Raw genomic sequence first — 57,671 nt, forward strand, 5'->3', positions numbered from 1 at the left:
GTTATACAGTTATTGTATTGCACTTTTTATTTCCATTTAATGCAGATATAAAATGCCCGAATATCCCCAGATAATTCTCACTCTCATTCCTCCTTTCTCCTGAGGACTGAGGAGGTCTTCCCCTAATCATTGGATAACTAATTATCCAGATACTATATAGAGTCTCTTCTTAACAGCGTCACGGACTTTTTCCCTACAAGTAGAAACAGAACAGAAAAAAATATTTTTAGTCAATTCTCTTCTTTTCAAGGAAAGGTCATTATTAATTATTAATTGTTCATAATTACTGAATAATTCAGGTTTAATATGAAATCGGGTTATACAGTTATTGCACTTTTTACTTCCATTTAATGCAGATACAAAATGCCCGAATATCCCCAGATAATTCTCACTCTCATTCCTCCTTTCTCCTGAGGACTGAGGAGGTCTTCCCCTAATCATTGGATAACTAATTATCCAGATACTATATAGAGTCTCTTCTTAACAGCGTCACGGACTTTTGCCCTACAAGTAGAAACAGAACAGAAAAAAATATTTTTAGTCAATTCTCTTCTTTTCAAGGAAAGGTCATTATTAATTGTTAATTATTAATTATTAATTATTAATTGTTCATAGCCTATCTTTAACAGTTTAATTTCTCCAGATCCAACCATTAATAGTAAAGCGACTATCTGCAAAAATTTTAGAAGGACAATTTACTGGTAAAACTTCATGCCAATAACGACTAGGAAAGAAAATAATAGTATTATTTATAGGTGCAATTTTTTTGAATGAATTTGCCTGAGTATAATAATTATTATCTATTTTTCCATCATATAGCACTAATTCTCCACCAGAAAATTTTTTAGGTTGTTGGTAAAAATAATAAACGTAGGTAATTTCTCTTTTAGCAACTTCAGGCATTCCATTATCATTATGAGCTTGATAATAATGACCATGATTATGAGCTGTTACTTGCCCTTCTATTTTAGATATTGGAAATATTTGATGATTAAGCTTAGATAAGACTTGAGGTAAAACTAATTTAATTCGATTACTAATTCTGGCTTTGGAAATAGCCGCTAAATATAAGACTCTTGATTTGCGAAATTCAGGGTCATTTATACTAATAGTACTTTTTTCAAAATATGCTTCTAGTTTAATTGCAGATGCTAGAATTTTTTGATTTTCTACTTCTGTTAAAAAATTATCAATTTTTACACATTTTGATTTAACTAGATTTTGATTATATTTGTCACTCAGCATAATTACACCAATTTAATAAACGTACACTTTCTTGAGTAGGGAAGTAAGAGAGCGAGATAGAAGTAAATAGCAAGAATAATTAACACTAATTAGGGTTTGCCGAAAAAGTCCATTGGTCATTTCAGTTATCAGTTATCAGTTATCAGTTATCAGTACCTCTGCAATAAGGAGGCTTGAAATCTGAAATATTCTCTTTTTTTATCCCCTTAAAAGGGGAGGCGCATACCCAGATTTTTTCGGTAAAGGTAGGAGTCAGGAGTCAGGATAAATGGGAATTATAGAGGAGGAAGTTGTAATTATTAATTATTTTTGTTGTAAGCATTTCCTACGGAATGCTGCGCAAACAACCTTCAGTTATTAGCTAGTCTCCTATGGGAATAACTGCGTTAACAGCTATTAATTTTGAGGAAGATAAAAGCAACCTTTGAAATTTAGGAAAGAATAAAAATTACTGGTAAAGTTCCCTGACTAAACCTTAGAAGTAATTACTTATTACTAATTGCTGTTAACGTAGTTCTTCCGGAGGAAGCTAGCTGACTGCTAATAGCTGTTTGCGCAGCATTCCGCAGGAAATGCTTACTTTTTGTTTGCCCGAAATATGCTGTAATAATTCATTATTCATTATTCATTATTCATTATTCATTATTCATTATTTCTCCGTATCCAACCATTAATAGTAAATCGACTATCTGAAAAAGCTTTAGAGGGGCAACTTACTGATAAAACTTCGTGCATATAACGACTTAGAAAAAATATAATACTATTATTTTTAGGTTCTATAGTTTTAAATGTGTCAGCTTTGACATAATATTTTCCTTTGATTTGGCTATCGTAAATTATTAAATCACCACCTGTAAATGCTTTTGGTTCTTGATAAAAATAATAAACATAGGTAAAAACTCTAGTAGCAGTATCAGGAGAACCATTATCATTGTGAATTTTATAGAAATTATTATCATTATGAGCTGTTAACTGACTTTCAATTTCGGCAATTGAAAATTCTGGGATATTTAACTTTTTTAACGCATCAGGTAAAACTTCTTTAATTCTGTTGACTATTAATTCTCTAAATTTTGGGAACGAGTGTAATACTAGAGAGCGGCGATAATTTTCTGCTTTAGTTGATGTTGTAGTTGGTACAAAATCAGATTGTCTCTGCAAAACATAATTAAATAGTTGTTGATTTTCTGATTGGGTGAGAAAATTTTCTATGAGTAAATAACGAGATTCTAAATTGTCTATTTTCGGTGGAGGTGGAGGAGTAGAAGTTTTGATATGAGATTGAGTATCTTGTGACTGTAAATGCTGCAAATATATTGGTGGTTCCGTCACCATTCCCACTAAATGTTCGCTAGGAAAACATAAAGCAGAATGACCTTCTCCTATAGGAATTTGAAATAGAGTAGAATTTTCTGTTTTTTGATGTTTAGATAATAGTGTTTTGGCTAAAAGTTGGAGTAACGGTGCATCAGATTTGAGATAAATAGTATATTGATGTCCTCCTGTTAATAAGAGGTTAATTTTTACTTCTTGAGGTAAATTTTGTGGTGGAGTAAATGTCATTTCAGTTATCAGTTATCAGTTATCAGTTAACAGTATCTCCGTAAGCATTTCCTACTAAAGTAGGAGGCTTTAAATACTGAATTTTATTTCTCTTGGTCCATTGGATATGGTGAGATTTTCTCACCATCTCACCCTAGGAGAAACTCCGAATATCGACAGCTTTTTATTCCCTTTAAAGAATCAACAAGAAAAATTTTTCCTTCTCACCCTAGGAGAAACTCCGAATATCGACAGCTTTTTATTCCCTTTAAAGAATCAACAAGAAAAATTTTTCCTTTCAGTCAATTCTCTTCTTTTCAAGGAGAGGTAATTGTGAATTATTAATTAGGGTTTGCTGATTAGTTACCAAAGCATTGACAGATAAAAATTTTAGCATTCTGAAATTCCAAAAAAGTGCGCTTGTTTTGGTCTAATACCAATTTAAAGAAAGAATGTTACGAATAATAAGAGCGATAAAAATAATTTATAGGAGATGTCCCTTTGAGAAAAAAAGATAATGTACGCCGTAAAAAATGGTATTAAAGCTATTCCTATACGACTCCTAACTCCTGACTTCCTCTCCTCGGAGGGGTTAGGGGTGGGTTGACTCCTAATAAATACCCTAGATATTTGTAGCAAACATTTATCAATTTGGTATAAAACGTTCAAAAAGTTAGCATTTTGGGCAAATCAAAGACAGAAAAATTGAGGGATAATTCTTACTTCTACCTCCTCTAAATTCCCCGTTTCTCCTGACCCCTGACTCCTAACTCTTGACTGCTACCCCTAGCACTCATACTTTCCATACGCAAACCCTAATTATTAATTGTTGAAAGTATAATTGTCATAAATTCCTAGAAAAACAATTAACAAGAATTTTCTCACAGACTCTACTCAGATACCAGTTCTATTTAAGTTGTGTAGACTATCTGAAAATTAAGGGATAAATAATCAAAAAAAGTAGTAATAATTCATCATGCTCTACTTAAGTTTATTATGTGCAACTTTATAACAGAAGGAAGAAGGAATAAGGAAAAATCTTACTTGTCTGAATTTTCAGCTTTTGATATATCCTAATCTTTCTTTCAACTGCTATACATTAAATTGCTATAAAACCTCTACGCATCAAGGAAAAACAAAAAAAAAATCCGTAAGCATTCAGCTATTAGCAGTCAGCTCAAGCGCAATAAAAATCAATGAACCAAGTATTTGCTTAACTTCTACTGCATTTTTGAACAAAGAATTGAAACACAAGAACAACGAGTTTAAATTGCCCACTAAAGGCAATAAAGCTGTTTGCGCAGCATTCCGTAGGAATAGCTGACCGCTGACCGCTGAATGCTTATAAAAATCCTTTTAGTCAATCATCTGCTTTTCAGGAAAGGTAATTATTAATTATTCATAGCTTATTGTCAAAACTTACCCATCTTACTTTTACTTATAAGTAAGTATTTAGCCGTCAGCTATTAGCTATCAGCCATTAATTTTGGCTATGACTAAAAGCAATCTTTGAAATTGAGAAAGAATAAAGAGTTACTGCTAAAGTCCCCTTCCCAAACCTTAAAAGCAATTATTAATTACCGAATAATTAAGGTAAAAATCCCTTCCTTTAAAGGAGAAACAAGAAAAAATTTTCCTTTTATTCAATCCTCTTCCTTTTAGGGAGAGGTAATTATCAATTATCCATTATCAATTATTGAACAATACCTGCTTGCGCAGCATTCTGCTGGAAATTCTTAGACTTATAATTCATTTTCTAATGTAAAAAATGACGAATTCCAGTTAGAATCATTACCAAACCTAACTCATTTGCAGCAGCAATAGAATCTTTATCTCGCAGACTACCTCCTGGTTGAATAATCGCAGTTATTCCCGCTGCTGCTGCTGTTTTTACCGAATCATCAAAAGGGAAAAAAGCATCACTAGCTAATACTCCTCCAATAGCCTTTTCTCCTGCTTGCTCCAAAGCAATTTTTACTGCCCCAACTCGATTCATTTGACCAGCACCAATACCAGCAGTTGCCAAATTTTTTGTCACAACAATAGCATTAGATTTAACGTGCTTTACCACCTTCCAAGCAAACATTAATTCCTCCATTTCTTCCGGAGTCGGTTGCTTTTCAGTAACAACTTTCCAATCACTAGAACTTTCTACTGCATCATCAGCAGCTTGTACTAAAAAACCACCAGCAATTACCTTTATAGTTTCCGAGGGACTCTGTTTTAAATCTGGTGAAATTAACACTCTTAATTTAGATTTTTTCTGAAAAATTTCCTTCGCTTCTGGTTCGCATCCCGGAGCAACTACACACTCTAAAAAAGTCTTAGTCATAGCAGTCGCAGTAGGAGCATCAATAGATTTATTCAAAGCAACAATTCCCCCAAAAGCAGAAACAGAATCTCCAGCAAAAGCTTTTTCATAAGCCTCCAAAAGAGTTTCACTAATTGCAATTCCACAAGGATTTGTATGTTTAAGAATTGCCACAGTCGGAGCATCAGAAAATTCCGTAATAATACGTCTCGCTGCCTCTAAATCTACCAAATTGTTATAACTTAATTCTTTACCTTGAAGAATTTTACTTGCCGCCCACCCACTAGGAATAATTCCACTTTGATACCAAGTTGCAGATTGATGAGGATTTTCTCCATAACGCAGAGATTTAATATTTTTACCAGAGAGTAAAAATGTTTCTTTCTCCTGTTCAGAAGTAGTTTCTTGCTCTTGTAAATAAGTAGCGATCGCCTGGTCGTAAGTTGCTGTATGTTTAAATCCTGCTAAGGCACATTTTTGACGAAATTCTAATGATATTTCACCCTGATTTTCCCGTAGTTCTTCTAAGTATGAATTATATTGATTAGGGTTACATAAAACCGTTAGATGAGCAAAATTTTTAGCTGATGCTCTTAACATTGCTGGTCCGCCAATATCAATTTTTTCAATTGCCTCTGCTAGAGTAACTCCCGGTTGAGAAATTGTTTGTTCAAACGGGTATAAATTAACTACAACTAAATCAATGGGTCGAATATTATTCGCATTTAATTCTTCTATATCTTGCTCTAAATCTCTTCTTGCTAATATACCTCCATGAATTCGAGGATGTAAAGTTTTAACCCTACCTCCAAGAATTTCTGGAAATCCCGTATAGTCAGATACTTTTGTCACAGAAATTCCTGCTTCTTTCAGAGTTTTAGCAGTACCACCACTACTAATTATTTCATAGTCAAATTCTGTAACTAGACTTTTTGCTAAGTCAATGAGACCTGTTTTATCTGATGTGCTGAGTAATGCTAAACGTGCCATTTGTTTTAAATCCTAACCTAGAGAACTGACAGTCTATATTTTAAGAATTAAAATATAGATATTAAAACTATGCGGATTATTTTAATATTTTTGTTAGATAGTAAGCATTTAGCTGTCAGCTTTCAGCTCCCTCATAACTACTTAGTATATTAGACATCTCCGATAATAAAAAATCAAATCAATTATCGTGCATAAATTATCAATTATTTCCCACTACTGCCTACTGCCTACTCCCTCTTTTCTGGAGATGTCTATTAGAGGAGAAATTAATATTAAGAGTTTTCATACAATTACAAAGCCTGAATTAGAATCAACCCTGATAAATTCAGATGCTTGCTCATTTATTAAAAAGCTAAGAGCTGACAGTTAATAGCTGTTTGCGCAGCATTCCGCAGGAAATGCTCATGTAAAAATTTACTTACTATCATAATTTTTCTTTGGATTTTACCTAGCAACTTATAATTAATATCAAATCTATTTAATTAGTTCTAAAAAAATTGTTTCATTTCTGAAAGCTCCAAATGAAAATACTTCAACGAAATAGAATTTTAGGATAAAGTGAAATATTCTGATAATATAAAAGTAATGGTAGTTGCTCGCCCATTAAGTTGATTTTTTTTTCAACACAAAAGGAGTACACATAAAATGAAAAAGTGGTTTACATTAATATTAACCCTGGCAGCTATTGGACCTCTGACCTTAACTGGGACCTTAGCAGAAGCAGTCCCAGAAGGAAAAGTGGCTTTGCAAGTTGCTGATACAGGGAAATTTATGGCTCGCTGTAGAGACTGCCAGTCAACTGTGGTTACTATTCCTGATACTGTGACATTGCGGGATGGATATAACGTTGGTCATGCTCAGTTCACAGTTGTTCCTGTCAGTGCTGGGAAAATTGCTCTTAAGGCTGACATTGGACAATATGTAGCTCGGTGTAATGGTTGCATTGTGGATGGTGCAACTCGTGACTTTCTAGTTATTAGGAAAGACGATCCAAATAACCCTAATGTTCAGTTCACTCCAGAGTTACTGCCTAATGGCAACTACGCTCTCAAGTCTAACTCAGGTCAATATGTAGCTCGGTGTAATGGTTGTTCTCCCACTGCTGCTGCTAGGGGTGTCACGCAGGATACCGTGACAGTTCATGTTGACAATCCAACCAGTAAACTTCATGCACAATGGAAAATAATTCCTGTTCGATAGAGTGTGGTGAGGGAAAGTATCTTTATCTTTTGATTGATATATAGCAGAAGGCTTTGGTTATCGATCAAAAGAGAGAAGATTTATCTTCAATATTCTGTTGCTTCTCCTAGTCGTGTTACAGAAATAGCTATTCAATATCTTCGCTCAACCCATAGCAACTGCTATATTTCATTTTCAAAAGCTCCAAAAAAAATCAAGCATCTTTCAGGTTGTAAGTATTTAAAATTTGTGATATAGTTAATGTAGTGGGTGGTACTTGCCTATGTGCATGATTTTTTATTCAACACAAGTAGGATGTTCTAAAGCCTAATATGCAAATATCCTGGTTTGATCGACTAAAAGAAATCTTCAGTTACTTATTAACCACAGGAATTATTATTACCACTCTGTTTTCCCTAGGAAGTTATTGGCAAAAAGGTATCATTTTCGAGCTAATCTCTCATTTTAAAGTTCAATATTTTGTAATCAGCTTAATCTTGTTGTGTTGCTTAGGTATAACAGGCAAAAAGAGATTATTATTAGTAGGCATATTTTGCACAATTATTAACCTCACCCCAATTTTACCTTGGTATATTCATAGAAATGGTATTAGCCAAGAAACTCCTAACTTGCGAATTTTAGTTTATAACCTTTATGGAGGCAGAAATTCTCAATATTCACAAGTTACCAAAATGGTAAGAAAAGAAAACCCAGATATAGCAATTTTTTTAGAACCTACTAATACCTGGTTTCAAAATCTACAAACATTATCTGATATTTTACCTAATTCAATTGCCTCTCAGTCTACCTATGGAATTCCTCCCTATGGAATTGTTGCAGTTTACAGCAAATTTCCTCTCAATGATTACTCAATAAAATTTTTTGCTCCGAACAAACCTACTATTATTACTAACTTCAACATTAATCAACAAACTATTGATTTAATAGCAACCCATCCTACTGTTCCGATATATAGAAGCACCTTTAAACAACGCAATCAAATTTTAGAAGCACTTAGTAAATATATTCAACAATTAAATCATCCAGTTATTCTTGCAGGAGATTTGAATATAACAATGTGGTCTCCTTATTATCAAAAATTAGAACAAGAAACTGGATTAAGAAATAGTCGTTTAGGTTTTGGTATTATTCCTACTTGGCCTGCAAGATTTAATAACTCTATAGTCTTGTATATTTTATCTAGATTTTTTCAAATTCCCATAGATCATTGTTTAATCAGTTCAGAAATTAAAGTTGTAAACGTTAAGACCAGAGCTAACTCAGGTTTAAATTTAGGTTCAGATCATCTCCCTCTAATTACAGATTTATTGATTAGCAAACCAGGAAATTAATAATATCATGCCCGGAAAATTAGTTATGAAAAAAACTATCCTTTCACTAGCGGTCATAAATCTCTTTATTATCAAAATAATATGGGTCTAAAACCCCGCCTTTTAAAGCGAAATATTTTTGGAGAGTTGCTCAAAATCCTCGTTACAAAAATAACTTCTGACTTCTGACTTCTGACGCGCGTTAACCCTACTCCCTAATCATTTATTTATTTATAAGTAGGGCTTGCTGATTAAATCTAAAAGTATTTACAGATAAAGGTTTTAGACTTTTTGGGGTGGAAAAAAGTCCCTGGTTTTCAGTTCTTCACGCTCAAAAAGGAGCGTATTTTAGGCGCATAGGTTGAACAGAAAAATCACTCTTACAATTCTTACCGAAAAATTGTGGTTTAAAGCCTCCCCTTTTAAGGGGATAATAAGCGGTCGTTTGCGGAGCAGTCCGTTAGGATGGGATGGCGAGGAAACCTGCGCCATATCCAATCGACCAAGAGAAGAAAAATTTTCCTTTGAGTCAATCCTCTCCTTGAAAAGAAGAGGTAATTATTAATTATTAATTATTCATTATTCATTATTCATTGTTGAATCCTACCTTCTCGCTCATTCCCTTTTCTCCTGTCTCCAGTATAGCTGTCTCCTGTCTCCTACCCTCACCTATAAGACTTTTTCAGCAAACCCTAGGTATTTAACCGGACATGATACAAGATTCAGTTTTCTACTCCATTTCCAATTAATTTTTCCTACAATACATAAAAGCTTATATTCAATATCTAAATCTAAATTTTTATTGATGTCATAGCAAATTAACATTAGTTAAAATAGAATCAAAAGCTATTAACTTACCATCTTAAGTCAGTATTGCCTCCTTCATTTTGTATCGCTCATCTTGTATTAAATTAAGTAGCGGTCTTTGTAAATTAATTCTGAATAACTAAAGATATATGCTAACTAATATCACTACTTTAACAAGACTAACTAGAATCTATCTCTAGAAATAAAATAAATTTAGCTAAAAAAAATCTCAATGTTAATTTTCAAAACTAACTCAAAGAAAGTAAGTATATTTTAGTTAACCAATATCTTATGTTTTTCTTTCAGAGAAAAATTTTTACCGAATAATTAAGGTTTAAAGCTTATCCTTTAAAGGAGAAAAAAGAACAAATTTTCCTTAAGCTTCAATCCTCTTATTTTCAAGGATAGGTAATAATTAATTATTAATTATTAATTATTAATTATTAATTGTTGAACTTAGCTCCACTATCAAATTAATTTTAAATAAATCAATTTTTTGACTTATAGTCTTCAATTTGTTGTGCATTAATCTCCACAGCAGACACATCAATAGTACCAGGAGGAGTTAACCTACTAAAATTACCCCCTTCAACCTTAAGTGGTTCCCCACAACTAGGACATTGAAATTGAGTCTGATTTAAAGCAGTAAATTCATAACTACAAACAGGACATTTATCTATAATTAAATTACGATTTAACCACCAACGTAACCCAATAAATGCAATTATAGGTGTAATCAATATAAAACCAATCAATATCAAAACAGAGTTAACTAACCATCCTAAACCTATAGACCCTAACAGCCAAACAACAGCTAAAACAATTATCCAATTACCAATACTGGCCAGTGTTAATTGAAATCCTTTTGAATTGCCTTGATTCACTTCATTATCTCCTTAAATATCCATCCTTTTTATATCCTAATCACAAATCTAAAAGTTGTTTTACCCTTTTAGTAAAGGCAACCCTACCAAATACTTTTACACTTTCTTCCCGCAACCAATTACCATCACACCTTTGGTCCTCTCCCTTCAACATCTCAATACAAGCATTAGCTACTGCTTCTGGATCTCTATAGGGTACGCGCCATCCTAATTTTCCATCCTGTAAAGGGTCCGCCGATCCATCCGCATCACCCGATAAAACTGGTATTCCACAGGCCATTGCTTCTAAATAAACTATACCAAACCCTTCCTGAGAAGGCATCACATAAGCATCAGCTACTTGATAATGTCTGACCAAATCTTCTGTAGGCACAAACCCAGCAAATATAACTTGTTTCTCCACCCCTAAATCTTGAGCTAACTTGGCTAACCGGGGTTGGTCGTCTCCTCTTCCAATTACTAAATACTTTACTTCCGGGAATATTTGTAGTATCCTATAAAGGCCACGTATAGTAACATCAACACCCTTATAGGGGTCTCCTGACCAAAGTCTAGCTACAGTCATTAACACCTTTGCCCCTTCCAGATTGTAACGCTCAATCAAATCTTTTGGTTTAGGCTGAGGAATAAAAATATTCTCATCTACCATACAAGGTAATAATTGAAACTTTTCTTGGTCTAGATGATTACTTTCACAACAGCGATCGCGACTATAACGACTAATAGTTAAAATACTAGCTGCTTGTTTTAATGCCTGTTGATATTTATTTGGTAGTGGTTCCCACACTTCTTTTCCATAAGTGAAAACTGTGTAGGGAATGCCAAGAGGTACACACAAAATTTGAACTAAGGGAGCTAAATTAATATGACCACAAAAAACTTGTTTAGGTCGTTTTTTTAGTAAACACCATAATAATGTTGCTGCTAACCTAAAACGCCCTAACCAAATAGGCTGAGTTTTTAAATAATAGAAATTTATACTCTTGGACTGATAGGGATTTTCACATTCTAATCCATCTCTAAGTAATAATATATCAGTATCTAGAACCGAATCAGAAGTATTTGTAGAATTTGTTAGGTCTTGGTAAGCCTGGAAAATATCTCTAACATAAGATTGAATGCCACCTTCACGAGATAAAATTTCCAGAAAAACGAATATATTTCCTTTTTTTTTATCAATTTTTTTATCCAATTTAATCTCCAAATTTTTAGATTATTAAGAAAATTAACAAAGAGTTTGATACTCTCCATCCACTCATTCCTTAGTTATATCTTAAACTATTTAGTCGTAAACTTCATTACCAAAAAAAAATGTCTAAAGCCTCCCCTTTTAAGGGGATAAAATAAAGAGAATATTCCTTATGTCAAGCCTCTGGGTTTCCTAGGTCATGCTGCGCAAACAGCCAGAGGCACTGATAACTGATAACTGATAACTGATAACTGATAACTGATAACTGAAATTACCTAGTTTTACCTGCATTAAAGTCAGTAAAAACATACGCATTTAACCATAGCTCATCAATTAAATCTTTACAAAAAAAGTAAAGTATACTTTCTATTCCTTGAAATTATGGTTGATAATGAAATAGTTGAACTGATTTTTTTTCAAATTTATTAATTAACTCTCTACGAGTAAGAAGTTCTTTACCATAAAAAGGTTTTTCGGGAAGAAAATAATAATCAAATTACTTGGTTCTGGTTGAGCAGAATAAAAACATTTAAAGGGTCTATAACTCATACATAAATTATCAGGGAATGATTTTTTAGCCTTCATAAATAAAAATCCATCTCTAGAGTGTTTATGATTTTGGATTAAAATAGGAAAGTTTTTATAGTTTAGAAAAGCAGAAAATTGCCTCATCCTATACCCTGAATTTTCAGGAAAAAATAAGTCCACATTATTAAATTTATTGTTACCGAAAAATTGTGGTTTAAAGCCTCCCTTTTTAAGGGGATAATAAGCGGTCGTTTGCGGAGCAGTCCGTTAGGATGGGATGGCGAGGTCTCCTCGCCATATCCAATCGACCAAGATAAAAAAAAAATTCATTATTAGTCAATCCTCTTCTTTTCAAGGAGAGGTAATTATTCATTATTCATTATTCATTATTCATTGTTGAATAATATACCGTTATAGAAAATGGGTTGTTTGTATTTTTGAATCTATCATTTTTTTTCGAGCTAAAATGAAAAAATAAGAATAGTGTATATTGTTTATAAATATAATAATAACCAAGACTACAATGCCTAATACCTTATACCTTTGCTTATTAATAAAAACTTTTGAAGAGATATTTGCTAAATATAAAGTGGCAATAAAATCTACTGGAGCGGTATAATAATTCGTGAAAATATTAAGTTTAATATAGGCTAAAAAATATAATAAATTACCAATTGCCAAAGTATCCCATATTAAATTGAGACGATATTTTCCTAAAATTAACCCACGGATTCGACCAATAAATACTAAAAGAAAGATTAATAAGATCGGATTGTCTTTTAGATAATTAATAAAAGTAGATAATCTACTATCTCTTGCGTGTGCACTAGCATAAGAAATTCCAACTTGACCATAAATATTTGAGATGTATAAATACATAAATACTAAGGAGAGAATAATTAAACCTAAATCGAGCCAATTATTTTTGACAAATCCAAATATTCTTTCCTGTACCTTGTGCCAAAGTTTATCATTAAATGCTGTTATTATTAATCTGCTACCAGCAAAATCTAGTATTAACAGAAAAATAGGTTCTTTATAATAAAGTAAAAATTGAGTGGCAATAAAAATCCCACAAAGATAAATTACTGATTTGTTTTTCTCCAGTTTCTCCAAACAAAAAATGAAAATTGCCAACCAGAAAATTATGTTTCTTTCAGAATAAATGAGACCAAAAAAAAGAAACAACAAAGCTAGGTAGTATTAATATCAGAGTAGCCAAAAGAATTTTATGGCTTAATTTAATTTGCGGTAAGATTGACAAACAAAGAAGAATTGTAACCAGTAATTGAAAGATTGAAAAAGAATGATATGCTAGAGGAGTTTTGCTAAAAATACTAATAATATTATATACCTGAAGCCCTAAAGGCAAAAATCTACCCGATTCCGGCGAAATTGGCATATTATAAAACTTACCTAGTAACGAAAAAAATGTAAATTGATCATTATCATAGTAGGCAAATTCAGCTTTATTAAATATGAGATAAACATATACCACCTACAAATATTAAGAAACAGATGCTTTCTAGATACAGAAAGTAATTTTTACTGAAATTTTGATAAATATTATTTCTCTGATTAAAAATAGAATTAACTTGTTTTGATGAAGTCGAATTATTAGAGTAAAAAATAACAGCAAAAACAATCACGATAGTCAGATAAATTATCCAAACACTTAGAAACTCTCTATGACTATTGTGTTGTAAATAATTTATAATTTCTGAAAATTTAGTATCATTAATATTCATAACTAAAAATAACTTTAAACTTGGAAATTGAAACAGTAGAAAACTATGATTAGCCAAGAGCAAACAAAGAAATGTTCGTGGCTATAATGTTTCTACCGCTTGCTTAACCCAAGGCCATGATGGTTCCATGATTGATTTGAGTTACTCTAGCTATAGCCCTGAATCCCATACCATTAAAATACATTTTGATACATAGTTGTTTAACTTCAGGGTGATATACTTTGGGGAGAGGAGATTCAACAAATTAATGTCCACAATCGTGACAACGATAAGATTGTTTTTGCCGTAACGTTAACCATTTTTCTTATGATGAGAAGATTGGCATTTAGGACAGTGCATTTTTTCTTGAGTTTAACAACATTTTGATTCTATAACATTCTATATTCACCAACGCCATTATCCGCCACTTGAACACAGAAAAAATCCGCCCTTCTAGGGCGGAGATTTAAACCCATTTTTTTTGTAAATATTTTAGATATCCAACTCTTAAAACTTAGATATCTAAAGTCTTAGAATAGACCAAAAGTCAAAGATTTCTCAATTGGTAAAGTAGCACCAATACCCAACCACAGAGTTACTGCTGTACCAAACAGGAACACAGCAGTAGCTACTGGACGACGGAAAGGGTTTTGGAACTTGTTCACACTTTCAATGAAAGGAACCAACATTAATCCCAGAGGAATAGAAGCCATTGCTACAATACCCAACAACTTATTAGGTACAGTACGCAGAATTTGAAACACTGGCCAGAAATACCATTCAGGCAGAATTTCTAGAGGTGTAGCAAATGGGTCTGCTGGTTCACCAACCATAGCAGGGTCTAATACGGCTAAACCTACACACAAAGCAAAAGTACCAACAATTACTACTGGAAATATATAGAGTAAGTCATTAGGCCAAGCAGGTTCACCATAATAATTGTGACCCATACCTTTAGCCAACTTAGCTCTTAATTGAGGATCGCTTAGATCCGGCTTTTTTAAAGTGGACATAATCTTTTTTTTTCTCCGTAATCACCGAGAGCTAGTATTTGATTATTTTTAACACTCTCACCACTAAATCACATATTTTGACATCCTCCCTCGTTAAATCAGAGATTATAACAAGAGATTCCCAAACCTCACGATTTAGGTTTACTGCTTGAGTGGCACTTATCTAGGCTGTTTCTAGCCCCCAACAGTACGCCTACACAGTCAATTTGTTGAACCACGACCTGCCCGACCGCAGTGATAGCTCGATGACGAATTACTTTTGCTGCTGCAAATCAAGGTCAGTATTGGTTAAGATTCATCTCCCAGTAAATCGTAGATTACACCGAGAGTCCTCTCGCTCCATCTTAGATAGCTTAACTTACAAAGGTCCCGAGATGCCTTGCTTACGAATCATCAAGAAATGCAGTAGCATAAATACTGCAATTAACCAAGGTAGTACAAAAGTATGAAGACTGTAGAAGCGAGTTAAAGTTGCTTGACCAACACTTGTACTACCACGCATTAGTTCTACAATGAATGGACCAACAAATGGAATGGCATCAGGTACACCAGAAACAATTTTTACAGCCCAATAACCAATTTGGTCCCAAGGTAGAGAATAACCTGTAACACCAAAACTCACGGTAATTACAGCCATAACTACACCTGTTACCCAAGTCAGTTCGCGGGGTTTCTTGAAACCGCCTGTGAGATAAACTCGGAAAACATGAAGAATCATCATCAGCACCATCATACTGGCGGACCAACGATGGATAGAACGAATTAGCCAACCGAAGTTAACCTCAGTCATAATATATTGAACTGATGCCAGTGCTTCTGTTACTGTTGGCTTGTAGTAGAAAGTCATAGCAAACCCAGTAGCAAACTGGATGAGGAAGCAAACCAAAGTAATACCACCCAAGCAGTAAAAAATATTTACATGGGGTGGAACATATTTGCTAGAAATATCGTCAGATATCGCTTGAATTTCTAAGCGCTCATCGAACCACTTATAAGTTGCTGAATCAGTTACCTGTTTTGTGAACATGAAGCCAAAAATCCTAGATGAATATTGCTGTTTTTTAATCGATGTTTTGGGGTAGTTAGGAAGATATACTTACCTCAAACTTTTGACCAGCAATACAAAATATCATAACAACTGGCAAAGGAATTCAAAGCCAAGTCTAACTTAACTTTAAGAAATAAATATTCCCTCTTGTCTACCCTTCAGTTAAAAAATGTAACATAACTTGTGGATAAATTTCATCCAGGTTTGACATCCTCACCTTCCTATAAGAAAGGTGATTCCTCACCACGCCACCTTTTGAGGGATGGTCGCTGAACGGGGTTGACAGCTCTACACACACCGCCTCATCAGAGGTCTTACACGCACTCCCTGTCCATTTTAAGTCTCGGAATGCCCTCCCGCGACTATATATATCGTTTAGGCAAAAAACACAAACAATGCTTGTTTTGCTTCCAGGTTGGATTTTACCATTGCCCTTCCGTCGTTTCCCTATTGCTGGCTCAGTCCCGGTTGCAACTCATAATGAGTGTATATCGCTGCAAGCTTAGGTGGGGATTTAAACCACTTTCATTATCACACAAAAGTCCCCCTAGAAGAGCTATCCCGGAGAAGGAACTTCTGAAAACCTTTTGGGGAGCAGGTGAGCAGCAGTGCGACCCCGTGTCGGCATCAGACGCAAGCGGTCAGATCCCGCATCGGCGTCAGACGCAAGGGAATGCTTACCAAGAGAGGGTACGCGCACCAAGAGAGGGAGCAGTAGAGAAGGGAGAAAGAGTCTTAACGCGCGTCAGAAGTCAGAAGTCAGATAGGGGAGCCGTCGGATTGGCGACGTACAGAAGTTAACCCACCCCTAGCCCCTCCCCCCACAGTGGAGGGGAAGTAGGGGATTTGAGCAACTATCCAAAAATATTTCGCCTTAAAAGGCGGGGTTGCGCGACTCATATTATTTTGATAATAGCTAGGCAAAATTACTTGAATTTTCACAAAAATGTACTCTTAAATACATTTTACTCAAGAAATCACTGCTTAAGTTATTAACATAACTTATCTATTTTGTCAAGTTTTATGTTAAAAAAGATGTTGATCAAGCATAGCTACGAAGAGGGAGACTTGTGACCCAAAAAGTTCGGTCAGCTTTTATGAAGTTTGAAATCTTAAGTATTTTTCATTTAGACTATAAATTTTACCCAATCATCCTATAAGGCAAGAAGTGTTGTATTTATGAAAAAAAGATTTATCCGAGTTATATTTCTCTTAATATTACCAGTGATTCTGAGTTTTGGATTTTGGACATCATCTGCATCAGCATTGACAGAGGAACAGAGTTTATTAGGCGAAGCTTGGCGAATAGTTAACTTGGCTTATGTTGATGATTCTTTCAATCATCAGAATTGGTGGTTTGTACGTCAAAAATTGATTAAGAAACCTCTGGAGAACAGAGACGATACTTATAATGCCATTCAGGAAATGTTGGCCAGTCTGGAAGACCCTTTCACCAGACTTCTCAAACCAGAACAATACAATAATTTGCAGGTTAATACCTCTGGAGAATTAACAGGAGTGGGTTTACAAATTGCTTTGGACCCTCAAACAGGAGAATTAATAGTCATATCTCCCCTGGAGGGTTCTCCTGCTGAAGCTGCTGGTATTCAACCTCGCGATCGCGTCCTCAAAATTGATGGCCAACCAACTTCAGAATTTACTTTGGATGAAGCTGCAAATAGAATGCGAGGTCCAGTTGGCTCTTCTGTGGTACTAACAATTTTGACAGAAAACGAAGACAAACCTGAAGAAATCACCCTAATTAGGGATACTATTGAAATTAACCCGGTCTATGCTGAATTAAAGACTGGCTCTGAAACAGGAAAAATTGGTTATATTCGTCTGAGTCAATTTAATGCTAATGCTGCGACAGAAGTCAGCCAGGCAGTAGAAAGTTTTGAGCAGCAGGGGGTTATTGGTTATGTGCTTGATTTACGAAATAATCCAGGTGGACTATTACAAGCTGGCATAGAAATTGCTCGTCTATGGTTGGATGAAGGTACTATTGTTTACACGGTCAACAGACAAAGATTTCTTGGTAGTTTTTCTGCTGAGGGACTAGCTATAACTGGTTCTCCATTAGTGGTATTAACTAATCAGGGAACTGCTAGTGCTAGTGAAATTCTTGCAGGTGCTCTTCAGGATAATGGTCGTGCTTTGTTAGTAGGTGAAAGAACTTTTGGCAAAGGGTTAATTCAGTCTTTGTTTGATTTGTCTGATGGTTCGGGATTGGCAGTGACGGTGGCCAAGTATGAAACACCAAACCATACAGATATCAATAAACAAGGAATTATGCCTGATATTGTGGTGGAACAAGACCCCATTTTGCCTTACGAAATTACGACAGAAGCTGACAAACAATATCAAGCTGCAGTGGAACTTTTGACATCTGAAATTGCATTAGCAAATGCAGCCTAATTAACTCAGGGATTAAGTTTATTTTAAGGATCGTAGTGCGTCATAAATAATTTTACTAACTTTAATATTAATTCTATTTATTGTCCATCTAGAATTGGTATGTTTGATTATCTATATAGCAATCCTAAATTGGTCGTGACAGTTTTAATAATAGTTAATTTGAGCTAAAAACCTTGAAAATTCTGACTCCTGACTCCTGAGTGCCACCAAAACATTACAACCTAAATAGGATTGCTATAGAAAACGTGAACGATGAAATAGGAGATTAATTATTAATGTTAGGATTTGTAGTTCCACTCAAAAGTGCTCAAATATCAAAATCTTGGGAACAGGTATCTCAACTATTTGAAAGAACTGCTAGATAAATTTGTAATTCAACTAATCCTAATTTCAAAGTTGTTGTAGTTTGTCATGAGAAACCGAACATTAATTTCGAGCATTCAAATTTACAATATATAACAGTAGACCTTCCTATTCCGACTACATTTTTGACGTACTCCCCGGCATAAATGCACGGGGATTCTCAGGCGGATGTTACGAAGCGGGATAAATCCACGCTTCTCCACCCTTTTTCCTGTTTCTTAGGCTCTTAACTAGACCGTTTCGGGTCCCCGTCAGATCGCCTCCCCAGGCAACTTCTTTAACGTCCAAGATGCGCCCCACCTCAGACACCCCTCTATTTCTCACAATCAGCGCGGAGGCTACGTCTCGATGAATTGTATAACCACATTCAGGACAAGAATGAACTCTAAAGCTGAGTTTTTTCTTCCCTGTATGAGCATTGCAATTGGGACAAATTTGAGAAGTATAATCTTTATTGACCTTCCCGAAATAGACTCCTCGCTTCCAACAAACCCATTGCAGGATGGTGACAAACTGACCGAAACCTGCATCTAAGGTATGTTTTCCCCACATTCCTTTGGCCCATGCCTGAAAATTAAGGTCTTCAACAAAAATCATTCCTGCTTGGTCGCATAAATGATGGGCTAACTTAAAATGGAAGTCTTTTCGAGTATTGGCAATAGTTTCGTGTAAACGAGCAATAATCTTGCTTAACTTTTGCCAGTTATTTGACCCAATCTGTTTCTTCTTGAGTCTGCGTTGCAGTAATTTCATCTGGCGGTGCAAACTGTTAAAGAATCTGGGTCGTTTAATTAATTCTCCCTCTGATGTGGCTAGGAATTTATCGAGTCCCAAATCAATTCCAATGGGATAACCATGAGGGGGGACATCGGGAACATCCACATCACACTCTAAACAGAGAGCGACAAAGTAACCACCGGCTTTTCGGATGATTCGGGCAAGTTTAACCCTAAACCCTTCAGGAATTTCCCTTGATTTAATATATTCGATTCGCCCCAATTGAGGGAGTTTCAAATAAATTCCCTGAACGCAGTTTTTTAGCATTTGTGGGAACACAAATGAGCGCATTCGTCGCGCTTTCTTAAACCGAGGGAAACCCATCCCTTTGCGTTTCATATCGACAAAGGCTGTCTCTAAGGTTTTTAAGACTTGCTGTAAAGCCTGAGCATTAACAGTTTTCAGTTCAGGATAATCTTTTTTGGCTTTCGTGAGAGCTTGAGATTGTCGGGCATAATTGGGATAGGGTTGGTCTGCTGGAATGATGTACTCAGCAAATAGGGAACAAGCGTTAATCGGCGACTTACGAGAGCGAATCCAATCTTTGCGTTCGGCTAGAGCGTAATTCCAGACACGACGGCATACTTCCAGAATGCGCTCAATTTCTTGAGCCTGTTGTGGAGTGGGTTTAAGTTTAAATTCGTAAGTCAGATTAAGCATCTACAAACTCTTGTGCCGTTCTCTAGATATAACGCAACCATCTGTGCTGAGTGGGGTTAAAACCCCACCAGTCGTTTTTCATCCACGTGATAAATCGACGTGGCTCTCATCTTTGTTTTTTCTTGGTAGATTTGATTAATAAGAATGAAAACTTTATTCTATACTTCAAAAACTACTTAAAAATTTAGTGCAACTGTACCTCATAAACCTGGAATCCGCTGTATTATTTCTCCACCCCAAGATAATTATGGAGAGGAATTAGATGCTGAATTTGGTTTAATACCATTATCTTCTAGCCAAATTATCGGTATTTGATGAGGGTCTACTCGGTTGCTTTGTTCTTGCATAATGCTTTTGGCTTGACTAGGATCGAAATAACGACTAAAGTCTGCTTTTTCTTGATTAAGTCTTTCTGTTGTGGCTTCAATTTCAGATTCAATAACTTGTAGCTTTTCTTGAATAGATTGGTAATGAGGCCACAGCTTTAAGAAAGCTGATGTTACACAAACAGAAATTACAATATTAGTAAATAATTTGACTGTGGTTTCAATTGTTATTCCTAAATAGGTAGACTTGATCTTTTTTGAAAATATTCGAGGTTTTACTTGAGTAGGACTGTTGTGAGAAACTGGTGAAAATGTTACAGGTTTAGTAGCTTGCATAATTTTTTTAGGTTAGCTTCATCAATTAGAAGATTTTTCTATTTAGATATTAATCTATCAATGGAGTTTACCGAAAAATTGCGATCTAAAGCCTCCCCTTTTAAGGGGATAAAAAAAGAGAATATTCGCCAAGGTCAAACCTCCTTATTGCAGAGGTACTGATAACTGATAACTGAAATAACCTTTGGTTTTCACAGCAAAGACATTGTTTGAAGATTCTTATTCCAGAAAAAATCTGCCCCTACAGTTTTTATATACTAACTTCTCAATCATACTTTAGTTTTGGTGAAATACTCCCACACTATAGCGTCAGCTTAGTGTGGGCTTCTCATTTCGCAGTCCTGCCACTGCATCGGACAAGCGGGTGCTTTAAGGACGGGATGCCCCGCCGTCCTATTTTTTATATTTATTGCCACATTCAAGTCGCGGTCTATGAAGATACCGCAGTGTGGGCAAGAATGAGTTCTTTGAGATCATTCTTTCGGAACTTTTTCACCGCAATTCGAGCAATCTTGTCTGGTATTTTGAGGATTCACTGCTATGGTTTTCACCTCCAGCATTTGCCTCCTGCGGAGGAGCTGCGCTAACAGCTTTGACAGTCAAAATAGTTAGAAATTGTCCCCCAAATCGCATCATTAATTGATTTACTCAAACGGGTCAATGCTTGCCCTTTAATGTTTAAGTTTGCCTCCGGCACGCCGCTCCGCGTCTACGTGGGCAATAACTTCAGCAAACATTAGTTCGAGCATTGTTATGATAACATCAACTTTTTAGTCTTGAGCAAAAAGCAATATTTGTACATTAATGGGGCATTGAACCCCATTAATGTACTACCGATTCATCTCGCGCCAAATCAGAGATTATGGCGCGAGGCTTCTCGATGATTTAGCTAAAAAGCAAAAATTCTACTGTATCTTGAGAAGCAACTGTGAGGACAGATTTAAATTTTGATAATTGACTGAGATTTTACTTGTACAGCTCTGTTGAGAGTCGGAATGCTAAGATTCCTGGGATGAGAGCAATTACTAGAGCAACTAATACTTGAGTATCAGATAGAGGCATAGTTCAAAACTCCTAATGTTTGTATTTGTATTTTGCAGTTAATTTTCCATATTTTACCCGTAATTGGCAAATTCACAACTTGAAACAAATACTAATTTTTCTTCTTCTTCTACACTACCTGTTTGATATATTTAGCTGTGGGGTTTGCTCTTGTCTTAAACATCTCGTAAAATTCTTAATATAAGTCAACAGAAGTTTACAAAAAAATAATTTTCCAGAATATAGAATTAGTTAAACTGCTGTGAATATTCGGTAAGTGATAATTGGTCATCGGTATTGATAGTTAAGTATAGTTGGTGTTTCAGCCCTCATTTGCCATTACAATACAGAACTACCAAACTCCCTATTAACAGTATCGGTATTAGCTGTTTTGCATTTAAACCATATATCTAACTTTTGTCAAAAGGAACAGGGAACAGGAAATCTAAATGATTCTTAGGTTATATAAGGAAAAGTAGGCTAAGTTGTAAGTATCTATGCAAAATTAATTTAACGTTCTTAAGTAAGGAGTAGGGAATAATAAAAATAATTTTTCCTACCTATTGAATCTGAGTATCAAATTTACAATTAATTTTGCTTGACTATTGAGATATATTTTCTCAGACTTCTGACTAACGTTTATTCAAAGGTTATTTAAGGTTGCTATATTAGTGAGAGTTATCAAGCAAATAATAGTTTATTCAGAATAGATATATAGATATATTTTTTCTGACTAACGTTTATTCAAAGGTTATTTAAGGTTGCTATATTAGTGAGAGTTATCAACCAAATAATAGTTTCCTCAGAATAGTTAATAATCGCTCTTTTAAGTATTGCTATATTTATACAGGATAGATATTTTTTCAAACAAACAAATATTCCTGCTAAATTAAACAAATATATTAGAAGGAAGAAGGAATAAGTGGGATTTAAATATAGTTTTGACAGAATTAGCTCCCTGATTTAGAGAGCTAACTAACAAAAATTCTAGATAAGAAAAATCTTCTCTATTCTATTTATTCAACAATCCACTTAGTTAGACTTGGCTCCCATGTGGCTAATTCTTCCTCTTTAAACCAGAGACTAATTTCCCTTTGAGCAGTCTCAATTGCGTCAGAGCCATGTATCAAGTTACGGCCAATACTAATTCCATAATCACCCCTAATTGTACCAGGCTCAGAGTTTAGAGGATTAGTTGCCCCAATAATTTTTCTCGCAGACGCAACAACTCCTTCACCTTCCCAAACCATTGCTACTATTGGGCTAGAGATAATAAATTCTACTAATCCATTAAAAAACGGTTTTTCCCGGTGAACATCATAATGCTGTTCAGCTAGTTCACGACTGACCATCATCATTTTCAGACCTACTAGAGTAAAACCTTTTTTTTCAAAGCGACCAATAATCTCGGCGACAAGTCCTCTTTGGACTCCATCGGGTTTAATTGCTATGAAGGTGCGTTCCAAACTGATACTCCTCAAAAATTTTCTGAATACACAATACAGATTAACCTGATTTGACACTCTGCCCTAAATATTTGCGTGGCAAAAAATTTACAAAGCTTTTGGGTTAAGATAGATGATTTAATTCTTGAGTAGGGCACAATTATGGATGAAACACTACATATAGTATAGTGCTATAGTTTTGAGCTACTATATATAGTTTTAATACTTAATTATCCGAATTTACCAGTAATGACACTCTGCCCTAAATATTTATCTCAACGTTGGCCCTTGACCCGCGCTCTCCCGAAGGGGAGCTAGGGCCTGTTTGCGCAGCATTCCGCAGGAAAAACCAATCAATTTTGCGGTTTTTTCAATAGTGTGTTATACTTAAATATGGCTGCTGGGCTAGCAGTGTCAGTCTGTGGAGCGACTGTAAGACCGAAAAGATGATCGACCTTGGAGGCTGGTGCATTGAAGCAGAAAAGCCTAATAGCGCGATGGTTAGGAATCCCGCGCTGCACTTGCGTGAAGCGTCGGGATGATGTCAAGTGGCAAAAAATTTACCGAAAAATTGTGGGTATGCGCCTCCCCTTTTAAGGGGATAATAAAGAAAAATTTTCATGAATTTGTCAATCCTCTTCTTTTAAGGAGAGGTAATTATTCATTATTCATTATTCATTATTAATTGTTGAAAAAGCTTTTTCGGTAAGATAGATGATTTAATTCTTGATTGGGGGACAATTATGGATAAAACACTACTTATAGTATAGTGCTATAGTTTTTAGCTACTATATCTAGCGCTAATACTTAATTACCTCAGTTTACCAGTAATGATGTTCTCCCCTGAATATTTGTTTGTGCGGAAAAAAATTTACAAAGCTTTTGGGTAAGATAGATGATTTAATTCTTGAGTAGGGCACAAGGTAGTGCTAAACAAGTAATGATTGATTATAGTGATGGATAAAATACCAAATAGCCCCAATGTGATTTTCTATAGATTTAGAGAAGGACAAAGTTTTTCGCACTAACCTGGATACCCTTTGTCTTAAGGTATTATTGAATCGTTCAATGTAAGAAGTCATCCCTGTTTCTTTTCCCACTGTATGATGTCGTTTACTGGGTAAAACAGCACTGTATGCAGACCAAAAATCAGTATATGCGATCGCACATTGACGATAAACCCCTGGTAAGGACTGCCATAAATGTCTAGCTGCTTGTTCATCTCGCGAGCCGATATAAACACCTATAATTTCACGAGCTTCTACTTCCATGGCTAACCAGATCCACTGCTTATTGCCCTTGTTGTCCACAAATGACCATAATTCATCACATTGAATTGTGAGCTTCCCCTTTTTTTTTTGGTTGAACCTGTAGGGTTCTTGGTACTTGTGCATATTTCTGGTTGACATAAGCTTGTAGCCATTGCTCCGAAACTTGGACACTCCCGTGCAATGCCAGCCAGTGAAATCCTTTCTAATAACAATCGGTCAATCAGCTCGCGAGTAGCTTGGTCAATCAGCTTTTGGGTAGGGTTTTCCACAAATTGTCGTCCACATTCGCAGCACAAAAACCGCTGCTTACCATTATGAATATGGCCATTTTTGACAGTTTTTGAAGATGCACACTTTGGACAGGTAGGCATAGAGCGACAACAGTAACTTTTACTCGTTTATCATTACATATTGAGCACTACCGGGCACAATTATGGATAAAACACTACATATAGTATAGTGCTATAGTTTTTTACTACTATATCTAGCGCTAATGCTTAATTATCCGAATTTACCAGTAATTAAGTTACAATTATTCCAATCTTAGTATATTAAAAGTAAAACACTTCATGGATTTACAGTCAACTATAAATCAAAATACTTCTGATATTTCAAATAACACATCATTAACTAATACTTCTAAAGCAGAAATCGAGCGGATAAACTCTCAACAAAAAAAAGTATGGACTATTGAAGATAGTGAGAAATTATATAGAATTCAAGGATGGGGTAATCCCTATTTCTCAATTAATTCTGCTGGTCATATTACAGTTTCTCCTAAAGGCGATCTAGGAGGTTCAATAGACCTATTTGAACTGATTGAATCTATTAAACAAAGAAATATAGGATTACCTTTAATTATTAGATTTTCAGATATTCTTGAAGATAGAATTGAGCGGTTAAATGCTTGTTTTTCTAAGGCGATCGCTCGTTATAAATATAAAAATATATATCGTGGTGTATTTCCAGTAAAATGTAATCAAAATCGTCAATTAGTAGAGGAAATAGTTAAATTTGGTAAGCCTCATAAATTTGGTTTAGAAGCAGGTTCAAAACCTGAATTGTTAATTGCGATCGCGACTTTAAATACTCCTGATTCACTGATAATTTGTAATGGTTATAAAGACCAGGAATATATTGAGACAGCAATGTTGGCTCAAAGGTTAGGAAAGAAAACAATAATTGTAATTGAACAGGTAGAAGAAGTACAGTTAGTAATAGAAGCTAGTCGAAAACTGAATATTAAACCAGTAGTAGGAGTTCGAGTAAAACTCAGCACTAAAGGTATCGGTCGTTGGGCAGGAACTACAGGCGATCGCGCTAAATTTGGTCTTGGTATTCCAGAAATAATTCAAGTTGTTAATCAGTTAAAAAATGCAGATATTTTAGATTCTTTGCAGCTCTTACATTTTCATATCGGTTCTCAAATTTCTTCAATTAGTGTAATTAAGGATGCTATTAGAGAAGCAAGTCAAATTTATGTAGAATTAGCTCAACTAGGAGCTAATATGAAATACTTAGATGTCGGTGGTGGTTTAGCTGTTGATTATGATGGGTCGAAAAGTAAGTTTTATGCTTCCAAAAACTATGATATGCAGAACTATGCTAATGATATTGTGGCAGAAGTAAAAGAAGCTTGTGAAGAGAAAAATATATTACCACCAATATTAGTTAGTGAAAGTGGCAGAGCTGTTGCATCTCATCAATCAGTTCTTATTTTTGATGTTTTAGGAGTTAGTCAAGTTCCAAAAGAAGAACCTGAAATTGTGGGAAAAGACGAGCATTTAATTCTACAAAACCTCTACGAAACTTATCAATCTATTAACAAAAATAATTACCAGGAAGCATATCACGACGCAATTCAATTCAAAGAAGAATCTATAAGTCTATTTAATTTTGGATATCTGAGTATTAGCGATCGCGCCAAAGTAGAACAACTTTATTGGGGATGTTTTCGGAAAATTCAAGACATATTAAAAGGTTCTGAATATATTCCAGATGATTTAGAAGAACTAGAGAAAATCATGGCATCTATTTATTACATTAATCTTTCTGTTTTTCAATCTGCTCCTGATAGTTGGGCGATTAATCAATTATTTCCAATTATGCCTATTCATAGATTAAATGAAGAACCTACAGAAAGGGCTATATTAGCTGACCTTACCTGCGATAGTGATGGAAAAATTGAGCAATTTATCGATCTACGAGATGTCAAGTCATTATTAGAATTACATCCTCTTCAAATTCAAGTTAGCGAGAAATATTCTGAAGATTTCGCCAATCAAACATTAGAAAATTCCCCAAAAGAAAATGCTTCTAATTTTCAACCTTACTATCTAGCAATGTTTCTTGGAGGTGCTTATCAAGAAATAATGGGTAATCTACATAACCTATTTGGTGATGTTAATGTTTTGCATATTAAATTAACCCCTTCAGGTTACAAAATCGAACACGTTGTTAAAGGTGACACAATGACAGAAGTATTAAATTATGTTCAGTATAATTCTGATGGTTTAGTAGAAAGTATTCGTCGTCAAACAGAGCAAGCTTTACAAGAAGAGAAAATTACTATTAAAGAGTCAAGAATGCTCCTACAAAATTATGAGAATAGTCTCAGCAGTTACACTTATTTAATCTAGGGTTTGCTGAAAAAGTCTTATGGGCGAGAGTAGAAAACAGGAGACAGGAGACAGGAGACAGGAGAAATGGGAATTATAGAGGAGGTAGTCGGAAAAATTGTCCCTCAATTTTTCTGCCATAATCATCCCAAAATACTAGCTTTATGCAGCTCTTGCCACCGAAAAGCTGGTACTTATTTCAACCCAAAAATGCTAAAGCCTTTATCTGTAAATACTTTGAGAATTAATCAGCAAGCCCTATTTAATCTAAGAAACGATGGGAATAAGAAAGGCTACTGAAAGGAGTTAAAAAACAATAAGGAAACTGACTATTTTCATCTTGATATTAAGTGCAACTTTATGGATAAATAGGGTTTGCGTATGGAAAGTCTTTTGGCAGGGGTAGGAAACAGGATACAGGAGACAGGAGAAATGGGAATGAGCGAGGAGGTAGGAGCTAAGTTTTGCCCCTCAATTTTTCTGTCCTTAGTTTGTCTTTTATGCTAACTTTTTGAGGGTTTTAGACTAAAATCAGGGCACTTGTGACGTTCTCCTACATCAAATCAAAGATTATGATGTAGGCTTCCCCACCTCACGGACGCGGGCTTTCTGTTTTGCTGCCGCAACGCTGCGCGAACAAGGGGAGTGCAACCACGCGAGCCCTCCAAATTGTGATGAGAGGCAAGATTCTGGATAATTGAAGAGCAGTTGAAATTTCCTTTGAAATTGAAAGCTGAAATTAGGGATTAGGGATGAGAAGTCAGGGAGTAGATAAATCACTAATAATATCTCTTCACTTGATAATCAATGAACCATGATTATTGCTTCATAGCTGAAGTCTTAAATAACTATCCCGTTATTTTTAGGAATTATTATGAGAGGCGAGATTCTGGATAATTTAAGGTAAGTTGAAATTTCCTTTGAAATTGAAGGCTGAAATTAGGGATTAGGGATAAGGAGTCAGGGAGTAGATAAATAACTAATAATATCTCTTCACTTGATAATCAATGAACCATGATTATTGCTTCATAGCTGAAGTCTTAAATAACTATCCCGTTATTTTTAGGAATTATTATGAGAGGCGAGATTCTGGATAATTTAAGGTAAACTGACTGTATCAATTGCTATTTGCATAGCATTCAGTCAGGAAAAATTTTCTAACTATCTATATCATTAATTATCTCGAAGCTTAAGTTTATACCCCCTAAATAAATAAAATTTACCCATAGCTATTTGAGAAGTATTTCATAGGAAAATGCTGATGATAAAAAGCTATTTAATATTAACTCTGGACTTTGATAGAAAGTAACTAGCGATCGCCACGGTAAAAATTAACAACAGAAATGTTACTACGACTAAAGAAGCTCCATAACCAAAGTCTAAATAACGTCTAATAGTGGCATATATATAGATAGAAACTGTTTCTGTTTTTCCAGCAGGTCCACCTCCAGTCATTACTTGTACTAAGTCAAAAGTACCAAATGCTTGAGCAAATCTGAATAACAAAGCAATTACTATTTGTGGGATTAATAATGGGATTGTAATTTGTCGAAAACTTTGAATGGAGTTAGCACCATCAATAGCATGAGCTTCATATAAATCAGAAGAAATAGATTGTAATCCTGCTAATAAAATTATGGCTATAAAAGGTGTTGTTTTCCAAACATCAGCAATAATAATTGCTAGCATTGCTCTGAATGGATCGCCTAACCAAGTAATATTAGTTTGAATTAATCCTAAACGGAGAAGTATATCGTTAACTATACCAAATTGGTCATTAAAAATCCATGCCCAAGCTAACCCCATAACTGCAGTTGGTAATGACCAAGGAATGAGACTAACAGTACGAACAAAACCTCGTCCTCGAAATGATTTATCTAAGATAAGAGCGATACTCATTCCTAATATTAATTCTAGAAAAATGGAGATGGTTGTAAATATAGTAGTGTTCCATAAACTTTGCCAAAAACGACCATCATTTAACATTCGACTGTAGTTTGTTAAGCAGGAAAAAATAGGCTTTAATTCAGTACCTAAATTTTCTGTAAATAGACTTAGCCAAAAAGCTCTGCCAATGGGATAAACAAATACGAATAGTAATATTAGAATAGCTGGTAAAATCAAGAGCCATCCTGTTAATTTTTCTCTTTTTTCAATTGTGTTTATTGTCATTAATCTAGGTGGTAATTTCAGTTAATGGAACCTACAACCTAACAGCTAATATCATGTCCGGATAATTAACGATCAAAAAATTTTTGTTTGTAGTTGGGCTTTAGCCCCAAGATAGATATTTCATGGGCTAAAGCCCAACTACGAGCTTTAATTATAACTATTCAAGCGGACATGATATAACACCTACAACCTAATACCTTTTTCAAGTTCCCAATAAAGCACGAGTTTCTGCTGCTGCAGCTTTCATTGCTAATTCTGGAGTACGGGAACCAGTCAGAGCAGAACTAAGATAACGTTGTAAAATATCTGAAGCTTGAGCATATTGAGCAATGGGAGGACGTAATACAGAATTTTCAACTACTGGAAATAAGTTTGGTAAGTAAGGAAATTCTGCTACTAGAATATTGTCTTTAAAAAGTGATTTTCTGGCAGGAACAAGACCTGTTTCTAAAATAAACTTACGTTGAACTTCTGGTTTGTTGAAGTATTGAATAACTTCCCATGCTTCCTCTGGATTTTTTGTACTTTTAACTATTCCTAACCCCCATCCACCCGAACAAGCTCCACTTTCCTTTCCTGAAGCATGAACCATTGGTTTAATAGCAAAATTTCCAGCTATTTCTGATTTTGATGCTAATGGATATACATAAGGCCAATTGCGCAGAAAAACTGTCTTACCACTTTGGAATAAACGACGGGTTTCTTCTTCTGCATAAGTAGTTACTCCAGGAGGAGAAATTCCTGCGGTAATAGTTGTGCGTAAAAAGTCTACTGCTTCTATCGCTTCTGGTCGGTCTAAACCCACTTCATTTGTTTCTGAATTTACCCAAAAACCTCCATAACCTTTGAGAATTTCGATAAACATTGCCGATAAACCTTCATATTGTTTACCTTGCCAAAGATATCCCCATTCAACTAATCCTTGCTGTTGTAATTCTTGTGATATTTTGATTAGTTCCTCAAAAGTATTGGGAGGTTCAAATCCACCTTTTTTTAATAAGTCTGTTCGATAATAAAGCATACCTCCATTGGAGATTAATGGTAGCCAATAAAGTTTATTTTTGTAAGTTCCTCCTTCTATATCTCCTGACAAATATGTTTCTTTTAATTGTTCTTTATCAATTTTTTCTGAAAGGTCTTGTAACCAATTAGCAGCAGCAAATTTTGGCACCCAAACTGTATCCATATAAGCTAGGTCATAGGGAGAATCTCCTAATAAAAAAGAGGATGTATAAAGGTCTTCTACTAAATTAGTATCGTTAGGAGCTTTGACAATTTCTAAGTTAATATTTGGGTGAGTTTTGTTAAAGTCTGTTTGAATTGGTTCTAATTGAGTAGCTGTAATAGCTGACATTAATACTTGGATAGTTACAGGTTTTCCTTGGGTCAGTGCAGGTGAAATTGAGCTATATAAAATACCCAGGAAAGTTGCTACAATTAAGATGCTTATTTGGAATTGTTTTTTCAGTCTAATTCTTAGTGATTTTAACCAGCCATGAATTTTTGGTTTGAGTTTTTCTAGAGTAGGGTTGAAAAATTTAGTATGTTTCATTATTTTGGTAGATTTAAGAATAAACAATGGCTTCATCTAATTGAATAACTTTCATCATCCACGCCCCCTAAATCCCCCAATTTTGGGGGACTTTTAAAAGCAAATTGACTCTTGTTCCCCCCAGAATTGGCTTGCTCGGGGGGCAAAATTCAGTATCAAAAAACTTTTCAGATATCCTCTAAGAAAGAAATCAATAAATCCTCCTATCTAATTCGGATTATTTCAGCTCGTAAAGCTATTTCAGTTAAAGTTTATCAACAGAGGCAATTATGAAATCAGAATACGATTTTTCCCAAGCACAACAAGGCAAGTTTTACCATCCCGATGCTAAGTTTAATTACTCCATTTATCTCGAACCAGATGTCGAACAATTTATCACTAAAATTGCTGAACAGAGAAAAATTAACGTACAAGTTTTAGTCAATGAATGGTTGAGAAATCATATTAAAAATATGACTACTGAGTAAAATTATTTTTCCAAAGCATCCCAAAGTTCAGACATCGGTTCATCAAAATCAGCAGCAATTTTGATTGGCATTTTTCGTAATGGATAATTTTTTGTAAGTAAGTAGGTGAAAAAATTTACAAGTACGTCATTGCGACTGGAGCGGAGCGGAAGGAAGCAATCTCAAGGGTTTCAACTACTTTAACATTTCATTACATAGTGACGTTTATTCGCGCCTACCTACTTAGATGGATTAGAAATAGTATAAGGAACAATACGAGCAACTGGCAAACCTTGGCGGGTAATGACAACTTCAGACTGGTTAGCAGCAATTTCGTTAATAATTACTGTTAGATCGATATTGGTTTCGTCTATGTCCAGATGTTTCATACTTTCACAGCGATAATGATTTTATATTCTAATTTTAACATGAGAAAAGAGGGAATAGGAATATGAATAATCTGAAATATGAAGCCCAATTTGCAGTTTGTATTAAAAATTAAAGATGATCCTGTTTATTTGGAATTACATAAAATTTATGTGGTTTTAACTGATGAAGAAGCAACAAAAGATGGTGATTTAAGAATAGTTGATGAAAGTGGAGAAGATTATCTGGCGTTGCTGATTCTGGGTATGATACAAGCCCCCCTAGCCCCCCAATTTGGGGGGGGATAAAACTCTAAAAGTCCCCCAATGCGTGGGGGATGCGCGGGGGCGTGGAGCAGAACCAAACAATCACGCATTCATACTTCAATTCAGCAACGCCGATTATCTTTATCCTGCCGATTATTTTGTAATAATTGAATTGCCAAAAATTGTTCAAAATGCTGTTTTAGCTATTGTTTGATTAAGTTATTATTAGAAAGTGAAGAATTATGGATGAACAAAATTTGTGACTGAAACTGTATATATCGAAACCAGTATAATTGGCTATCTAACTCTCAGATCGAGTAATAACTTAATCCTGATGGCTAATCGACAAATTACTATGGATTGGTGGGAAAAATGCCGGAGTCAGTTCACACTTTACATCTCTCAGGTAGTTTTAGATGAAGTAGCTGAAGGAGATACCGAAATAGCTACTAAATGACTGGAGATTTTGCAAGATTTTCCCTTACTTGGATTAAATTTAACGGTAGAAAACTTAGCCAAAAAATTTTTGACTCTAAGCAACTTACCCCCTAAAGCTGCTAATGATGCATTACATATTGCCCTGGCTACATTCTATGGTTTAGATTACCTGTTAACATGGAATTGTAAGCACATTGCTAACGCCCAGATTCAGAAAAAATTAGGACAAATTAGTCTAGAATTTGGATATCCTTTACCAACTATTTGTACACCTTTGGAGCTAATAGGAGATTAAATAAATATGTGGCATGATGAAGTATTAGCAGAAATTTATAAATACCGAGAAGAATATGCTAAATCCTTTAATTATAATTTACACGCTATGGTTAAAGATTTAGAAAAAAAACAAGCTGCTAGTGGCAGACAAATTATTTCGACTCCAATCAAACCTACTCGCCAAGAAAACAAGTCTTTAGTTGAAACTTAAGTGGTTTTAACTGATGAAGAAGCAACAAAAGATGGTGATTTAAGAATAGTTGATGAAAGTGGAGAAGATTATCTTTATCCTGCCGATTATTTTGTAATAATTGAATTGCCCAAAGTTGTTCAAGATTATGTTTGGGCTATTGTTTGATTAAGTTCTTATTAGGAAGTGAATAATATGGATGAACAAAATAAACAAGCATATATTAATCTAATTGAATAATTTTTCTAATTCGGACTATTTGAGCTTTTCAAGCTACTTTAACTGAAATTCAAGTTTATCAACAGAGGCAATTATGAAATCAGAATACGATTTTTCCCAAGGATGACAAGGCAAGTTTTACCATCCCGATGCAAAGTTTCATTACTCAATTTATCTCGAACCAGATGTCGAACAATTTATCACTAAAATTGCTGAACAGAGAAAAATTGACGTACAAATTTTAGTCAATGAATGGTTGAGAAATCATATTAAAAATATGACTACTGAATAAAATCATTCTTCCAAATCATCCTAAAGTTCAGACATCGGTTCATCAAAATCAGCAGCAATTTTGATTGGCATTCCTCGTAATGGATAATTTTTTGTAGATTGGTTAGAAATAGTATAAGGAACAATACGAGCAACTGGCAAACCTTGGCGGGTAATGACAACTTCAGACTGGTTAGCAGCAATTTAGTTAATAATTCCTGTTAGATCGATATTGATTTTGTCTATGTCCAGATGTTTCATACTTTCACAGCGATAATGATTTTATATTCTAATTTTAACATGAGAAAAGAGGGAATAGGGATATGAATAATCTGAAATATGAAGCTCAATTTGCAGTTTGTATTAAAAATAAAGATTATCCTGCTTCTTTGGAATTATATAAAATTTATGTGGCTTTAACTGATGAAGAGGCCATAAAAGATGGTGATTTAAGAATAGTTGATGAAAGTGGAGAAGATTATCTTGAACCTGCCGATTATTTTGTAATAATTGAATTGCCCAAAGTTGTTCAAGATGCTGTTTTAGCTATTGTTTAATTAAGTTATTATTAGAATGCGAATAATTATGGATGAACAAAATCAATAGACATATCTTAATTTAACTGAAATTCAAGTTTATCAAAAGAGGCAATTATGAAATCAGAGTATAACTTTTCTCAAGCATAACAAGGCAAGTTTTACCATTCCAATGCGAAGTTTCATTACTCCATTTATCTCGAACCAGATGTCGAACAATTTATCACTAAAATTGCTGAACATAAAAAAATTGACGTACAAATTTTAGTCAATGAATGGTTGAGAAATTATATTAAAAATATGAATACTGAGTAAAATTATTCTCTCAAATCATCCCAAAGTTCAGATATCTATATAATACCTCTATCTCCCAAACTATGATTGCTAACCAAAACACGAATTACATTCCTTCTGAAGAATATCTCACAGAAGAAGAACTCAGTCCCGTCAAACACGAATATATTGATGGACAAGTATACGCAATGGCAGGTGCTAGTGATGCCCATGTGACAATTGCTGGAAACTTATTTGCACTGTTAAGAAATTATCTGCGAGGCAGTGGTTGTCGTGTCTATATGTCAGATATGAAAGCTCATATAGAAACTACCAATACATTCTATTATCCTGATGTTATGGTAACTTGCGACGCCAGAGATAAAGCTTTGCCAAATCATAAAAAATATCCTTGTTTAATAGTGGAAGTTTTATCCGAAAGCACTGAAGCATTCGATCGCGGTGATAAATTTGCCAACTATCAGCAGTTACCAACTTTGCAAGAATACGTTTTAATTAACCAAAAACGCCAACGTTTAGAATGCTTTCGTCGCAATGCTGAAGGTCTTTGGGTATTGCACACTTATACTCAAGGCAGCGAAATTCACCTGGCAAGTATTAACTTTCGGACTAGCATTGATAGTTTGTATGAAGATGTCACTTTTGGAGAAACTCTGTAGATTTTGTTTCTGATTCTACTACATCAAAACTTTGATAAAAAACTTGCCAATTATAATAGATACTCAAGAGTCAACTATGAAATTAAAAGATTTAGAACCCCAACTTTTGGCACTAACTCCAGCAGAAAAATTTCAAGCTATTCAACTTTTAACTCAAAGTTTGGCTAATACTTGGTCTGGTATTGAAAAAACTCCCGGTGTTTGTGGTGGTAACGCCTGTATTGCTGGTACTCGCATTTCTGTTTGGGTATTAGTTAATGCTCGTCATTTGGGTGTGAGTGAGTCGGAATTGCTGCAAGACTATCCCAGTCTCCAAGCAGCGGATCTAGTTAATGCTTGGACTTATGCTCAGATATATTCTCAGGATATTGAGTTAGCTATTCAAGAAAATGAGGAGATCTAACTTGTGGTACGTCTCTAAATAAATGGAAAACTGAGTACACTTGTAACACAGATATTCAAGAAAGGAGATTTAACCTGTGGTACGTCTCTATGCTGACGAACAGTTTCCTAGACGAGTTGTAGAATTGCTCAGAACTTTTGGTCATGATGTTCTAACAGTACAAGAAGCAGGATTAGCTAATCAAAAGATTCCCGATCTAGAGGTACTAGCTTTTGCTACTCAAAACGAACGTGCAGTTTTAACTTTAAATAAAATTGATTTTTTTCGACTGCATCGTACATTATCAAATCATGGAGGTATTATTGCTTGCAAAGATGATTTTGACAGAGAAAGAATGGCTAACAGAATTAATGATGCAATTTCTACTCAAGAAACATTAACAGATCAATTGATTCGAGTTAAACTTCCACAGCATTAACGAAGTCAAAAATCAAAAGTCAAAAGTCAAAAGTAAGATTTTATCAGCTCAAAACTTTTACTATACAATAATTTCAGCCAATTATTTCACATTTAAAGTTGGAAACTATTTGTGACATCTTTAAAGTGAATTAGTATAAGTATGGCGATCGCTCAAGAGGTTTATAGTTGCTCTTTAGCACCAGAGGTCTATTATTTGAAAAGCTCTGATAATAAAATTTGTTATGATAAAAATTACGAAACACATATCAAAAAATATTAGACAAAAATGGCAGCAAACCAAACCAAGGTCTAAATTGATTCTTGGTTTTGTACTATTGTGCTTGAGTGTCAGAGCGCTCCCTATGTTTGCCCCCATTCGCCCTCAAGACATAGTTCAAAACCAGCAAACCCTAGAATTTATAGACCGCAACGGTTTGCCACTCGGAACTATTCTTACCCGCGACCAAGAAAATACAGTAGTCGTCCCCCTAGAACAAATTTCACCTCTATTTATCAACGCCATCATCGCAGCAGAAGACAAAAGATATTATCAACATGGCGCTCTAGACATCAAAGCAATAGGGCGATCGCTCCTGGAAGCTATCCAAGCAAAACAAATAGTTAGTGGAGCTTCCACTATCACCATGCAACTTGCCCGAATGTTGGAACCCACACCCCGCACCTTCGGCAATAAAATTCGTGAAATTTGGCTATCTTGGCGCATCACAGCAGGTATGAACAAAAGTCAAATCCTGCAAGCATATATCAACCGTTTACCCATGGGAGGAAATATCTATGGTGTAGAAGCAGCATCCCGCGCTTATTTTGGCATCTCAGCTACCGACCTCAACCTCGCCCAAGCAACTATTCTCGCGGCCTTGCCAAACGACCCCACTGACCTCAACCCTTACTATAATTGGAGTCTCCTCAAAAAACGCCAAATATACGTTCTTAAACGCATGGTTGAAGACAATTATATTACCAGTGCTGAAGCTGAAAAAGTACTTGCGGAAAAAATAACTCTACAACCAAAAAATCAAGGTATTATTGCTGCACCACATTTTCTATTTTGGTTATCTCAAAATCAATCCACTGCCATAAATCAAAACTTATCTACAACAACTACTCCTACAGTTATTCGTACTACTATTGACCGACCTTTACAACAATTTGTTACTACCCAAATCCAACAAATAATTCAAAATCTTACCCCTTATAATGTGCATCATGCTGCTGCTATTGTAATTAATAATCAGACTGGAGAAGTATTAGCTTATGTCGGTTCTCCAGATTATTTTAATACTCAAAAAATGGGTAGTAATGATGGAGTACAAGCACTACGTCAACCAGGTTCAACTTTAAAGCCTTTTTTATATCAATTAGCATTAGAAAATCAAGTAATTAACCCGAATACTATTTTGCCAGATGTACCGACATATTATGCAATTCCTGGAGCCAAACTTTATAGCCCTACTAACTATAATCAAGATAGATTTTTAGGACCTGTTATTGTCAGGGTTGCTTTAGCAAATTCTCTGAATATTCCAGCAGTAAGAGTATTAGAAAAAGTGGGAGTAGAGCAATTTTTAAACCGTCTACATCAATTAGGTTTTAAACATTTACAAGCCTCACCAGAACATTATGGTTTAGGTTTAAGTTTAGGAAGCGGAGAAGTTAGTTTATGGGAGTTAGCAAAAGCTTATTTAATTATGGCAAGACAAGGAGAAATTATTCCTGTTGTTACAAGGGAAAGGTGGGAAGCAGAAGGAAGAAGGCAGAAAGAATCCCCCCTAACTCCCTTTGAAAGGGGGGAAAGGCAGAATTATTTGGAAAAAATAACTTTTTTTCAAGATAGAATGAGAGAAGATTATTTACAGGCAAAAAACAAAAATCTACCTCCACTACCTAAAGCAAAATCTGAATGGATGTTAATTGCAAATATGTTAAGCGATACTCATGCAAGAGCAGCAGAATTTGGAGTTAATTCGGCTTTAAATTTGCCATTTCCAGCAGCAGTAAAAACTGGTACTTCCTCAGATTTTCGTGATACTTGGACAGTTGGTTTTACTAATGATTATACTGTGGCGGTTTGGGTGGGTAATTTTAGTGGGGAATCTATGGTGCAAATATCGGGAGTGATGGGTGCTGCGCCTTTATGGAATAGGATTATGTTACATTTGCACGAGAAGATGGAACCGACTGCTTTTCCACCGCCCAAAAATATGGTTCAACGCCCAGTTTGTACAATTTCTGGGTTGCGTCCGAAATCTGATTGTCCGTCGGTAATAACGGAGTATTTTTATCCAGAAAAATTGGCAGAATATGAGCATTTATCTGATCATTATTCGGTGGTAAATTTGTCTGATGAATATAATGAATGGTTGGCAAAACAGAGTCAATCTAGTTTGGTTTCTGGTGAATTAAAAATTTTGTTTCCTCAAGAAGATGATTATTTTTTAATGGATGATGTTGGAGGAGAGAAAAAATTAAAATTTAAGTTGGCAAACTCACGGGAAAATTCTGTGGAATGGTGGTTGAATGGAGAGAAATTAGCTGTTAATTCTGATAATTCTTTATTTTGGAAATTATCTCCCGGTAAATGGACTTTAGAAGTACGTTCAGGAGATATTATAGACCGAGTGAATTTTGAAGTTAAATTGCCGAATAAGTCTCCTTATAATGGGTTTTCTATTCGTGCATCTTTTGAAGAAGGGAATAGGGAGTAGGGAGTAGGGAAGATAGGGAGAGATTTTTTACCACTAATTAATAATATAGCAACTACTATTACGACTCTAAATTTATATTATGTGCCCCCTCCAGGGGAGTGTTTGTTTGTAGTTGGGCTTTAGCCCTAATACTAATACCACTTCTGAATAGTAATGCTATGTTTGATTACCATCTCACTAATCCCTATCTACCCATTACAAAGATATATAGCAAACTTTTTGAGATTTAGTATAAGTATTGTCAGGGCTTTAGCCCAACTACGAACCTGAGATTTAGTATCAGTATTGTCAGGGCTAAAGCCCAACTACGAACCTGAGATTTAGTATCAGTATTGTCAGGGCTAAAGCCCAACTACGAACCTGAGATTTAGTATCAGTATTGTCAGGGCTAAAGCCCAACTACAAGCCTAATTATAATTGTTCTACGCATTCCACAGAATAAACAACATAATATTAATCTTTTATCCTAGATGAATAAAGCATTTTTACTTCTTATACATAATAGTATATGAGACAGTAAAGCATAAATTACTCTTAATTTACTTTAGTCAATAATTGCATCTCTAATAATTAGCAATTCTCAGAAAAAATTACCATAAACTTAACTGGGTAGGCGACTGGTTAAGTAAATTCCAAGGCAGGGATGGAATAGGAATTTTTGCTGTTTCTAATAACTGTTGAAAATAACGTGCTGTACTAGGCGATCGCTCTTCTTCAGGGCAATGAATAAAAAAGTAAGTTGTTATATCTTGACGCAACCATTGCTCAATTTGAGTCACCCACTCTGTAAAAAAAATTTGATTTACTGATAACTGAGGATGAGAAATAAATCTCACAATGGTAAATGGAGCAGTCACCTTAAACTGTAAAGGTAAATTAGGTTTACGGTTTTGAGACCGCAACTGGGGATTATCCTTGCCAGTGTAGACAGGACGCGAGTCTAGCAAAACTTTCCCCACACCCAATTGTTTAAGAAGACTATTTAACTGTTGAGCTTGATAGTCTTCAAACCAGTCAGGATGCCTAACTTCCAAAGCTAAAGGCATCCCGTCTCGTGGCCAAGCTTGCAAAAATTCTGTGAGGTCATCAATTGAAGAGGGGCCGTAACTCGGCGGTAACTGAGCAAAAAATACACCCAGGCGATCGCCTAAAGGTTGCATCTTTTTGAGAAAGTCTAAAGCATCTGGGATAAAAGGTTTTAATAATCCATTATGAGTTATATTGCGCGGTAGTTTTAGACAAAATTGAAATCCAGGAGATGTTTGTATGGCCCATTTCGTCACAGTCTCTGGTTTAGGAGTAGCATAAAATGTAGTGTTACCTTCAACCGTAGTGAAACGACGACTGTAGAGAGAGAGAAACTCAGAAGGAGGACTTTTGGGAGGATAAAACTCTCCAACCCAAGGTTTAAATGCCCAAACAGCGCAGCCAAGAAAGAATTTTTTTTGAGTCATTTGAAGAAGGTTTTAGGTAAGCATTTAGCTGTCAGCTATCAGCTATCAGCCATCAGCTATTGCTGAATTAAGCTATGAAAGTAGGTTTATAGGGAAAAAAAGAGGTAATTAGGGCTTGCTGATTAAATATCAAAGCATTGACAGATAAAGATTTTAGCATTTTTTGGTATAAAAAAGTACTAGCTTTTCAGCTCAAAGAGCTGCATAAAGCTAGTATTTTGAGACGACTATGGCATAAAAATCAAGAGACAATTTTTCCGACTACCTCCTCTTAATTACCCATTTCTCCTGTCTCCTGTCTCCTGTTTCCTGTCTCCTCCTACTACTAAAAAAAATTTTCAGCAAACCCTAATTATTAATTATTCATTATTAATTATTAATTGTTAAGAATATCCACTAGCTGCCATATCGCATTCATAAATATAGTTAACTCTTTCAATTTTGGTAATATAATTTCCATCAGGATATAAGGTAAGTAATCGTAATCCAGGTGGTTGTTTATCTAGAAAAAATTTAGGATTTCCTGGTTGAAACTGAATACAAGTAGAAGGAGTTGATAAATAATTAATACCATTTATTTCTTTAGCAAATTCTTGATGAATGTGACCAGATAAAACAATTTTTACTTGTGGATAACGATTAATTATACTTAATAAATTTTCTGGGTTATGCAGAAGAATTTTATCCATCCATTCGGAATTAATTTTTACAGGAGGATGATGCAAAGCAATTAAAACTGGTTTATTTCCAGTCATTTTAATGTTATATTCTAACCACTCTAAACTTTCTGGAGAAATTTCACCATAAACACATCCAGGCACATTGGTATTTAGTAAAAAAAAGTTCCATCCACCCATTTCAAAAGATTTTTTCGCAGAAATAGGAGCAGAATTTAATACCCGTTCCATTGTAGGTAAATGATCGTGGTTTCCTGCTATCCAGTAAGTAGGAATGTTCAGAGGACTCAGTAAAGATGCTAAACGTTGATATGATTCAGAAGTTTCATCTTGGGAAAGGTCTCCAGTAAGTAGTAGTACATCTGGTTGAGGTTGCAACTGTTTGAGTTTCTCCAAGACTTTCACAAAAGAGCTTTCCGTGGGAAGTCCATACATTGTTCCCTGAATAGAGTCTGCAAATAGATGGGTATCGGTAATTTGAGCAACAAGCACAGGAGGTTGGAAAATCATTGTTACTGAGGAAATTTTGTGATAAGTGATACAGCAGTAAGGAAGAAGCAAGAAGGAAAAATCTTAGGTTGCCTAAGTTTTAAGTTTTAAGCTTTTATCTGTCCTAACCTTTCCTGGGACTACTATAAGAGCATTAAATTATTAAAATAACTTCAAATATTTGTCCACAGTGCAATTCAAAACATCAATTTAAGTGATGTAGATCACATTTATCCTTGAACTTGCCATATATTTGTGGATGGTGTATTATAATAATTAATGGTAGTAATGGCGGCATGGCCAAGTGGTAAGGCAAGGGTCTGCAAAATCCTCATCCCCCAGTTCGAATCTGGGTGCCGCCTTTGAATAGAGACGCAACTATTAACCAAAAACCTTGTTAGACCTATCCATTTCCTTGATTTTTGAGCGTTCAAAATCTCAAAAATCAACTTAAATATGGTAAGATATAGGAAACAATGCCTTTTGGAAACAGTTCGGTAGATTTTAGCTGCCTGGCGAAGTTAGCTCGGATACCAGCACTACCCAGGCGTGAAAACGATTCTTCTGTTATCACTCGTAGAAGAAAGGTCTCGGACGCGCTAGTTCTTGAAGGATTAGCTTTGCAGCTCATCTGCCTTTAGTGTTACGGTAATGCCATAATATTATCAAAGATGTTCAGCTATGAATAGATTTGATAAGGTTAAATGTTGCACCATCTCCCCATCTCCTGATCTCTCCCAACTATAATAATAAGTATTCAACCGGATTTGATATTATTTCTGCTTTGAGGAGAGATTTATTCTCAATGAAAAATCCAGATTTGATGTTACTAATCATCAAGTGTTATTAACTGGTCAATTAAGAACAATAAAACTAGTAAAATTTAACATAAATAATTATTTTTCAAGAAACCTTCTCTACAAAATATATGGGGTTGCACATTCTGGAATGATATTGCCAAAAATTAGTTTAGACTTTGACTAAAAAAAACCTAATATTAATCATTCTAGCAATTGATTAATCCAAAATCCTGTTCATCAAAAATCTAAAATCATTCGTCACTATGCAACACCAAATATATTGTCAGATTAAATGATAATATTTAGATAAGTATAAAGTAACGGAAACAGGCTCATAAAAACACTAACTTCAAAGAAATTTTAGTGATAAATACCGAAATTATAGCAGTTTTCATTAACATAGAATACAGATATTTTTGGCTGAAAGTCAGAAGGCAGGAGGCAGAAGGCAGAAATTTTGTAGTCTAACTTTGTGAAAACGACTATAATCCGATACACTTACTCAATTGATTCAACCACACATTGTCAAAAAAATGGTCGCACAAATACCTAATAGCAACTACGAAACTCAAACCCAAGAAATAGCAAAACAACTCCTAGCAGCAACCCAAGAAAAAAACCGTTCCTGGTTAGGCCAACTGCAAAATCAAATGCGGTGGGATGATAAACTCCTAGACTGGGCAATGGCGAACCCTGGTTTGCGAGTACAACTATTTCGCTTTATTGACTGTTTGCCAGCATTACACAGTAAACCAGAAATAGCTGCTCACCTCCAAGAATACCTGACTACTGAAGAAGTCGAATTGCCAGAAGCTCTCAAAAAACTCCTCAATTTCGCCAACCCAGACTCAGTTCCCGGTAAACTCGCTGCGACTACCGTTGCACCCGCAGTTGAAACTCTCGCCCATAAATACATTGCAGGGGAAAACATCAAACAAATAATTAAAACTCTAGAAAAACTACGGAAAGAAAAAATGTGCTTCACCGTAGACTTACTCGGAGAGGCAGTAATTACTGAAACTGAAGCACAATCATATTTAGACCGTTATCTAGAACTGATGACTCAGCTCTCTCAAGCTGCTAAAAACTGGTCATCAGTACCCCAGATAGACGAAGCAGACGGCGAACAACTACCAAAAGTGCAGGTATCAGTAAAACTTACAGCATTTTATTCCCAGTTTGACCCCCTCGATGCTAAAGGCAGTCAGGAACGAGTGAGCGGACGCATCCGTACTCTACTCCGACGTGCCAAAGAACTAGGTGTAGCAGTTCACTTTGACATGGAACAATATAGCTACAAAGACCTAACTATAGCTATTCTCAAAGAACTGTTGATGGAGGAAGAATTCCGCAACCGTACTGACATTGGCGTTACTATCCAAGCATATCTGCGGGATAGCGACAAAGACTTGCAAGGAATCATTGACTGGGCAAAACTCCGGGGTTATCCTGTCACCGTTCGACTGGTTAAAGGTGCATATTGGGATCAAGAAAGCATCACAGCTTTACAAAACGACTGGCCGCAACCAGTTTTCAACGATAAACCAGAAACCGATGCCAATTTTGAAAAGCTGACTCAGATGATGTTAGAAAATCATCAATATATCTATTCAGCTATCGGTAGTCATAACGTTCGTTCTCAGGCAAGAGCGATCGCTATTGCTGAAGCATTAAAAGTACCCCAACGTTGTTTCGAGATGCAAGTTCTCTACGGTATGGGCGATCAAATAGCTAAAGCATTAGTGGACAAGGGTTATCGCATCAGAGTTTACTGTCCCTACGGCGACCTACTACCAGGAATGGCATATTTAATTCGTCGTCTCCTGGAAAACACTGCTAACAGTTCATTCCTCAGACAAAGTTCAGAAAATGTTCCCGTTGAAGAATTGTTAGCGCCTCCCACTACTAATGGCAAAACAACAATTCACGATATTGTTAAACCTGTTTTTCCTAATGCTGCTGATAGCGACTATGCTGATGCTGCCCAACGACAACAAGCTTATAATGCTATTGCTCAAGTACGACTAGAGTTAGGCAAAACATATCTCCCGCTGATCGACGGCGAATACATACAGACTGAGCAAATAGTAGATTCCGTTAACCCCTCAAACCCAAAAGAGGTAGTCGGGAAAATTGGTTTAATGTCTGTAGAACAAGCAGAACAAGCAATTAAAGCAGCTAAAGCAGCATTTCCTAGTTGGCGGAAAACACCTGTTACAGAGCGAGCAGGGATATTACGAAAAGCGGCTGAGTTAATGGAAAAACGTCGCCACGAACTTTCAGCGTGGATGGTATTAGAAGTTGGGAAACCCCTTAACCAATGTAATGCGGAAGTTTCTGAGGCAATTGATTTTTGTCGCTACTATGCTGATGAAATGGAAAGGTTAGACCAAGGTTATAAATATGATGTAGCTGGAGAAACTGACCGTTATTATTATCAACCTCGTGGTATTTCTTTGGTGATTTCGCCTTGGAATTTTCCTTTAGCTATTCCTACAGGAATGACCGTTTCATCTTTGGTGACTGGAAACTGTACTTTGTTGAAACCAGCAGAAGTGTCATCTGTTATAGCATCTAAAATTGCTGAAATATTAGTAGAAGCTGGTTTTCCCAAGGGAGTATTTCAATTTGTACCAGGAAAAGGTTCGACAGTGGGTGATTTTATGGTGAAACATCCAGATGTTAATAGTATTACTTTTACTGGGTCTCAGGAAGTCGGTTGTCAAATTTATGCAGAGGCGGCAATTTTGCGACCTGGGCAAAGACACCTGAAGCGGGTTATTGCTGAGATGGGTGGTAAGAATGCGATTATTGTTGATGAGAGTGCGGACTTAGACCAAGCAGTTGCTGGTGTGGTATATTCTGCTTTTGGTTATAGCGGACAAAAATGTTCTGCTTGTTCCCGGGTTGTGGTTTTGGCACCAATTTATGAAGCTTTTGTGAATCGTTTGGTGGAGGCTACGCGATCGCTGAATATCGGAGATGCGGAGAAACCCAGTACACAGGTGGGTCCGGTGATTGATGCTAAGGCACAAAAACGGATTAAGGAATATATTGAGCAAGGTAAGCAGGAAAATGAAGTTGCTCTGGAGATGGCAGCGCCAGATGATGGTTATTTTGTTGGTCCGGTGGTATTTAAGGATGTTTCACCCACGGCAACTATTGCTCAAGAGGAAATATTTGGTCCGGTGTTGGTGGTAATGAAAGCGCAAAGTTTTTCAGAAGCATTGGAAATTGCTAATGGTACAAATTTTGCTTTGACTGGTGGGTTGTATTCTCGTACTCCTTCTCATATCGAACAAGCAAAAGCAGAGTTTGAAGTGGGGAATTTGTATATTAATCGTGGAATTACAGGAGCGATCGTTTCCCGGCAACCATTTGGTGGGTTTAAGTTGTCTGGTGTTGGATCGAAAGCTGGAGGACCTGATTATCTACTGCAATTTTTGGAACCGCGCACGATAACTGAGAATGTGCAGCGGCAAGGTTTTGCTCCTATTGAGGGCGTGCAGTAGGGGAGTGTGGGGAGTGTGGGGAGTGTGGGGAGTGTGGGGAGATGGGGAGATGGGGAGATGGGGAGTGTGGGGAGATGGGGAGATGGGGAGATGGGGAGATGGGGAGATGGGGGGATGGGGAGATGGGGGGATGGGGAGGTGGGGAGTGTGGGAAGCACAGGGTAGGGTATCCAAAAAAATATAGGGTTCTTAATATTCTCTGACTACAAAGAATTAGTCCTGCTGACCCGTATTCAAGTAGAGCATCCAGTTACCGAAATGATTACGGGTTTAGACTTAATTGCTGAACAAATTCGCATTGCCCAAGGTGATAAATTAAAGCTTACCCAAGACCAAGTTATCCTCAAAGGTCATGCTATTGAATGTCGGATTAATGCCGAAGATCCTGACCATGGCTTTCGTCCCCAGCCAGGGAGAATTAGCGCTTACCTGCCACCGGGAGGTTTAGGTGTTCGCATGGATTCCCATGTCTACACAGATTATGAAATTCCTCCCTACTACGATTCTTTGATTGGCAAGTTAATTGCTTGGGGCCCAGACCGCAATGCAGCAATCCAGCGCATGAAACGAGCCCTGAGGGAGTGTGCTATTACTGGTTTGTCAACCACAATTGGTTTCCATCAAAAAATTTTAGAGACACCAGAGTTTCTTGAGGGCGATATCTATACCAACTTTGTCGAGCAGATGATGCAACAAGCAGAAGGTTAATTCGTGACGTTATCCCACGGTAAATCTTCGAGGTGCGCTTTCCACTGCGGAGGAAACCTCCGCGTGTGTCGCACCTCGATTATACTGGGGGATTCTCAAGATTACTCTTTAAGCTAGCCTTCGGCATGGCGAGAGCTTAACGCTAAGGCGCTTCACGGGCTGTCTACCGACTAAGCCTCCACACGCAGAAACGATGAGTCCCACCGCTGTTGTGTAGTGAAAACTTGTACTACACACCTAATTTCCTTGAAGATTTTACATACAANTAATTGTAGCTGATAGTGACTCAATGGATAGACGACTGAACAAACTTACTCATTTTAGTTAGATAGCTATAGTAATGAGTAAGTTTGATGAACTTTAGAGAAGTTTTCACTTTCTGTCTTTACCCCCTTAATATCTGTATTCTATTTTTTAGCTTGCTTGTTCATTCCATCGAGACTTTAATTGTAGTGATTTTCTAATAGATAGACTACAGTGGCCAAAGTATTTTCCTACTCCCTCTCTTGGTGCGCGTTCCCTTGCGTCTGTCACCGACGCGGGGTCGCACCGCTACTCCCTAACTCAAAAGAATTTTGTAGTTACTAAAATGGGTAGTCCTGCATGGTAATGGTGAGGATATATATTTTTTAATTTTTCTCACACTCCCCATCCCCCATCTCCCCACACTTCTTTTACCATTACTATGCACCACCACCCTAAAATGAATTGCGCTGTAAAATTATCTTTTTATTTTTGGTTTAATACCCCACCCTCTACAGGGTGTTAACAATTGGTTGGGGTTATAAGACACGGAGTGGCGTGTCGAAGACTATCCCCATCCATTTTTTCTTCCTTCTTCCTTCTTCCTTCTTCCTTCTTCCTTCTTCAAGGTGTATTTTGCACAGGCCAGATATTTTGTGGAACAAAACACAGCTTATTAAACTTCTATAAAATCAGAAAATTACTCTCTTACTCGCACATCAATCACACTAGCATTAAAATTATAATCCGCTCCCTCCAATTCAATTGTCATACCAATTTTCACCTTAATATTTCCCAATACAGGACCATCATCAGTCAATCTACCTTTACCTTCCAAAGTTAACAAAAGATTCCGACTAAAAAGTTCTTTCTCTCTAGGATCGGGTAAAGCTTTGACCGAGCCATCCGGCTGAGGAACTGCCACTTTTCTAGTCATAAATTCAACAGATTTTAGGTTAACTTCTCCATAAGGTTGATTTCTAATAATTAATTGAGTGTTCTCTCCTTCCCTTAATAATTTTTCAGGGTTGCGCCCTTTTAAACCTAAAGCAATAGCATCTACTTCCATTGGTTTAGTAGTAATATTACCCACTTGAGCAACAGAAGTTTTATTAGTACCAGGAACAATAAATATTCCTAGTAATACCATTAAAATTATTAGCACAGCGCCCAAATCTAAGACACTGACTTTACCAAATAATCGTCCTTGAGAATCCAAAATTTTCATAATTTCATCAACTAATAATTACAAGGTGGTTAAACCCAAATTTTTAGGGTGCTGAAGGCTATTTGCGGAGTATTCCTGTACGGAAATACTGTTTGCTCCCCATTCCGGTACGGAAAATACCGATCGCTAGTTAGCCAGGATAGTTAAGTAATACATACTGATAACTTTCATTCAGAAAATATCCTCTTAGAGATATTACCATTTATATGATGTTTAGTAAAACACCAATAATAGAGTTTGCTCGTTGTACAGTTACACAATAAATCTAATTAGAATGCTCAAGGGTTATTTCAGTTATCAGTTATCAGTTATCAGTTATCAGTACCTCTGCAATAAGGAGGTTTGACCTTGGCGAATATTCTCTTTTTTTTATCTCCTTAAAATGGGAGATTTTTCTCATAATTAATAATTCATAGTTAATAATGGATAATTACCTCTTATTTTCAAGGAGAGGATTGACGAAAAAGGTTCTTTTTCTGGTTTATCCTTGAAAGGAGAGGGTTTGATGATCATTAATAATTAATCATGAATAATTACCTCTTATTTTCAAGGAGAGGATTGACGAAAAAGGTTCTTTTTCTGGTTTATCCTTGAAAGGAGAGGGTTTGATGATCATTAATAATTAATCATGAATAATTACCTCTTATTTTCAAGGAGAGGATTGACGAAAAAGGTTCTTTTTCTGGTTTATCCTTGAAAGGAGAGGGTTTGATGATCATTAATAATTAATCATGAATAATTACCTCTTATTTTCAAGGAGAGGATTGACGAAAAAGGAATTTTTTTTCTAGTTTATCCTTGAAAGGAGAGGGTTTGATGATCATTAATAATTAATCATGAATAATTACCTCTTATTTTCAAGGAGAGGATTGACGAAAAAGGAATTTTTTTTCTAGTTTATCCTTGAAAGGAGAGGGTTTGATGATCATTAATAATTAATCATGAATAATTACCTCTTATTTTCAAGGAGAGGATTGACGAAAAAGGAATTTTTTTCTTATTTATTCTTGAAAGGAGAGGGTTTGATGATCATTAATAATTAATCATGAATAATTACCTCTTATTTTCAAGGAGAGGATTGACGAAAAAGGAATTTTTTTCTTATTTATTCTTGAAAGGAGAAGCTTTAAAACTTAATTATTCGGTAATGCTCGTGAGGTTTTAAATGGTAGTTATATATTTTTTCGGCGATATAGCGCTACGCATTAAGGTGTTTGACATTTATCAAAATAATATGGGTCTAACACCCCGCCTTTTAAGGCGTAATATTTTTGGAGCGGGGCTTAAATCCCCTACTTCCCCTCCTGGGAGGGGTTAGGGGTGGGTTAACTTCTGACTCACAGGAGTGCGCGTTCCCTCTCTTGGTCAGCGTTCCGCAAGCGAGCTGGCGTCGTCGCGGGGTCGCACCCCTACTGACTTCTGACTTCTGACTTCGTTAAAAACCCTCTTAGCGAAGCTTTTCCGCACCAAAAACCCTTTAACAGTTTACTATTCCCTATTCCCGATTCAAGTAGCGCTATAATTTTATTAAAAAAATCAGTTCAGTGGGTGAAGATAAGGAAGTTTAGCTAATAAAAAACTCCTTTATCTTCGGTAGTAAAATTAAGTTTTAGATTTCCGGAAAATCCATCAATAACTTTTGTAGTGAATGGCAACAACAACCAAATATCATTCGCTAATTTATTTGTAATAGCAGTTGAAGGAAAAATTAGGATATATAGCAGTCGAAGGAAAGGTTAGGACAAATCAAAAGCTTAAAATTAAGACAAAGTAAGATTTTTCCTTCTTCCTTATTTATTCTTTTTCCTTCTGCTATAAATCTAAAATCTAGTCCAGGATGGCGGAAATAACTTACCAGTTACAAAATGCTAAAACAATTACAAATAAATACTTTTGACTGTCTTGAGTGTGTCTTACATCCTGAGGAAACCTCAGAATTACACACTCGCTTTTAACTTTTGACTTTTAACTTCCGCGTAGCGGCACTAGTACCTTTTAATTTAAAAGCTCATGTTGAAAAAATTATCTCTAATTTCCCGCTCTTCCTTTCGTCAAGTATCATACCCATTAATATCTGTAATGGTCGCTGCTAGTTTATGTGCAGGTACAGCATCTCCCAGTCAAGCTATCCCCTGGAGAGAATTAATTTTCCAGAGTATTCAGATGATTCAAATTTCCAACCTGTCTGACCCCCAAGAAGTTGAACTTGGTAAACAAATTAATCAACAAATATTGAAACAGAGAAACGTTAAACTTTATCGCGATCGCGCAGCTAACGAATATATTAATAGAATTGGCCAAAGATTGGCAGCAGCAAGTCCCCGTCCAGATATTCCCTATACTTTTCAAGTAGTAGAGGATGACAGTATAAATGCTTTTGCCACTATGGGAGGTTTTGTCTATATCAATACTGGTTTAATGAAAGCTGCAGAGAACGAAGCAGAATTAGCTAGTGTTGTTTCTCACGAAATTGCCCATATTGCTAGTCGTCATGCGGTCAAACAGTTACGTCAGACATTATTGGCCCAGGGTTTAGCTACAGCAGCAGGTGTGGATGATAGTGTTGCTGTCCAAGTTGGGGTAGAATTAGCATTACGGCGGCCTAAAAGTAGGGAGGCAGAATTTGAAGCTGATGCAATAGGTATTGAAACATTAGGTAGAGCGGGATATGCTCAATATGGTGCAATTACATTTATGGAAAAATTGCTAAAAAAAGGTTCTCCACCATCTTTTCTTAGCACTCATCCCGCAACATCAGCGAGGATCGAGCAAATGAAACAAATGATTAATCCGGAATTTGCTTACAATGGTGATGGGTTGGATGATACACGTTATCAGGTCACTGTAAGTCGATTAATTCCATAGTTATATCATGTCCGGTTGAATAGTTATAAATAAAAATGGAGGAGTTATGAGTTATGAGTTATGAGTTATGAGTTATGAGTTATGAGTTATGAGTTATGAGTTATGAGTTATGAGTTATGAGTTATGAGTTATGAGTTATGAGTTATGAGGAGGGAATTTTAAGCTATAAATGAAGAGAAAGTTTTTTGATCACGCTCTTTCCGGACATGATATTAGGAGTATGGGAGTGGGGGAGTTAAGGGGAATTCAACAATTAATAATTAATAATTTATTATTACTTCTCCTTGAAAAGAAGAGGATTGACTAATCATGAAAATTTTTTCTTGTTTTTCCTTTAAAGGAGAGGCTTTAAACCTTAATTATTCGGTAAATATAAGAATAATTAATAGACGCTCTGGCTAATAATTATCAAAATTTTAATTTCACCTGTGTTAATTACTCAATAATTGAAGTTTTACTTAACAAAAGCATTCTTTTTTCACCCTTGGTATTAGCCTTAAAAGTAGCAACTACGAAGCTCAAATATAAGAATTTTTTCAAGTTTTTTTGACTGATAATCATCATCATTAAAATTCTCAGGACTTACGCAAATTGACTTTTCAACCACCATCTGTAGGGGCAAATGGCATTTGCGTAAGTCCCGATCTATTATTTTTACTTTTTACCTATTTTTTTCTTCAATATCCGGTGCATCTCATATTTGCAAAAATACTTTTTTCCTATATATTTACTGTTGCCTGTTACCTGTTGCCTCTCTTGGTAAGCATTCCCTTGCGTCTGACGCCGACGCGGGGTCTGACCGCTGTTACCTAAAAGCGATAAATTTTTAGCTTTATTCACGCATTGAGATGCACCCTCAATATCTGTTTATTCTTCCTTCTTCCTTCTTCCCTCTTCCTTCTTACTTCTTGATACAAAAATCACTAATCCAACCTCGCTGTACAAATAATGGAAGTAATGAACCCACATCAACTTTAGGCTCAAGATCGGCAACTTTTTCGCAAACAATTTCAAATGGATAATTCTCTTGAAAAATCTTTAGTAATTCCCATTCTTCATTATTTGGTAAATCAATTCGCATATCATAACCCTGTCGCCACAAAAATATTTTTACCCCACCTTCATCTAGACTTACCATTTTATCCCCTTGATGATCGGGTTGATTGACTTGCCAAATCCTATGAATAGGATAAATAGACTCTAATAAAACACTATTTTTCGGTAAATACAAAATCAACTCTCCCCATTTTTCTTGAGGAATTTCACCCAAAGCTTGAAAATCTAAACCCTTTGTATCTTCACCACAAAAAACTCGATGCCAATGCCATTCTAAACGTGCTATATCTGGCAGATATGGTAAATGTTTTACTGGTTGAAAATCTGCAAGGAAATCTGCAAACTGTTCTCCATAATCTCCCAAATCAGGTGATAAACAAGGAAACTGATTAATAAACTTTAATGCAGTTGCTTCAAAAAACTTTTCTCCCACTAACTGACATAACACAGGATAAATTGACGTTAATGTACTACTCAAATTTCCAACAACATTACCTCTGTAAATTGCCAAACCTTCCGCAGGAGTTAAATTATTTGGCGCTTTAATATGTTTGCTTAATTCTTCTATACTAATACTGTCTTTTTTCCATACAGCTTGGAGAAATAAATTTTGTAGAGTAATATTTTCCATGATCAAATAATTAATAATTAGGGTTTACGCTCAAAAGTCTTTTAGTAGGGGTAGGAGACAGGAGACAGGAGACAGGAGACAGGAGAAATGGCTTGGGAGCGAGGAGGTAGGAGCAAGAATTGTAAGAATGATTTTTATGCCCAACTATGAGCCTAAAATACTAAATTCTTGAGCATGAATAGCTGAAAATTTTGCACTTTTTTAGACAAAAAAAAACTAAAGTTTTTATATGTAAATGCTTTTATATTTAATCAGCAAGCCCTAATTAAATAATTAAATAATTCAGGTTAAAAGCCTCCCCTTGAAAGGGGAAAAAAATAAATTTTTTCCTTAAGGGTCAATCCTCTCCCTTTTAGGGAGAGGTAATTATCCATTATCCATTATCTATTATCCATTATCCATTATTCATTATTCATTATTCATTAATAAACTGACCTTTTGTAATAATTTTTCAGCTTTATTTGCTTCTGCCATTAATACTTCAAAACTCGGAATATCTGTATCCCATTCGATTAAAGTAGGTACACTGCCAAACCTTACTAAAGCTTCTTCATACAACTCCCAAACTGGAGGATGTACAGGATAACCATGGGTATCTAATAGATAATTTTCCTTTTCTTCATAACCTGCTAAATGAATTTGCTTAACCCTTTTTGCTGGAATACCATCCAGATATTTTAGAGGGTCAATTCCATTATTTATAGCATTAACATAAAGATTATTTATATCCAGAAGTAAATAACAGTCAGCTTTTTTTACTAATCCCTCAATAAACTCCCATTCCGACATAGTTGAATCTGTAAAAGTTAAATATGGAGAAGGATTTTCAATCAAAATTTGCCTACCTAAAAATTCTTGTACTTGTAGGATACGAGATGCCACAAAATCCATCACCTTTTCCGTATAAACAAGTGGAATTAGATCGTTAAGATAGTGACCACTGACAGATATCCAAGATAAATGGTCGGAAATAAAATCTGGTTCAACTTTTGCTGCTAAATTTTTTAGGCGAGTTAAATAATCTAAATTTAATGGGTCTGTTGAACCCAAAGACATTCCTACTCCGTGTAAAGTGACAGGATAATCTTGACGAATTTTTTCTAAATTAAATAGTGGCAAACCACCAGCACAAAAATAGTTATCTGATAAAACTTCAAACCAATTTACTTTCGGTTTTTCAGTCAGAATATATTGATAATGGAGGGAACGTAAAGCAATTCCTGAACCTTGAATTGATGATGACTGAATGTAGGGTAAATCCCCCTTACTTTGCAACTTTTGATTAACATCAAATTCTAGTTTTTGAGATTCTATTTCTGTTGTCATAAGCTGTTTTTATTTAAGAATAAAGAAGGAAGAAGGAAAGACCGAATAACTGGAAAAGTGGATTAGGATGAAAAGTTGTCGCTCCACATCTATAAACCCCAATTGGGTGCATTTCATATTTGCAAAAATACTTTTTTCCTATTCCCTATTCCCTGTTCCCTGTTCCCTAAAAACAATAATTTTTTGGCTTTATTCACGCATTGAGATGTACCCATAAAAAATATGGCATTCTTGAGTTTATAGCTGATTTGATTCAACAGAGATAAATAGAGGAAAAGGGAACTATTTATAAAATATTTTCCTCTGCTCTACTCTATGATTATCAAATCATAACCCTATTCAAAGATGCCACAAATTTTGTTATAATTGCTTAAATTCTTAGTTGATATCTATTTAGATTCTGGAACATAAACTCTTGCACCAACAATTTTCTCGCAAGTACCCTCAGGAACATAAATCCACTCATTAGGATCTGAATCTACTTTAGCCTGACCCGAACAGGTATGGTCATTAGCACCACAATCATTCATGCCAGCTTTAACAATACCAGCACATTTTTCCATACCTTCTTTACCAGCAAGAGCTTCTTGATTGCTAGAAACAGTAGCAAGACCAACAGCTAGTACACCAGCGATCGCAGTAGATACAGCTAATTTTTTGTTGATGTTTTTCATAATATTATTTTCTCCAATTAATTAAGTTCAACCTTACACTTATAAAGTATTCACTATCGATCTTAAGATATTCTATGAAAAATCTGAGATTAACCTGAGAAAATGGTAGATAGTTAGTGAGTATTTTTTTGCACTAAGACTGGGTCATTTCAGTTATCAGTTATCAGTCATTCCTACACGACTTCAAAACTTACTTAACCCGTATTCTCTAGAGGTAATTATTAATTATTAATTATTAATTGTTGAAACCCTAATCAATACAAAAAAGAAATCAACCCTTCAGCTGATATGACAACAAAAATTGTGTGAAATTCTCAAAAAACTCAGCCTTAGATAGACTACCATCTCGGTTAACATCACTCATTTTCCAGAAACTTTTAATCTCTGGCTCAGTATAACCAAGCTCCTTAAACTTAGATTCAATTTCCGACATTTCTAAAACACCATCTTTATTGACATCAATCTCTTCAAAAACCTGTAGTATAGAATCCTTAAAAAGTGCCTGAGAAACAGCTTCACGAAACTCCTTTTCAATCGTATCTAAAAACGAACCTTTTCTAGTTTCCGTCAACCAAGGGTCCATAACTGTAGACCGCAACACCGTAATCGAATCACTCACAGAATCTCTTACTCCCAAACGACGTTTATAATCTTCCACAAATACCTCTCCATAATCAGCCTTATCAAAATCTGTCGTACTCACAATCAAATCATAACCATATATATCCTGCCCAGGCTTAATACTAAGCTGGTCATACATAGTTTTATTCAACCGATTTGCCAGATTCAAATCTGTATTAAGAGTCCCATCTGGATGTTTAAAATTAAAAGCATAGGTCAATATATTTTGGTCTGGACCAATTTCTGATAACAATGCCATTGCTTCTGAGTCTGCCAAAATTTCCTGATTACTTTTACCATCAATTCTGTCTCGAATAAACCGAATTTGTTCCTCAACATCATCCCCATTAATTTCAGCAGGAAGTCGCGGTACAGGAACAATAATAAAACGGTCTTCAGGATCTGCCATGCACAACAGTTTGGCATAAAGCTTTTTGCAATTAAATATAGCCTTACCATGAATTTTGCCGTATCCACTCTTAGTGGGGCGAATTACTCGATGACTCAGATAAACAGCAGCCGCAGCAGCACCTGGTTTCGACCCCTCCACACCATAAATACCTATTGTTGGCTCGGCTTCACCGTGAGAAATATAGGGAGCTTTAAAAGTCACCATATCTCGCATTGCTGAGTTGCGATAACAAAGGGCGCCTGCGGGATAGGGAATATAACCTGATTTATGAGGATCGACGGTAATAGAATCAGCATTTCCCAAGGCTTTAAACTGTTGGGTAACATAAGCACTTAAATTCACTTCAGCACTAGGTTGTTGTTTGCTCTGAGGATTTTCCGGTAGTTTAGTATCGTCTTCCCGCAACATAGCAGCAAAATAACCACCCCACGCAGCATCTCCATGAATAGTAAATTCTAGCCCTAAACTGCGAAACTTATCTCGAACTGCTAAAACTTCTTGAATGGGGTCAACAGCACTCTCTTCTGTGCTACCGATAACTGCAACTACTGTATATACTGGTCTTTTTTGGGCTAGACATTCGTTGAGAATTTTCTCCAATTCCGGAATACTCATCCGTGCATCTTTATCAATAGGAACATTAATGATGTTTGATGATCCTATTCCCAGAATAGCAGCAGCTTTGGGGAAAGAGTAGTGTTTTGTTCCCGGAACTAAAAATACTGGTGACGCTGCAATATCCCTGAGAAACTGCCGGGAAAATTCTTGTATTCCTATATTTTGCAGAGAATATTTTGATAGAGCTTGAGCGATCGCCTCACTATCTATTTCATATTCTTGGGTCAAACGACTTGGTAAAGCCAGAATATCATCACCTCTGAGATTTAACAAAGACCAGGTGTCAAATTTAATTAACGGTTTTAACTCACCAGTGGGGAGAGAAATTTCAATATTTTTTGCTGCTGCCAGAGAAGATTCATTTTTCAGTGCTGCCTGAAAAGCAATGGGATAAAATTTCAGATTTCTTGCCGACCAAATGGCTTCAATATTAGCAATAGTGCCCCCACAAGTGATGTGCCCCCAAGGTCGAATTGCCCCGTTTTCAATCTCGCTTTCATCTGGGATGGTGTATCCCAACATCCGGCACAAGTCATCCCCTACCCACATTTCCAGAAGTGTTGTTGCAGTCGAGCCTTCAAAAGCGACATTGTTGGGGTTATACAACATTGCCCCAAAGTAACCTAGAATCGCAGGTATCGTAATATCCCAGTTCATGTGGCCTTGATAGCGCATACTGAAAAAAGGAACAGATTTTTTGAGAAATGCTAGCAGGGATTGGAAGTTTTCTTTTACTGAAGCGATCGCCTGGATATATTCTGGTTGTAGTTTAATTTGTTCAGTAATATGGCTTGGGTCTCCTGGGTGATAGTTTCGCCGCCAAAATGCTTGATCGCGCAATGCTTCTACGATTAACTGCTCCAGTTTATCAGCATTTTCTGCCTTTGAGCCTAAAAACCATGCTTCTAAGGAATTGCTGCCTGAGTCTTGAGTATTTAGAATATCCAGCAGTTCTTGAATTTGAGAATTGTTTGATTTCATTAGTCTTATCCAAGTATAGCGTTACTTTTAGGAATTAGTATTATACCTGATGGCGGCATAAATAATCAAATCACCAAGCAAATATATCAGTTTTCCTCTTCGTTTTTTCCTCACCTCAGTTATTTCCCAACAACTACAGGACTTACGAAAAGGCACTACATACAGGGTCTTTGTGCGTTACGCTAGCGGGCTTCACACCCTACCAATAGCGTTCATGCGTAAGTCCTAAACTCTATTATTAATCAAACGCTGGATAAATATCCTTCTCAAAAATATCCCGAATCCAACCAGGTAAATGCTGATGCTTGTTAATATCAGTATCTGAACGCAGATCCACTTTATAACTAGAACTTCGGGGAGCTATTTCTGGTACCCAAGCTGAGTGCAGTGGAAAACCACACTGAACATCTGGGTGTCGCAGTTTTGCTATCGGACCTGCTGCCAGATTTCCCGCTTGCCAAATCCAGAATTCTGACTGTCCGCTAGGTACAGTCAGCATTGCCACCACATACCCTTCTAACTCATTGCTTTGACCCTGCTTAGGAACATAAATCGGAGTCGTGAAACTCGTACCACGAGGTACAGCCCAAAAATCTTTTACTTCCATATCAGTAGGAGACCACCGTAGGATACCAGCTTCTTTCCAAGAGGGTAGATCGTCCACTGGAACATTTCGGAATGGATGATTAGCGTACAGTTCCACCAACCTTCTGGGAACCATTTCGCTCATATAACCGTAGAAATTAACCCAAATATTTTCAAATTGCCCTGGACTCGTTCCTTGAATTCCACTGTAGGTGGGAAGCGCAACTCCCCAGAACTTCTCAAAGAACTTATATCCACTTTCATCACTGTTGATTTCCCCTGTTTGAGCGTTGACGACGTATTTACCAAATCCTTGCTGGTCATAAACGCCGGGAGGGGAGCCATAAAACTCTGGAGGAACAAATTCTAGTCGAGTAGGCCACCGCACATCCCATCGCTGAAGCGACTCGCTAACATCATGGCCAGAAGCATGAACTAAATGCAAAGTGACCCAATCTTCGTTATCCTCATAGTTGGCAAAAAAGTGAACGCACTCGCGCGGAATCTCGACGTGTTTGGCAACTGCTGCT

Annotated in this window: 42 protein-coding genes, 1 tRNA gene and 3 pseudogenes (1 of these 46 cut by a window edge); 19 read left to right on the forward strand and 27 right to left on the reverse strand. The window is 36.0% G+C overall.

Annotated features, from left to right (window positions below; genetic code table 11):
• Positions 1-630 precede the first annotated feature (630 nt).
• From F6K23_RS12760 to purH, 3 genes are all read right to left on the reverse strand, one after another.
• Complete coding sequence (locus tag F6K23_RS12760; RefSeq protein ID WP_293155558.1) at positions 631-1,245, reverse strand: 2OG-Fe(II) oxygenase; 615 nt, start codon at positions 1,243-1,245, stop codon at positions 631-633.
• Between the two features lie 642 nt (positions 1,246-1,887).
• Positions 1,888-2,808, reverse strand: coding sequence for a 2OG-Fe(II) oxygenase (locus F6K23_RS12765; RefSeq protein WP_293155560.1), 921 nt, complete (start codon positions 2,806-2,808; stop codon positions 1,888-1,890).
• A 1,735-nt stretch (positions 2,809-4,543) separates the two neighbouring features.
• Positions 4,544-6,088 carry a bifunctional phosphoribosylaminoimidazolecarboxamide formyltransferase/IMP cyclohydrolase gene (gene purH / locus F6K23_RS12770; protein WP_293155562.1) on the reverse strand — a complete coding sequence of 515 codons (1,545 nt, stop codon included), beginning with the start codon at positions 6,086-6,088 and terminating at the stop codon, positions 4,544-4,546.
• A gap of 645 nt (positions 6,089-6,733) precedes the next feature.
• Between purH and F6K23_RS12775 the strand changes: the two genes are divergently transcribed.
• Together F6K23_RS12775 and F6K23_RS12780 are read left to right on the forward strand one after the other, a co-directional pair.
• Positions 6,734-7,288 carry a hypothetical protein gene (locus F6K23_RS12775; protein WP_293155564.1) on the forward strand — a complete coding sequence of 185 codons (555 nt, stop codon included), beginning with the start codon at positions 6,734-6,736 and terminating at the stop codon, positions 7,286-7,288.
• Positions 7,289-7,599: 311 nt separating this feature from the next.
• The gene (locus F6K23_RS12780) at positions 7,600-8,619 is read left to right on the forward strand and encodes an endonuclease/exonuclease/phosphatase family protein (protein WP_293155567.1); all 1,020 of its coding nucleotides are present in this window, start codon (positions 7,600-7,602) and stop codon (positions 8,617-8,619) included.
• A gap of 1,274 nt (positions 8,620-9,893) precedes the next feature.
• Here the strand turns inward: F6K23_RS12780 and F6K23_RS12785 are convergent.
• The 6 genes from F6K23_RS12785 to F6K23_RS12810 all read right to left on the reverse strand — a co-directional run bounded on the left by F6K23_RS12785 (position 9,894) and on the right by F6K23_RS12810 (position 16,736).
• Positions 9,894-10,289 carry a hypothetical protein gene (locus F6K23_RS12785; protein ID WP_293155570.1) on the reverse strand — a complete coding sequence of 132 codons (396 nt, stop codon included), beginning with the start codon at positions 10,287-10,289 and terminating at the stop codon, positions 9,894-9,896.
• Positions 10,290-10,329: 40 nt separating this feature from the next.
• On the reverse strand, positions 10,330-11,481 hold the full coding sequence (locus F6K23_RS12790) for a glycosyltransferase (protein ID WP_293155573.1): 1,152 nt from the start codon (positions 11,479-11,481) through the stop codon (positions 10,330-10,332).
• A gap of 936 nt (positions 11,482-12,417) precedes the next feature.
• On the reverse strand, positions 12,418-13,143 hold the full coding sequence (locus F6K23_RS12795; RefSeq protein WP_293155576.1) for a hypothetical protein: 726 nt from the start codon (positions 13,141-13,143) through the stop codon (positions 12,418-12,420).
• A gap of 1,120 nt (positions 13,144-14,263) precedes the next feature.
• Entirely contained in the window at positions 14,264-14,746 is a 483-nt protein-coding gene (gene petD / locus F6K23_RS12800; protein WP_124145046.1) for a cytochrome b6-f complex subunit IV, read from the reverse strand.
• Between the two features lie 358 nt (positions 14,747-15,104).
• Complete coding sequence (gene petB / locus F6K23_RS12805) at positions 15,105-15,773, reverse strand: cytochrome b6 (protein WP_202223005.1); 669 nt, start codon at positions 15,771-15,773, stop codon at positions 15,105-15,107.
• A gap of 780 nt (positions 15,774-16,553) precedes the next feature.
• Positions 16,554-16,736: a hypothetical protein gene (locus tag F6K23_RS12810; RefSeq protein ID WP_293155579.1), complete on the reverse strand. Its 183-nt coding sequence runs from the start codon at positions 16,734-16,736 to the stop codon at positions 16,554-16,556.
• Between the two features lie 237 nt (positions 16,737-16,973).
• Here F6K23_RS12810 and ctpA point away from each other — a divergent pair, with 237 nt between their 5' ends.
• Positions 16,974-18,212 (forward strand): carboxyl-terminal processing protease CtpA, encoded by a 1,239-nt coding sequence (gene ctpA / locus F6K23_RS12815; protein ID WP_293155582.1) that lies wholly within the window; start codon positions 16,974-16,976, stop codon positions 18,210-18,212.
• Between the two features lie 534 nt (positions 18,213-18,746).
• On the opposite strand, the gene F6K23_RS12820 is transcribed toward ctpA, so the two are convergent.
• The 6 genes and pseudogenes from F6K23_RS12820 to F6K23_RS12845 all read right to left on the reverse strand — a co-directional run bounded on the left by F6K23_RS12820 (position 18,747) and on the right by F6K23_RS12845 (position 24,802).
• On the reverse strand, positions 18,747-20,012 hold the full coding sequence (locus tag F6K23_RS12820; protein ID WP_293155585.1) for a transposase: 1,266 nt from the start codon (positions 20,010-20,012) through the stop codon (positions 18,747-18,749).
• A 245-nt stretch (positions 20,013-20,257) separates the two neighbouring features.
• Entirely contained in the window at positions 20,258-20,674 is a 417-nt protein-coding gene (locus F6K23_RS12825) for a hypothetical protein (protein WP_293155588.1), read from the reverse strand.
• A gap of 314 nt (positions 20,675-20,988) precedes the next feature.
• A complete protein-coding gene (locus tag F6K23_RS41765; protein ID WP_367267698.1) occupies positions 20,989-21,114 on the reverse strand; it encodes a hypothetical protein in 126 nt (41 codons plus the stop codon).
• A gap of 526 nt (positions 21,115-21,640) precedes the next feature.
• Positions 21,641-21,736, reverse strand: coding sequence for a photosystem I reaction center subunit XII (gene psaM / locus F6K23_RS12835; protein ID WP_071525264.1), 96 nt, complete (start codon positions 21,734-21,736; stop codon positions 21,641-21,643).
• A 995-nt stretch (positions 21,737-22,731) separates the two neighbouring features.
• Positions 22,732-23,181, reverse strand: a complete 450-nt coding sequence (gene ndk, locus F6K23_RS12840) for a nucleoside-diphosphate kinase (protein ID WP_293155591.1) — start codon at positions 23,179-23,181, stop codon at positions 22,732-22,734.
• 908 nt (positions 23,182-24,089) lie between these two features.
• A pseudogene (locus F6K23_RS12845) lies at positions 24,090-24,802 on the reverse strand (IS1 family transposase).
• Positions 24,803-25,000: 198 nt separating this feature from the next.
• On the opposite strand from F6K23_RS12845, the gene speA reads away from it, so the two are divergent.
• Positions 25,001-27,070 (forward strand): biosynthetic arginine decarboxylase, encoded by a 2,070-nt coding sequence (gene speA, locus F6K23_RS12850; RefSeq protein ID WP_293155594.1) that lies wholly within the window; start codon positions 25,001-25,003, stop codon positions 27,068-27,070.
• Between the two features lie 1,251 nt (positions 27,071-28,321).
• Here speA and F6K23_RS12855 read toward each other — a convergent pair.
• A complete protein-coding gene (locus F6K23_RS12855) occupies positions 28,322-29,221 on the reverse strand; it encodes a carbohydrate ABC transporter permease (RefSeq protein ID WP_293155597.1) in 900 nt (299 codons plus the stop codon).
• 202 nt (positions 29,222-29,423) lie between these two features.
• Positions 29,424-30,773 carry an ABC transporter substrate-binding protein gene (locus F6K23_RS12860; RefSeq protein ID WP_293155600.1) on the reverse strand — a complete coding sequence of 450 codons (1,350 nt, stop codon included), beginning with the start codon at positions 30,771-30,773 and terminating at the stop codon, positions 29,424-29,426.
• Between the two features lie 269 nt (positions 30,774-31,042).
• Between F6K23_RS12860 and F6K23_RS12865 the strand changes: the two genes are divergently transcribed.
• Positions 31,043-31,240 carry a hypothetical protein gene (locus tag F6K23_RS12865; RefSeq protein ID WP_293155603.1) on the forward strand — a complete coding sequence of 66 codons (198 nt, stop codon included), beginning with the start codon at positions 31,043-31,045 and terminating at the stop codon, positions 31,238-31,240.
• Between the two features lie 218 nt (positions 31,241-31,458).
• On the opposite strand, the gene F6K23_RS12870 is transcribed toward F6K23_RS12865, so the two are convergent.
• On the reverse strand, positions 31,459-31,608 hold the full coding sequence (locus F6K23_RS12870) for a type II toxin-antitoxin system Phd/YefM family antitoxin (RefSeq protein WP_293155606.1): 150 nt from the start codon (positions 31,606-31,608) through the stop codon (positions 31,459-31,461).
• A 90-nt stretch (positions 31,609-31,698) separates the two neighbouring features.
• On the opposite strand from F6K23_RS12870, the gene F6K23_RS12875 reads away from it, so the two are divergent.
• The 9 genes and pseudogenes from F6K23_RS12875 (at position 31,699) to pbpC (ending at position 38,261) form a co-directional block, all read left to right on the forward strand.
• Entirely contained in the window at positions 31,699-31,893 is a 195-nt protein-coding gene (locus F6K23_RS12875) for a hypothetical protein (RefSeq protein WP_293155609.1), read from the forward strand.
• A 217-nt stretch (positions 31,894-32,110) separates the two neighbouring features.
• Positions 32,111-32,584: pseudogene (locus F6K23_RS12880) on the forward strand (type II toxin-antitoxin system VapC family toxin).
• Positions 32,585-32,590: 6 nt separating this feature from the next.
• The gene (locus F6K23_RS12885; RefSeq protein ID WP_293155612.1) at positions 32,591-32,776 is read left to right on the forward strand and encodes a hypothetical protein; all 186 of its coding nucleotides are present in this window, start codon (positions 32,591-32,593) and stop codon (positions 32,774-32,776) included.
• On the forward strand, positions 32,777-32,923 hold the full coding sequence (locus F6K23_RS12890) for a hypothetical protein (protein ID WP_293155615.1): 147 nt from the start codon (positions 32,777-32,779) through the stop codon (positions 32,921-32,923).
• Positions 32,924-33,567: 644 nt separating this feature from the next.
• On the forward strand, positions 33,568-33,801 hold the full coding sequence (locus F6K23_RS12895) for a hypothetical protein (RefSeq protein ID WP_293155618.1): 234 nt from the start codon (positions 33,568-33,570) through the stop codon (positions 33,799-33,801).
• Between the two features lie 356 nt (positions 33,802-34,157).
• Positions 34,158-34,733, forward strand: a complete 576-nt coding sequence (locus F6K23_RS12900; protein ID WP_293155621.1) for a Uma2 family endonuclease — start codon at positions 34,158-34,160, stop codon at positions 34,731-34,733.
• 76 nt (positions 34,734-34,809) lie between these two features.
• Positions 34,810-35,136, forward strand: a complete 327-nt coding sequence (locus F6K23_RS12905) for a DUF433 domain-containing protein (RefSeq protein ID WP_293155624.1) — start codon at positions 34,810-34,812, stop codon at positions 35,134-35,136.
• A 76-nt stretch (positions 35,137-35,212) separates the two neighbouring features.
• Positions 35,213-35,554, forward strand: a complete 342-nt coding sequence (locus tag F6K23_RS12910; protein ID WP_293155627.1) for a DUF5615 family PIN-like protein — start codon at positions 35,213-35,215, stop codon at positions 35,552-35,554.
• Between the two features lie 223 nt (positions 35,555-35,777).
• Positions 35,778-38,261: a penicillin-binding protein 1C gene (gene pbpC, locus F6K23_RS12915; protein ID WP_293155629.1), complete on the forward strand. Its 2,484-nt coding sequence runs from the start codon at positions 35,778-35,780 to the stop codon at positions 38,259-38,261.
• A gap of 590 nt (positions 38,262-38,851) precedes the next feature.
• Here pbpC and F6K23_RS12920 read toward each other — a convergent pair.
• Both F6K23_RS12920 and cpdA read right to left on the reverse strand, forming a co-directional pair.
• Positions 38,852-39,715 carry a DUF72 domain-containing protein gene (locus F6K23_RS12920; protein ID WP_293155632.1) on the reverse strand — a complete coding sequence of 288 codons (864 nt, stop codon included), beginning with the start codon at positions 39,713-39,715 and terminating at the stop codon, positions 38,852-38,854.
• 383 nt (positions 39,716-40,098) lie between these two features.
• The gene (cpdA, locus tag F6K23_RS12925) at positions 40,099-40,902 is read right to left on the reverse strand and encodes a 3',5'-cyclic-AMP phosphodiesterase (protein WP_293155635.1); all 804 of its coding nucleotides are present in this window, start codon (positions 40,900-40,902) and stop codon (positions 40,099-40,101) included.
• Between the two features lie 269 nt (positions 40,903-41,171).
• On the opposite strand from cpdA, the gene F6K23_RS12930 reads away from it, so the two are divergent.
• The 4 genes and pseudogenes from F6K23_RS12930 to F6K23_RS12945 all read left to right on the forward strand — a co-directional run.
• Positions 41,172-41,243: transfer RNA gene (locus F6K23_RS12930), tRNA-Cys, on the forward strand.
• A 971-nt stretch (positions 41,244-42,214) separates the two neighbouring features.
• On the forward strand, positions 42,215-45,193 hold the full coding sequence (gene pruA, locus F6K23_RS12935) for an L-glutamate gamma-semialdehyde dehydrogenase (protein ID WP_293155638.1): 2,979 nt from the start codon (positions 42,215-42,217) through the stop codon (positions 45,191-45,193).
• A gap of 13 nt (positions 45,194-45,206) precedes the next feature.
• Positions 45,207-45,377 (forward strand): hypothetical protein, encoded by a 171-nt coding sequence (locus tag F6K23_RS12940; protein ID WP_293155641.1) that lies wholly within the window; start codon positions 45,207-45,209, stop codon positions 45,375-45,377.
• A 41-nt stretch (positions 45,378-45,418) separates the two neighbouring features.
• Positions 45,419-45,901: pseudogene (locus tag F6K23_RS12945) on the forward strand (acetyl-CoA carboxylase biotin carboxylase subunit); the annotation flags it as partial.
• A gap of 559 nt (positions 45,902-46,460) precedes the next feature.
• Here the strand turns inward: F6K23_RS12945 and F6K23_RS12950 are convergent.
• Both F6K23_RS12950 and F6K23_RS12955 read right to left on the reverse strand, forming a co-directional pair.
• Positions 46,461-46,598 carry a hypothetical protein gene (locus F6K23_RS12950; RefSeq protein ID WP_293155644.1) on the reverse strand — a complete coding sequence of 46 codons (138 nt, stop codon included), beginning with the start codon at positions 46,596-46,598 and terminating at the stop codon, positions 46,461-46,463.
• A gap of 246 nt (positions 46,599-46,844) precedes the next feature.
• On the reverse strand, positions 46,845-47,372 hold the full coding sequence (locus F6K23_RS12955; protein ID WP_293155647.1) for a DUF4330 domain-containing protein: 528 nt from the start codon (positions 47,370-47,372) through the stop codon (positions 46,845-46,847).
• A 2,010-nt stretch (positions 47,373-49,382) separates the two neighbouring features.
• Here F6K23_RS12955 and F6K23_RS12960 point away from each other — a divergent pair.
• Complete coding sequence (locus tag F6K23_RS12960) at positions 49,383-50,237, forward strand: M48 family metallopeptidase (protein ID WP_293155650.1); 855 nt, start codon at positions 49,383-49,385, stop codon at positions 50,235-50,237.
• Positions 50,238-51,138: 901 nt separating this feature from the next.
• Here the strand turns inward: F6K23_RS12960 and F6K23_RS12965 are convergent.
• From F6K23_RS12965 to F6K23_RS12985, 5 genes are all read right to left on the reverse strand, one after another.
• Complete coding sequence (locus F6K23_RS12965; protein WP_293155653.1) at positions 51,139-51,924, reverse strand: DUF2063 domain-containing protein; 786 nt, start codon at positions 51,922-51,924, stop codon at positions 51,139-51,141.
• A gap of 408 nt (positions 51,925-52,332) precedes the next feature.
• A complete protein-coding gene (locus F6K23_RS12970; RefSeq protein ID WP_293155656.1) occupies positions 52,333-53,250 on the reverse strand; it encodes a DUF692 domain-containing protein in 918 nt (305 codons plus the stop codon).
• 389 nt (positions 53,251-53,639) lie between these two features.
• Positions 53,640-53,924, reverse strand: coding sequence for a DUF2282 domain-containing protein (locus F6K23_RS12975; protein ID WP_202223804.1), 285 nt, complete (start codon positions 53,922-53,924; stop codon positions 53,640-53,642).
• Positions 53,925-54,195: 271 nt separating this feature from the next.
• The gene (locus tag F6K23_RS12980; RefSeq protein ID WP_293155662.1) at positions 54,196-56,556 is read right to left on the reverse strand and encodes a pyridoxal-dependent decarboxylase; all 2,361 of its coding nucleotides are present in this window, start codon (positions 56,554-56,556) and stop codon (positions 54,196-54,198) included.
• Between the two features lie 238 nt (positions 56,557-56,794).
• On the reverse strand, positions 56,795-57,671 hold the 3' end of the coding sequence (locus F6K23_RS12985) for a carotenoid oxygenase family protein (RefSeq protein WP_293155665.1). The gene runs 917 nt beyond the window's last position; the window shows 877 of its 1,794 coding nt (coding positions 918-1,794); its start codon lies beyond the right edge, outside the window; the stop codon is at positions 56,795-56,797.

It is taken from the genome of Okeania sp. SIO2C9, assembly GCF_010672455.1.
Classification (GTDB): domain Bacteria; phylum Cyanobacteriota; class Cyanobacteriia; order Cyanobacteriales; family Microcoleaceae; genus Okeania.

What these genes read in the sequence shown, in the direction of transcription:
- F6K23_RS12975 (WP_202223804.1), bottom strand. Translation starts at nt 53,924, where the DNA reads ATGAAAAACATCAACAAAAAATTAGCTGTATCTACTGCGATCGCTGGT.
- F6K23_RS12885 (WP_293155612.1), top strand. Translation starts at nt 32,591, where the DNA reads ATGTGGCATGATGAAGTATTAGCAGAAATTTATAAATACCGAGAAGAA.
- F6K23_RS12955 (WP_293155647.1), bottom strand. Translation starts at nt 47,372, where the DNA reads ATGAAAATTTTGGATTCTCAAGGACGATTATTTGGTAAAGTCAGTGTC.
- pruA (WP_293155638.1), top strand. Translation starts at nt 42,215, where the DNA reads ATGGTCGCACAAATACCTAATAGCAACTACGAAACTCAAACCCAAGAA.
- F6K23_RS12895 (WP_293155618.1), top strand. Translation starts at nt 33,568, where the DNA reads ATGAATAATCTGAAATATGAAGCTCAATTTGCAGTTTGTATTAAAAAT.
- F6K23_RS12760 (WP_293155558.1), bottom strand. Translation starts at nt 1,245, where the DNA reads ATGCTGAGTGACAAATATAATCAAAATCTAGTTAAATCAAAATGTGTA.
- petD (WP_124145046.1), bottom strand. Translation starts at nt 14,746, where the DNA reads ATGTCCACTTTAAAAAAGCCGGATCTAAGCGATCCTCAATTAAGAGCT.
- purH (WP_293155562.1), bottom strand. Translation starts at nt 6,088, where the DNA reads ATGGCACGTTTAGCATTACTCAGCACATCAGATAAAACAGGTCTCATT.
- ctpA (WP_293155582.1), top strand. Translation starts at nt 16,974, where the DNA reads ATGAAAAAAAGATTTATCCGAGTTATATTTCTCTTAATATTACCAGTG.
- F6K23_RS12980 (WP_293155662.1), bottom strand. Translation starts at nt 56,556, where the DNA reads ATGAAATCAAACAATTCTCAAATTCAAGAACTGCTGGATATTCTAAAT.
- F6K23_RS12920 (WP_293155632.1), bottom strand. Translation starts at nt 39,715, where the DNA reads ATGACTCAAAAAAAATTCTTTCTTGGCTGCGCTGTTTGGGCATTTAAA.
- F6K23_RS12870 (WP_293155606.1), bottom strand. Translation starts at nt 31,608, where the DNA reads ATGAAACATCTGGACATAGACGAAACCAATATCGATCTAACAGTAATT.
- F6K23_RS12775 (WP_293155564.1), top strand. Translation starts at nt 6,734, where the DNA reads ATGAAAAAGTGGTTTACATTAATATTAACCCTGGCAGCTATTGGACCT.
- F6K23_RS12765 (WP_293155560.1), bottom strand. Translation starts at nt 2,808, where the DNA reads ATGACATTTACTCCACCACAAAATTTACCTCAAGAAGTAAAAATTAAC.
- F6K23_RS12965 (WP_293155653.1), bottom strand. Translation starts at nt 51,924, where the DNA reads ATGGAAAATATTACTCTACAAAATTTATTTCTCCAAGCTGTATGGAAA.
- F6K23_RS12825 (WP_293155588.1), bottom strand. Translation starts at nt 20,674, where the DNA reads ATGCAAGCTACTAAACCTGTAACATTTTCACCAGTTTCTCACAACAGT.
- petB (WP_202223005.1), bottom strand. Translation starts at nt 15,773, where the DNA reads ATGTTCACAAAACAGGTAACTGATTCAGCAACTTATAAGTGGTTCGAT.
- pbpC (WP_293155629.1), top strand. Translation starts at nt 35,778, where the DNA reads ATGATAAAAATTACGAAACACATATCAAAAAATATTAGACAAAAATGG.
- F6K23_RS12905 (WP_293155624.1), top strand. Translation starts at nt 34,810, where the DNA reads ATGAAATTAAAAGATTTAGAACCCCAACTTTTGGCACTAACTCCAGCA.
- F6K23_RS12900 (WP_293155621.1), top strand. Translation starts at nt 34,158, where the DNA reads ATGATTGCTAACCAAAACACGAATTACATTCCTTCTGAAGAATATCTC.
- cpdA (WP_293155635.1), bottom strand. Translation starts at nt 40,902, where the DNA reads ATGATTTTCCAACCTCCTGTGCTTGTTGCTCAAATTACCGATACCCAT.
- F6K23_RS12780 (WP_293155567.1), top strand. Translation starts at nt 7,600, where the DNA reads ATGCAAATATCCTGGTTTGATCGACTAAAAGAAATCTTCAGTTACTTA.
- F6K23_RS12970 (WP_293155656.1), bottom strand. Translation starts at nt 53,250, where the DNA reads ATGACAACAGAAATAGAATCTCAAAAACTAGAATTTGATGTTAATCAA.
- speA (WP_293155594.1), top strand. Translation starts at nt 25,001, where the DNA reads ATGGATTTACAGTCAACTATAAATCAAAATACTTCTGATATTTCAAAT.
- F6K23_RS12855 (WP_293155597.1), bottom strand. Translation starts at nt 29,221, where the DNA reads ATGACAATAAACACAATTGAAAAAAGAGAAAAATTAACAGGATGGCTC.
- F6K23_RS12960 (WP_293155650.1), top strand. Translation starts at nt 49,383, where the DNA reads ATGTTGAAAAAATTATCTCTAATTTCCCGCTCTTCCTTTCGTCAAGTA.
- F6K23_RS12865 (WP_293155603.1), top strand. Translation starts at nt 31,043, where the DNA reads ATGAAATCAGAATACGATTTTTCCCAAGCACAACAAGGCAAGTTTTAC.
- psaM (WP_071525264.1), bottom strand. Translation starts at nt 21,736, where the DNA reads ATGCCTCTATCTGATACTCAAGTATTAGTTGCTCTAGTAATTGCTCTC.
- F6K23_RS12820 (WP_293155585.1), bottom strand. Translation starts at nt 20,012, where the DNA reads ATGCTTAATCTGACTTACGAATTTAAACTTAAACCCACTCCACAACAG.
- F6K23_RS12860 (WP_293155600.1), bottom strand. Translation starts at nt 30,773, where the DNA reads ATGAAACATACTAAATTTTTCAACCCTACTCTAGAAAAACTCAAACCA.